This window comes from Xanthomonas sp. NCPPB 4467 (assembly GCF_041475665.2).
GTDB classification, from domain to species: domain Bacteria; phylum Pseudomonadota; class Gammaproteobacteria; order Xanthomonadales; family Xanthomonadaceae; genus Xanthomonas; species Xanthomonas dyei.
Genome location: NZ_CM191260.1, coordinates 1,606,621 through 1,664,291, shown reverse-complemented (window position 1 = coordinate 1,664,291; position 57,671 = coordinate 1,606,621). Strand labels below are relative to the sequence as shown.

Sequence of the window (57,671 nt, the reverse complement as noted above, 5' to 3'; positions counted from 1 at the left end):
GCAATGCTAGTGTGCGCAGCTTCTGCGCGACGATCTACCTGCTATGCCCAAATCCGCTGTCCTGACCGAAGGCCCGATCGGCAAGAACCTGCTGTTGTTCGCCCTGCCGATCATGGCAGGCAATATCGCCCAGTCGCTCAACGGCTCGGTCAACGCGATCTGGATCGGCCGCTATCTTGGCGAAGAAGCGCTGACTGCCGCGGCCAACGCCAACAGCATCATGTTCTTCCTGATCGGTTCGGTGTTCGGCATCGGCATGGCCTCCACCATCCTGATCGGCCAGGCCATGGGTGCGCGCGACATCGCGCAGGCACGCAAGGTGATGGGCACCAGCGCGAGTTTCTTCGGCGGGCTGTCGGCGGTGATTGCCGTGCTCGGCTGGTATCTGGCGCCGCACCTGCTCACCGCCATGGGCACGCCCGCCGCCTCGCAGACGTTGGCCGAAGAGTATCTGCGGGTAATCTTCCTGGCGATGCCAACGCTGTATCTGTTCGCCTTTCTGTCGGCGGCATTGCGCGGCACCGGCGATGCGCGCACGCCGTTTCGCTTTCTATTGTTGTCGGTGCTGCTGGATATCGTGTTCAACCCGTTGCTGCTATTTGGCATCGGCCCGTTCCCTGCGCTGGGCATTGCCGGTGCGGCATGGGCCACGCTGATCGCGCAGGTGGTCGCACTGGCCGGCCTGCTGATCTATCTGCGCAAGAAACGCCACGTGCTATGGCTCGGACGGCGCGATCTGCATCTGTTCCGCATCGACCCTGCCATCCTGCGCGCCCTCATCGTCAAGGGCGTGCCGATGGGCCTGCAGATGGTGATGATCTCGCTGGCGATGATCGCAATGCTGTCGCTGGTCAACGGCTTCGGCACCGACACTGCGGCCGCGTTCGGTGCCGGGCTGCAGCTATGGAATTACGTGCAGATGCCGGCAATGGCCGTCGGCGCCGCCTGTTCGTCGATGGCCGCCCAGAACGTGGGGGCCGGCCTGTGGTCGCGCGTGGATGCCGTGGCACGCACCGGCATCGCCGCCAACTTCCTGATGACCGGCCTGCTGATTGCGCTGTTGATCGGGTTCGACCGCTGGACCCTTGCCCTGTTTCTGCCCGAAGGCAGCGCCACGTTGGACATCGCACGGCACCTCAACCACATCGCGATCTGGTCGTTCCTGTTGTTCGGGGTCAGCTTTGTGGTGTCGGGCGTGGTGCGCTCCACCGGCGCGGTGATCCCGCCGCTGTTGATCCTGGCGTTTTCGCTATGGGGCGTACGCGTGCCGTTGGCCAACTTCTTAGTGCCGCATCTTGGGGCTGATGCGGTGTGGTGGAGCTTTCCGATCAGCTCCACCTGCTCGATGCTGTTATCGCTGGCGTATTACCGCTGGGGCGGCTGGCGCAAAGCGCGCATGCTGGCCACACCGACGCATCCGTCGGCACTGGCCGCCCCGGCTGAAGTACCCGCACATCCCGCTTCGCCGGTCGCCGACACCGCCCCCACCGCCGAGCGGACGCAGACACGATCGCCCTGAACGCGCACGTCAAGCGCAGCCAAGCCGTGTGATCAATGCAGATGCGCAAAGGTGTTGATTGGCTTCAAGGTGTCGCGCAGACCCAACCACTGACACGTGATAAATCCAAGCAGCTTCATTCTGTTCGCCCGATGTCGTCATCCGTCGGCATCCAGCAACGCCTGACATCCTGACGATCAAGCAGCATCTGCCCTGCACTTGGCCTTGCCTGAAACAGTGCAGCGGTTTACAGCGCCGTGCGTGAGCAGATCCGTGAGTTGCTGCATCCGTCGCGCGGACCCTATGTCCCAGACGCATAGAGTGGATCGACATGCGAGTGTTTGCCGACATGCATCCACTCCAGGGACCGGATGCGGCGAGATGCCTTGCATCTGCGTCGATCCATCTACGTCGATGACGGCTGGCGATCTGCACAGCGCGCAATCCGCTACTGCGATGGCATCAACATCAGCGCATCGCCCACTGAGCGCACCATAGAAAACGCCTACCCTGAGCGCGGTCGACATTTCCCATTCCACAAACGCAAACGGCCGCCCGAAGGCGGCCGTCTGGCAGTGGCAGATCAACGACCTGCCAGTGTGGCTTACTCGGCCTTGGCAGCAGCCTGGCGAGCAGCCTTGGCCTGTGCAGCAGCGGCCAAATCTTCCTTGATGCGGGCAGCCTTGCCTTCCAGACCACGCAGGTAGTACAGCTTGCCGGCGCGGACCTTACCGCGGCGCTTCACTTCGACCGAGTCGATGATGGCGCTGTGGGTCTGGAACACGCGCTCGACGCCGAAGCCGTGCGAGATCTTGCGCACGGTGAAAGCGGAGTTCAGGCCGGCATTCTTGGTACCGATCACGACGCCCTCATAGGCCTGGACGCGCTCGCGGTTGCCTTCCTTCACCTTGACGTTCACCACAACGGTGTCGCCCTGGTTGAATTCCGGCAGCTTGCGCTGAATCTGGGCGGCTTCGAAGTCAGCCAGGATGGTCTTGTTGAGTTTGCTCATGATGGGCACCGCGTGTCTGGTGATATTGGACCGGCAGTCGCCGCACGGCGATTGCTCGAGGTTCGTAAAGAGGGCCAGACGCAAGGCTGGCCAGCAAGCCGCATATTGTACCCCAATCAATCTTGCAAGAGCTAGGGGTGAGCCCTTATTTCTCATTACCGGGTTTATCGTCGCTTGGGGCGAGTTCGCGGCGAAACTCGTCCAACAGACGGCGATCGTTCTTGTCCAACCCACCCTCGTCCAGCAGGTCCGGGCGTCGCAGCCAGGTCCGGCCCAGCGACTGCTGGCGGCGCCAGCGCGCGATAGCGCCGTGGTTACCCGAACGCAACACGTCCGGTACATCGCCCCAGGCATGGGTCGACGGATGGCTGAAGTGCGGGCAATCCAGTAGGCCTTGCGGGCCCTCGAAACTGTCCTGCGCGGCAGATTCGGCGTCGTTCAACACACCGTCCTGCAACCGCGTCACCACATCCACAAGGACTGCAGCGCCCAACTCACCACCGGACAACACGTAGTCGCCGATGGAGATTTCCATATCCACCGCCTGCGCCAGGAAGCGCTCGTCCACCCCTTCATAGCGCCCGCACAACAAGATCATGCGCGGCAACTGCGACAGCTCGCGCGCGCGCGGCTGGGTGAGCGGCCGCCCCTGCGGGCTGAGGTAGATCACCGGCGCCGGCTGCGGATCGGCGGCTTGCACCGCGTCCAGACAAGCCCGCAATGGCTCGATCAACATCACCATGCCGGGCCCGCCACCGAACGGGCGGTCGTCCACCCGGCGGTAATTGCCCTGCGCATGGTCGCGCGGATTCCAGCCTTGCAGCTCCAGCAAGCCACGCTCCTGCGCCCGCCCGACCACACCGAACGCCGCGCATTGCGCGATGAACTCGGGGAACAGGCTGATGACGTCGATGCGCACTTAAGAATCGGGAATCGGGAGTGGGGAATGGTTAGAGCAAGAGCGAAGCCGAGACACCGCTCCGATCAGAAATCCGGATCCCAGTCGACCACGATCAAGTTGGCCTCGAAGTCCACCGATTTGACGAACTCCGGCAGCACGAACGGGATCAGCCGCTCGCGATCGCCGCGCACCACGACCACATCGTTGGACCCGGTGGAAAACAGATGCGATACCGTCCCGAGCTTGACGCCCTCGACGGTTTCCACCTGCAGTTCTTCCAGATCCACCCAGTAGTACTCGTCGGGCTTTGGTGGCGGCAAGACGCTGCGGGAGACATAGATTTCGGTCCCGTGCATGGCCTCGACCGTATCGCGGTCGGTCACGTCTGGGAACACCGCGATCAGGTTCTTGCCCTGGTCGCGCCCACGCACCCCGCTCACGACCGTTTCCTGCCCCGATGGCGAACGCACGATCCACGGCTGATACCGGAAGATCGCACTGCGCGGCTCGGTCCAGGATTCGAGCTTGAGCTCGCCCTTGACACCAAAAGCGCCGACAACCCTGCCTAACAGGATGCGGCGCTCGGTCGGCTTCATCTGTGTCGACTCTGGGCCAGGCGGCGACGCCTGGCCCTCAAGATCAGGCCGCAGCGGCCTGGGACTTGGATGCTTCGCGATACAGGTTACGCACCTTGTCGGTCAGCTGTGCGCCCTGGCCGACCCAATGGTCGACGCGTGCAACGTCCAGCACGATGCGCGGTTCTGCGCCCTGTGCAACCGGGTTGTAGTAACCCAGACGCTCGATGTTGCGGCCGTCGCGCGCGCTGCGCACGTCGGTCACGATGATGTGGTAGAACGGACGCTTCTTGGCGCCGCCGCGGGTCAGTCGAATCTTGACCATGGTGTCGTTTTCCTGAGTTGCCCAGTCGCCAGAGTGGCGCGGTAAGCCGGCGATTATAGCGGGCTCCGGCAGCGAAGCCAAGTCAGCCGGCGCCGGCACACCAGATCGCTCAGATCGCTTGCCAGGCATGGGTTTGCAGGGCCCGCTCCAGCAGCGGCAACTGCGCGGCATGCGGCCCCCAACGTGCCGGCCCCAACGCCACGATGGCCTGCTGCCCACGCGCATTACAGGCGAATGCGCCATCGAAGCGGTCCAGCTCGCTCAGCTCCACCGGGCGACTGACCTGCGTGACGCCCAGCGTTTTCAGGCCGGATTGCAGCAACTGCTGCCGGGTGCCCAACAGCGACGCCCCTTGCGGCCAGACCACCCCGCCGCGTTCCCACAGCCCCAGATTCCAGAACGCCCCCTCCAGCACCCTGCCCTGGCGGTCCTGCAGCACCACATCATCATGGTCGGCCTGCATGGCCAGACGGCGCAGATGCAGTAGCGGAAACGTGCCGACATGCTTGAGTTCCGGCCGCTCGCGTACGTAATCGGTGACCTGCACGCGCAACCCGGTCTCGGGCATGTGCGCCGGCGGCGAGATGGCGACCAGCACATCCAATGCGACCTCGCGCAACGGCTCGCGGAAATCGTAGTCGGGCGCGAACACGGTGACGCGCAGACTGGCATCGGCCATGGCCGACGCCACCAGCGCAGCGTGCAACTGCGCCCGCAACTGGTCAGTTTCCAGTTCCTGGCCGAACAATGCGCGGCTGCCTTCCTGCAGGCGCTGCAGATGCAGGTCCAGCCCCAGCGTGGCGCCGTCGCGCACCTGCAGTGTGGTGAAGTGGCCGTAGTTGATCAGCGCCGCAGCACCGAGCTGTTGCGCGCTTGCCGGCGCGCCGTTGCAGAAGATCAGCGACATAACAGTGCCTGCGCCTGCGTCCACCACTGCGTGACCAGTTCACCGGCCGGCTGCGCTGGCGCCATCCATGCGGATTGGCCCGCCCAGGCCTGCATCGATGCCAAATGATTGTCGCGCGTCGCTGCCTGGCGCATCGCTGCAGTCAAGCCGCGCTGCACCGGATACGGCGCAGGCGGCGGTGCATCCGGTGCAGTGGCGGCGCGCACGTAGGGTGTGAGCAACGCCCGCCCCAGGCGCCCGGAAAACGCGCGGGTTGGCTGGGTGTGCTCCGGCTCGGCGGCAGCCAGGGCATCGGCCCACGCATCGGGCAGCGCCGCTTCGGGCGTGCGCAGCAGGCCGGTGCCGATCTGCACCCCGCTGGCGCCCAGCGTCAGCGCCGCGGCAATGCCGCGCGCATCGGCGATACCACCAGCAGCGATGACCGGAATCTGCAGCCCATCGACAAGCCGCGGCAGCAACGCGAACAACCCGGTCATCTGCTGCGCTGCCTGGCTGGCATCGAACGCGCCGCGATGGCCGCCGGCTTCAGCCCCTTGCGCAACCACCGCGTCGGCACCGGCAGCCTGCGCCGCACGCGCTTCGTCCAGGGTGGTGGCGCAGGCGAACCAGGCGATGCCGGCCGCCTTCAGCCGCGCAACCTGGTCGGGCCGGAACAGGCCCATGATCGAGGACGCCACCGCCGGGCGGGCAGCGAGCAAGGCATCGAACTGCGCATCGAAGTCGGCTGGGGTGGCATCGCCTGCGGTCTCGGCCACCGGCGGACCCCACTGCGCAAGAAACCCGCGCAGGCGCGCTTCCGCATCTGCATCGCGCGCCGGGGCCGGATCGGGAATCCACAGATTGACCTGCGCAGGCCCGGCACTCGCTTCACCAAATGCGGCCATCCACGCCACGATGTCCTGCGGCTGCGACAACACTGCCCCCATCGCGCCCATGCCACCCGCATTGGCGACAGCGACCGACAACGGCACCGGGCAGGCGCCGGCCATGGGGCTGAGCAGGATCGGGACGCGCAAGCCAAAGCGCTCGCAGAAAGGGGCGATGTTTGAGTACGGGCCATCCAACGCGAGCGACTGTGTCATGACACCCTCAGCGATAGCCTTCAAGCAGTTGCACGATCCTGGGCCACTGCATCTGCCGCGCCAGGTCCAGCGCAGTGTTTCCCGAGGGCGTGCGTAGCGACGCATCCGCGCCGTGCTTGAGCAGCAGCGAGACCGGCTGATAATTACCGGCCAGGGCATCGCGCTGCAACAGCGTCCAGCCAGCGTCGTCGCGGAAATGCACCATGTCGGGCTGATCGCGCAGGCCCTGATCGAACTTGGCGCCCATGTTCTCGCTCATCGGATGCTCGCACTGGGATGGGTCCTGCTGCGCTGCGGTGGGCTGAGCCGGCTTGCTGCCGAACAGCTTGCCGAACAAGCCGCCTTTGCGCTCCTGCACGCGCGCAGGCACCAGGCGCACGGCACCCGGACCACCGAAATCCAGACCCCACGCGACATCGTGTTCGGCGCGTTCGTCCTGCGGCATGGTGCGACGCATCGCATCGATGGTGTGGCCGCCGTAAGCCAGCCCGTCGATGACGTACATCCAGTCTTCCAGTTCGCCGATCGGCGCAGAGACAGCGTCGCCGGCGGCAAGCTCCGAGATCCATGCCGGGTCGTTGAGCAGGCTGCCGGACAGCTGCTCGCCATCGAACTGCACGTCCGATACCCACATGTGCTCGTGCGACGGCGCACCAACCGCGGATGCGTCGGTGGCAAACGGCAATTTGATCGCTGCCAGGGACAACGCCGGCACGATCCGACGATATTCCCAGGACAGCTCACGCCAGAAAAACTTGAACGTCGCGCGTGCATCGGCGTACGCCGCCAACATCGCAGCGTCGTCCTGGGCGGGATACATACGGCTTTCGGTCATGGTTACCTCGACTAAGAGCCGCCGACAAAACTACTTCACGCCAGTGTACTGCAGGCGGGCTGATCTACTGCCTGGCTGCAGGGCCCTTGCCCGCCCACCATCGCGGGACACGCTGCAAGGACGTCCTTGTCAGCTATTACGCGACGGTAGGCAGGCAAGGACCAGTCTGGATGGTCGGGATGCATGGCGTTGAGTAAAGCAGCCAGCAAACTCTCTGGTGCTGTGTCCTCGCCGATTGCGGGACCGTGTGGCGGCATGGATGCTGCCACCGAGCCCCCAGGGACGGGTTCACGGCGTGTCCCGCGAGCGGTGAGGGCACCGCGCCCTCGACCCACGCAGCGTGTGATCTGGACCTCTGACTGCATCCATGCAATCGCACCTGCATCTGCATCTGCGCGAAACCCTACATTGCAAGCGCAGGGCCAGTGCGGCGTCGCACCGGCCGCGTCAGCGCATCACTGAACTCAACGGAACGGCATGCCGCCGCGGCCGCCCATGGCGCCCATCATGCCCTTCATGTTGCGCATCAGGCCCTTCATGCCGCCGCCGGCCAGCTTGCCCATCATCTTTTCCATCTGCTGGTACTGCTTCATCAGCTTGTTGACGTCGGCCGGCAACATGCCCGAGCCACGCGCGATGCGGGCGCGGCGCGAGCCGTTGAGCAAGGCCGGGTTGCGGCGCTCTTTCTTGGTCATCGAATTGATGATGGCGATCATGCGCGGCACTTCCTTGCCGGTGACCTGCTGCTTGACGTTGTCCGGGATCTGGCCCATGCCCGGCAGCTTGTCCATCAGCCCATGGATGCCGCCCATGTTCTGCATCTGCTCGAGCTGCTCTTTCATGTCGTTGAGGTCGAACTTCTTGCCCTTGGCGACCTTGGCGGCGAGCTTGGCGGCTTTTTCCTGATCGACGCTGTGCTCGACCTGCTCCACCAGCGACAGCACGTCGCCCATGTCCAGGATGCGGCTGGCCACACGGTCCGGATGGAACACGTCCAGGCCGTCGGTCTTTTCGCCGGTACCGACGAACTTGATCGGCTTGCCGGTGATATAGCGCACGCTCAGCGCCGCACCACCGCGAGCGTCGCCGTCGGTCTTGGTCAGCACCACGCCGGTCAGCGGCAGCGCTTCGCCGAACGCCTTGGCCGTGTTGGCGGCGTCCTGGCCGGTCATGGCATCGACAACGAACAGGGTTTCGGTGGGGTTGATCGCGGCGTGCAAGGCCTTGATCTCGTCCATCATCGCTTGATCGATCGCCAGACGGCCGGCGGTATCGACCAGCAGCACGTCGGCGAAGGACTTGCGTGCGTCGCTGATGGCGGCGCGCACGATGTCGACCGGCTTCTGCGAGGTATCGGAGGGGAAGAACAGCACGCCGACCTGTTCGGCCAGGGTCTTGAGCTGCTCGATCGCGGCCGGGCGATAGACGTCGGCCGAGACCACCATGACCTTTTTCTTGCGCTTTTCCTTCAGGTGCTTGGCGAGCTTGCCGACCGTGGTGGTCTTACCCGCACCCTGCAGGCCGGCCATCAGGATGATGGCCGGCGCCGGCACGTTGAGGTTGAGGTCGGCAGCGGCAGCGCCCATGACGGCGGTGAGCTCGTCGCGCACGATCTTGATCAGCGCCTGGCCCGGGGTCAGCGACTTGAGCACTTCCTGGCCGACCGCACGCACCTTGATGCGCTCAATCAGCGCCTGCACCACCGGCAATGCGACATCGGCTTCGAGCAGTGCGATGCGCACTTCACGGGTGGCTTCGCGGATGTTTTCCTCGGTCAGGCGGCCGCGTCCGCGCAGGCGCTCCATGGTGCCGGAGAGACGTTGGGTTAGGGACTCGAACATGCGCAAAGGACCGCGTAAGGGGAAACGGGCACCGATTATAGCGGCACAGGCCAAGCGCCCGCCCCGGCACCGCTCACCCCTTCGGCGTTTCGGATTCGATACCCGGCGCCACGCCTGATGCCCGAGCTCCGCTGCGGCCTTCGGCGCCCATGTGTCGAATCCCGAATCACCAATCCCGACTCCCCGCCGCCAATATGCGAAACTTCAACGATGACAATCGTTCTCATCGCGTTCGCCTTGTATCTGCTGGCCACGGCGCTGCTCACCCAGGCGGTGCTGCGCGATGGCAATCAGGCCCCTGCGCGCTGGCTGGCACCGGCGCTGGCGGCGGTGGCGCTGCACGCCGGGTATCACGTGCTGGTGGCGTTCCGCACCGCCGGCGGGCCGGACATGCATTTCTTTGCGGCACTGTCGCTGTGCGGCCTGGGCATGGCCGCGCTGACGGCGGTGTTCGGTGGCCGCGGGCGCATGGCGGCGGTGGGCGTGGTGGTGTTTCCGCTGTCGGCGATCCTGCTGGCCAGTTATCACGCCTACGGCCACGAACCTAGCGCGGATCTGGGCTGGCGGCTGGAGTTGCACGCCTGGATGGCCTTGCTGGCCTACGCCACCCTGGGCATCGCCGCGTTGCTGGCGATCATGCTGTGGCTGCAGGAACGTGCGCTGCGGCGGCGCGACTTCCATACCTGGCTGCGTGCGCTACCGCCGTTGACCGAGCTGGAAACCTTGCTGTTTCGCACGATCGCGGTCGGCTTCGTGTTGCTGAGCCTGACCCTGCTGACCGGGCTGCTGTTCGTGCAGGACTTCCTGGCGCAGCGGCTGTTGCACAAGACCGTGCTCAGCATCCTGTCGTGGATCGTGTTCGGTGCGTTGCTGGTCGGCCGCTGGCGCAACGGCTGGCGCGGCACCAAGGCGGTGCACTGGACGCTGACCGCGATGGCGTTGCTGGTGCTGTCGTTCTTCGGCAGCAAGTTCGTGATCGAGCTGGTGCTGGGGCCGCGTTGATGGCGGTGGGCGTGGAGCTGTGCCGCATGTCATCGGGGCGGGACGGCACGCTGGATTTCCGCCCCTTTTCAGGCAGCGGCTGCGCAGCTCAATCGCACCCCATTCCTTCGACGCCAACCCTCACGCATCCAGCGCCACACTGACCACGGCCCACGATTGGTCCGGGCCAGGGTTGGCGAAGCGATAGACGATACGGCGGCGGTAGATCTCGCCGGGCCGCAGGATTGTCGACGGGAAGTTGGGGTGATTGGGCGCATCCGGGTAGTCCTGCGGCTCCAGACACACGCCGCGGCCCAGGCCGGGATGATGGGCGTCCAGATGCTGGCCTTCGTAGAGTTGCACCGCCGGTGCATCGCTGGTGATGCGTAGCGCTACGCCACTGTGCGGCGAGTACAGCTCGGCAACGCAATCGGCGTCGGCTGCCAGTACCAGGCATTGGTCGTAGCCTTTGCCGAGGATCACTTGCGGATGCCTAGCATCGGTGTTGTCGGCCAATGCCGCAGGAGTGCGGAAATCGAACGGTGTACCGGCAACGGACGCGATTTCGCCGGTCGGAATCGATTCGGCATCCACCGGCAGATAGCGATCGGCCGGCACGCGCAGCACCTGCGCGGCGGCGCGGTGATGCGGGTCGCCGGACAGGTTGAAGTACGGGTGATGTGTGAGATTCAACGCGGTGGCGGCATCGCACTGCGCCTCGAAGTCCAGCTGCAGCTTGCGTCCTTCCAGTTGCAAGCGCGCACGTACCTGCAGATTGCCGGGATAGCCTTCTTCGCCATCGGGCGAGTCGTAGCCGAGCAGCACCTGATCCGGTGCCTGCTCCAGCACGCGCCACACACGCCGCCCGAAGCCGCGCAATCCACCGTGCAACTGGTTGCGCCCTTCGTTGGCCGCCAGCGTGTGGGTGACGCCATCCAATGTGTAACGCGCACCGGCGATGCGATTGCCGAAGCGGCCGACCAGGATGTTGAGGCTGTCGCCATCGGCGGCGTAAGCGGGCAGATCCGGCAAGGCCAGCAGCAACGGCACCACGCCATGTGCGGTGGTCAGCCGCAGCGCATGCAGGATGCCGCCATAGGTCAGCACCTCGGCCTCCAACCCGGCATCGCTGCGCAGGGTAAGCGCGTGGACCTCGACACCGTCTGGCAACTGCCCGAAAACGCGCTGCATGAATCGCCCCGCCACTGATGGAAGCTGGCGAGCATAGCGGTGTCGCGTAGCTGCCGACCATGCCGGCGCACACATCCTGGCCCTAGCACATCGCTTTCCTTGGCAACCAGCACAGCCTCGGCGTGCTCGCTTGCCTGTCAATAGGCTGGAGCGGCGCATCAGTGCATTCCTAAACCGCGTAAGCAGGCGCTAGACGAAAAAGCTGCAACCATCGCCGAACGCGACAGCGCAAAGGCTTCAACAACAGTCCTTGTTGAGTAAGTCGACCGCGTGCAAATCGTGCGGGAAGCCGGCGCCACCATCACCCGCGAGATCCCGATCTATGTCACCCCTAAAGCAGACGCTGCTTGCGCTATCCCTGCTGGTTTTGTGCGGCTGCACGACGCCGCCGCCTCGGGCAACCCTGCCGGGCCGCCCACCGGAGATCCTGATGCGCCGGCCGCCGGCATTACGCTCTCTTGCATTGCCGGCACCGTCGCCGACAACTACACCCGCTGCCACGCCACCGCCACGCAGCTGAGCGCACTGCAGGACTGGATCGAGCTGCATCTGCCGGCAGCATCACCGTGATCAAGCCCGCCAGTCTGCGCGCGCATCTGGTCGCGGCCCTGCCGGATTTGGCACGCGATGCCGACCGGCTGCTGGTGTTTATCGACGCCGGCAGCCTGGTCAGCACGTTCCAGCCGGGGCTATCGTTCGAGTACCAATACACGCTCAACCTGATCGTGACCGACTACGCCGGCCACCCCGACAGCGTGATGTTGCCGCTGCTGGAATGGGTGCAGGCCAATCAGTCCGAACTGCTGTCCAATCCGGCGCGGCGCGGCGACATCGCCTTCGAGGCCGACATCCTCGCCAACGATGCGGTGGATCTGTCGATCAAGTTGCCGCTGACCGAGCGCGTGGTGGTGACGGCCAAGGCCGGCGGCGGCCATGACATGACCCACGCGCCCGAGCCGCAGATCGATCCCACATGGATGAGCTGACCGCACTGGAGACCTGGGCCGCGCCATTACTGGCGCGCCTGCAGCCTGGTGAGCGCCGCACGCTGGCACGCAAGATCGGAACGGAACTGCGGCGCTCGCAAAGCCAGCGCATCGGTAAACAGCAGGCACCTGACGGCTCACCGTACGCACCGCGCAAGCAGCAGCTGCGCGACAAGTCCGGACGCGTCAAACGCGCCAAGATGTTTGCCAAGCTGCGGCAGGCCAAGTACTTCAAGGTCAGCGCCAGCCCTAACCAAGTGAGCGTGGGATTCGTGGGCCGCGTGTCGCGCATTGCCCGGGTGCATCAAGAAGGGCTAGCTGAGCGAGTGCGGCCCGGCGGCCCCAGGGACCGTTATGAAAAACGCGTGCTGCTAGGCCTTTCCGCTGAGGACCGACAAATCGTACGCAATCAACTCCTGAATCACTTCGGTGAGTGAAGCAGCCAAGTCAGAAGCATGACAGTCCGCGCGAGATACGCGAGCAAAGATGACCATGCCCACACTAGAAGCGTCGGGTTTTTGACGCATGAATGAAATGCGGGTAGTTTGCCCTTGGGGAGGCAACGGAGTGCTGCAGCGACCTGGGGCTCTCCCATCCCCCGAAATCATGGAGTGATTTATGAAGCGTTTCTTTCAAGGCAAGTCAGTAAGGCTGCTTCCAGAACTTCGCTACGCTTGTGCAGCTGTCGCGATATCAGCAGCACTGACAATTGGCTCGCCGGTGCTCGCAAGCCCTGCTACCCCTAGCATGGCAAGCCTGACTACTCAACAAAAGGCCGACCTCAGTAAGATGCTGACGACTGAACTTCAGCAGGTGGTCAACAAGCAAAAGAGGCTTCCAGGACAGAAAGTACAGCCGATTTCCGTGCGACTTGATAGTCAGACCTCAACTGTGATGATTGAGATGGGCCGCGACTTCATCCCGAAGGGCGACAAGTACATCTCAGGAGATGTGGAAGAACAACTCCATCAACTCGAAGTAGTGGCGTTCCAGATAGTGGGCGATTCCTTTGTCGTCGAAGGCACTACCTTTACATTCGGCGGCGTACCTGGGGACAAATTGTTCGCGCCCACGAAATGGAAGCCCGAACACCTGAGGAATAAAACAACCGTAAACCCTTCTGCTGATGCAGACAGTCCAGTGGTTGTGTCTGCGGGACATGGGCGAACCAAGGTAACCGGTGGATGGGGATGGCAGCGACCTGCAATGAACGGCTGGCATGAGGATGTCGACAACCCAACGCTAGCATCGAAACTCGCAGAATTTCTTCGCACACGATCCGACGAAACGATCACATTTCCTCGATCCACATCCGCAACCATCGAAGGGCAGACCAAGCTGCCATGGTGGCAGCTAGCTGCCAAATACCACTTGGCACGGATTTTACCAAACGAAACAAACATCTGGAATAGCCCTGACGTAACCTCAGAGAAGGACAAGGATGTTCATTCTCGGCCCAGATATGCCCGCTATCTAAATGCAAAAGCAATTATAAGTTTGCACACTGACGCAGCAGATGACACGACAGTGAGGGGCACCAGAGTTATCTACCAAACTGGCAGCACACCGAGTCAAGAGCTGGCGACAGCGATATCCTGCTCAATGAAAGAAATCATTAACGCTACCACGGGGTACGAAACCTGGCGAGTAAACACTCCAACAGCAGGAAACTATGGGGAGAACAGAGAAGCCATTGAGGTCCCGGCAAATATAATTGAAGTTGGCTTTCATTCAAACCCACAAGATGCCGCAGCTTTTAGAGACACTGTATTCCAAGAAGCAGCCATGAAGGGAATTGAGAAAGGCTACAGAGTCAACAGAGACGGAAAAACCTGCGTCCCTCAGAAAATCACCTCTGTACCCAAAGCGGTCGCGAACTTGAATGGCCCTAAGCTTCAAGTACCGATCACGTTTATTGGGAATCCGCAATTTCCCGTTAAGCGGGTCCGAAAGATCACGAACTGCCCTGCCGGATGGACCTGCCCAGATGATGTATTCACTTATGAACAAGAGCAGACAACTCCGTTCAATACGACATGGTGGTGCAACGGTCCTACCGACACCAAGACTCAAGTCGTAGACGTATTGGTGACCTTAGAAGACGCTGACGGCGTTAAGAGCGAGTTCAAAACGAACTTTACCTGCAAAGCAGCTTAATTCCGTAGCCAGGCAACATACATAGATAGATCGTGGTCGCTCAAGGTCCACGCGCGAATAATTTAACTTCGCACGTGGACCTCCTATGGCTTCTTTCACTGCTGTCGATCTTTCAAAAATTCAAGCGTCAGACCTGATCGAGGCGCTGGACTTCGAGACGATTTTTTCGATGCGCTTGCGCAATTCCGCAACCTGATGCCGGAGTTCTCCGCGCTCACCGAAGCCGACCCGGTCTACAAGCTGCTACAGCTGTTTGCGGCCCGCGAACTGCTGATCCGCCAGCGCGCCAACGACAAGGCGCAGCAAACCATGCCGGCCTTCGCCACCGGCACCAACCTCGATCACCTGGGCGCCCTGTTCGGTGTTGCGCGCCTGGTGCTCGATCCGGGCCAATCGGATGCCGGCGTGCCGCCGGCCTTTGAGTCGGACGTGGACTTCCGCCGCCGCCGCATCCAGCTGGCGCACGAAGTTTCAGTATTGCGTGTGCCGGGGACGCCTACCTGCGGCATCTGCTTAGCACGGCGACCGTGCCATGGACGCCACCCAAAGATCTAGCTCCTTGCGCATGCGAGGAGTTACGGCAAGCCGGGTGTGCCCGAGCCGACATGAGGCGCTTCTTCAGCGGCACCCCGACGTAGCCGGCACGCGATGCGCGCGCGCTTTTACGAGCTGAGGCGATGCCGCCACTGGCGCAGACATCAGCCCTTGCTCGTACTACGCTGATGGCGCGCCTGCCCATCCAGCAGCGCGTGACCAACCCCGACGACCAACACAGGAGCGCCAAGCCGATGCAGTGGATTTCCCTCGCGTTGCGGACTTCATGCAAACGGCTGACGCAGACCGTCGTTGCGGCCGCCCTGGCGACCGGCGTGTGCAGCGTGTCGGCGGCCGAGGTCAAGGTGACCGGGACGCTGCGTGCGGACCAACCAGGCGCACAGGTCTCGCGGCAGCTCTTTGGTCAGTTTGCCGAGCATCTGGGCACCGGCATCTATGGAGGAGTGTGGGTCGGCGAAGACTCTCCGATTCCCAATACGCGTGGCTATCGCAACGATGTGGTGGCCGCTTTGAAGGCGATCGCAGTGCCGAACATCCGCTGGCCGGGTGGCTGCTTTGCCGACGAATACCACTGGCGCGATGGCGTCGGCAACCCGGCCAAACGCCCGATCCGCGTCAATACGCATTGGGGCGGCGTGGAAGAGTCGAACCGGTTCGGCACTCACGAGTTCATGGACTTCACCGAGTTGCTCGGCACCCAGGCCTATATCGCCGGCAACGTGGGCAATGCGGCGCCGGACGAGATTGCGCAGTGGACCGAATACATGACCGCGCCCACCCGCTCCAGCCTGGCCAACGCGCGCCGCGCCAACGGCCGCGATACGCCCTGGCAGGTGCCCTACTTCGGTGTGGGCAACGAGCTGTGGGGATGCGGCGGCAATATGCGGGTGGAATACGCTGCCGACGTGTATCGGCGCTACCAGACCTTCGTCAAGGCGCCGGCCAATCAGCCGCTGCTCAAGATCGCGCCCGGCCCCAACAATGACGACTACCACTGGACCGAGGTGATGATGCGCGAGGCCGGCACGCTGATGGACGGACTGAGCCTGCATTACTACACAGTCCCCGGTGGCTGGCCACCGCGTGCTTCGTCGACCGACTTCGACGAGAGCGCCTGGATCGACACGCTGTCGCGTACGCTGGTGATGGACGAGCTGATCACCAAGCACAGCGCGATCATGGACAAATACGACCCAGGCAAGAAAGTTGCGCTGGTGGTCGACGAATGGGGCACCTGGTATGCAGGCTTGCCCGATGCAAACCCTGGATTTCTACATCAACAAAACAGCCTGCGCGATGCGCTGGTGGCCTCGCTGAACATCGATATCTTCAGCACGCATGCCGAGCGCGTGCGCATGGCCAACATCGCGCAGATGGTCAACGTGTTGCAGGCGATGATCCTCACCGATGGCGACAAGATGGTGCTCACGCCGACCTATCACGTGTTTGCGCTCTACAAGCCCTTTCAAGACGCCACGCACCTGCCACTGCAGCTGCAGACCCCCGAATACCGCCACGGCAACACGCATGTGCCGGCGGTGCACGGCTCGGCAGTAAAGGCGAAGGACGGGCATGTGTATGTCGCGCTGACCAACCTGGATGCAACTGCCGCGGCAAGTGTCAGCGTAGACGTGCAAGGGCTGTCTGCACGCCGCGTTGACGGAAAGATTCTGACCGCGCCGGCGATCACTGCCCACAACACCTTTGTGCAGCCGCGCGTCGTCGAACCGAAGCCATTCAACGGCGCCCGTCTGCAGGCGAAAGTATTGACGGTCGCGCTGCCTGCGCACTCGGTGGTGATGCTCGAGCTGCAGTGAGCGCGCTATCGCGAAGTTATCGCGTCAAGAGCGCGTAACAAGCGACGGCGCGACCACCACGCAGGCGATGCAGGCGCTCGGAATCATTAGGTAATGCGCGCACTCAGAGTGAGTGCGTCATCCACAAGCGCCTGGCCGCCGCTCGCTACGTTTGGTTGACCGATCTAGACCGATGTAGGCGCCGATATCGGAAGCACGTCCGGCTCGGCGACGCGCCACTCTGGCGGCAAGCGTTCGAGTAGGTGCGCCATGAAGGCGCGCACCTTCGGGGTGAAGTCGCGGCGGTCGGCCACGCAGAAAAACAGCCGCAATGGCTCGACGGCCGGCTGCGTCGCGTCACTACCGTCGGGCACGAATAGTGCTTGCAACTGCCCGCGCTGCAGGTAGGGCTGTACTACGAAGGCGGCCAGGCGGGTGATGCCACCGCCGGCCGCAGCCATGGTGGCCAGCGCATCGACATCGTCGCTCACCATCGCCTGACTTAGCTGCGGCTGAAAACGCACGCCGTCGCGCACGAAGTTCCAACGCAGAAAACGCCCGTCCACCGGGTAGCGCAGCAACAGACAGTCGTGATACTTGAGCTCGTCCGGGTGCTTGGGCAGGCCGCAACGGGCCAGATACTCGGGCGCAGCGCACACCACGAACGGCACCTGCGCGATGCAGCGCGCCACCAGGCCGTCTTCGAGCTGCGCTTCGATCCGCAAACTGACATCCACGCTTTCCTGCGCATGCTGCACCACACGGTCGGTGCACAGCAGTTCGATCTCCAGCTGCGGATACTGCTGACGCAGCGCAGGCAGCATCGGTGCGAGCACATGGCGCGCGAATGCAGCAGTGCTGGCAACGCGTAATCGCCCCGCCGGCGCCTGCCGGGGGCCGGCCACCAACTGCCGCGCGCGCTCCAGGTCGCGCTCCAGTTGCCGCACGTGGTCGAAGTACAGCGCGCCGCGCTCGGTCAGCGCCAGGCTGCGGGTAGTCCGATGCAACAGGCGCACACCCAGGTGCTGCTCCAGCCGCGCGATGTTCTGGCTGACCGCGGCGGCGCTGACGCCCAGCAACTTGGCTCCACCGGCAATACTGCCGGCATCCACGGTGCTGACAAAACTGCGAATAGACTGAAGAATATTCATTTATTGAGTAGGCATTCCCAAGCAATTCGTAAGATTTACTTATGTAAGCCGCAAGGTTACGCGATCTACCCGGCCTGCGACGCGCATCCTACAGTTGCCCTACGCCGCTGGTTCGCGGCCATCGAGGCCACCGTATGTCGTCATCGCCACCCTCCTCCGCAGTGGCACGCTCACGCTGGAAGCTCGGCGTACGCGCCACCCCGTTCGTGTTCGCGTTCTACATGGCTGCGATCATGGCGCTGCTGATGTGCATCGTGATTACCGGCGCCAACACCGGCCTGGCGCCAGGGTTCGGATGGCGTGTACTGGACGCCTACCGTGTGGCGATGCCCACCGCGTTTTGCTGCGTGCTGGTGGTGCGGCCGTTGGTGATCCGCCTGGTTGCGTGGACCGTGCACGCGGGGCATTGAGCAGCGCCGGCACATGCACTACTGGTGATTGACACAGGCGTGCATCGACGACGCGCGGATGTCATGCATCCGCTGCAAGCGTTTCCATCGTCCTCGACACCCCTAGGGGGTGCCCGAGACACGCACAAACGTGCATCGGCGAGGCAACGCCAGCCCCACGTTCTTTGCGATCGCTGCAAGGCTGCTGCCACGCAACATGCAGCAGCCGACGTTTGCGACCGGCGTCATACCAATAATTGATTATTCCGTAATGAACACCACGAAACGGAAACAAGTCGAAAAATTGCTTTGACTCTGAACTAAGTGATGCGCAGCGTCGCTCCTCCACGGACACCGTCCATCGTTGGAGTTACGCATGAGCGTCGTACGCAGCGTCACCCTGCAGTTCGCTGTTGTGCTGGGCATCGCACTGGCACCTTGCGCGCAGGCGCAGACCCTGGTGTGGGAAGACAACTTCAACGGGCCGTCCATCGACGGCACCAAGTGGACCTACGACGTCGGCAACGGGTGTCAGATCGGCTTGTGCGGCTGGGGCAATGGTGAGATGCAGTACTACACCAGTCGCCCCGACAACGCGCGTATCGAAAACGGCCGGCTGGTCATCGAGGCGCGCCGCGAAGCATTCGGCGGCATGCCGTTCACCTCGGCACGGCTCAAGACCGAAGGCCGCATGCATTTCACCTACGGCACGCTCGAAGCGCGCATCAAGACGCCGGTGGTCGGCAATGGGCTATGGCCGGCGTACTGGATGCTGGGCACCATCGGCGTGTGGCCCGGGCGTGGCGAAATCGATCTGATGGAAGCCGGCATGGCTGCGGCGATCGCCAACGGCACTGCCAATCGCCGTATCGGTGCGGCGGTACACTGGGACTACAACGGCGCGCAGGCCGACTACGACACCAGCTACACCAGCCCGGTGAATCTGCACACCGATTTCCATGTGTACCGCATGACCTGGGACCCGCAGTTCATCCGCATCTCGATCGACGGGCAGCAGTACTTCGAATTTGCGATTTCCAATATCGAAGGCGCTTCGTTGCACGAGTTCCATCAGCAGCAGTATCTGCTGCTCAATCTGGCGGTGGGTGGCACCTATACCGGGGTAACCTCACCGGCCGCGGTGACCGCACCGCTGCCGGGCAAGATGGAGATCGACTACATCCGTCTGTATCAAAACCCCGGTTCGCAATTGTATGTGGGCAGCCAACACGCCATGCCGGCCGGACGCTTTGGCGTGTTCACCGACCAGGCCGATACCAGCGCGCGATTGACCTTCGGCCAGGATGCCGAACTGTATCTGTGGAACAACCTCACCCCGATCGCGCAGGCGCCGTTCGAAGGTTCCAATGTCATGGCGTATCGCGCCAACGCGGGGGCCTGGTATGGACTGGGAATACAGAGCGATTACCGCAATCTGGCCGCCTACGCCGGCGGTGCGCTCAAGCTGCAGGTAAAGACCACCACCGCGTCGACATTCAAGATCGGCATCAACACCAGCTTCGGCGACAGCTGGGTGGATTTTGCGGCCGGCGGCAACCAGTACGGCCTGGTGCGCGATGGCGCGTGGCACGAGGTGAGTATTCCCTTCAGTGCGTTCTACGACCTGGATCTGCAGGCGGTCAAGCAGCCTTTCATGCTGGTGGCCGATCCGCCGGCAACACCAGTGGAGATCGCCATCGACAAGGTCTACTACCAGAGCCGTTGAGGCCGCTGCGGACACTTACCCGCAGCCAGCGCTCAGGCGTTGGCTGCGTCGCCTTTCAACAGGTCGATGAGCTGACGCAGGCGATAGGGCTTGGGCAGGAAGTCGACGCCTGCCGGCAGCGGCGGCAGCTGCGCCTTCGCAAAGCCCGATGCCAGGATGACGCGTGCCTGCGGCAACAACTGCGCCACCTGCTCGCTCAGTTCGATCCCCGACATGCCGTTGGGCATGCGGATATCGCTGAACACCACATCGTAGGGGCCGCTGTCGCGCAGCATGTGCAGGGCGTCTTGCGCATCGTCGGCGGTGTCGACGGTGATGCCCGCATCGCGCAGCGCCTCGCCGATCAACTCGCGCAACTCTTCTTGATCTTCCACCATCAACAGACGCAGGGGTTCAGTCATGCTCGGCCTCCTCGATGGCCGGGAGAAACAGGGTGACGGTGGTGCCGCACCCAGGTGCGGTCTCCAGATCGACGAAACCACCGGATTGGGACGCAAAGCCATAGACCTGGCTCAATCCCAGGCCGGAGCCCTTGCCGACATCCTTGGTGGTGAAAAACGGCTCGCTGGCGCATTGCGCCACCTGTGCCGACATGCCTGGGCCATTATCGCGCACCGCAATGCTGACGTAGCTGCGCGTTGCCCCATGCGGCGCCGACGGTGCAACACGCTGCTGTACGGCGGTGATCACCGCGATGGCGCCACCGGCCGGCATCGCATCGCAACTATTGAACACCAGATTGAGCAGCGCCGCTTCCAGCTGGCTGGGGTCCACGCGCACATCCGGCAGCGCATCGGCAAAGTCCAGCGACAGTACGACTCCGGCCGGGCAGGCGCGACGCAACAGCTCGAGCGTGCGCGTCACCACCGCGTTGGCGGCATGCCGCTCCGGAACCAGGCGCTGCCCACGGGCGAAGGCGAGCAGCTGGCGTGTCAGCAAGGTGCCGCGATCCACCGCGGTTTGCGCCGTTTCCACCAGCATGCGCGTGCGCGCATCGTCGCCGGCGCGTAGCGCAATCAGATCCAGGCTGGTCACCATCACCGTCAGCAGGTTGTTGAAGTCGTGCGCCATGCCCAGCGTCAACCGCCCCAACGCCTCGACTTTCTGCGACTGCAATAGCGCGTGCTGGGTCTGCTGCAGCAGATGTTGCGCCGCATGGCGGTCGGTGACATCGCGGGTGATCTTGGCGAACCCGACAAGCACGCCGAATTCGAGCACTGGCTCGATCACCACGCTGGCCCAGAAGCGGCTGCCGTCCTTGCGTACGCGCCAGCCTTCCACGGCAAGACGCCCCTGGCGTCTGGCGATATCCAGGTTCTGCATCGGCTCGTCGCGCTGCGCATCTTCGGGCAGATAAAAACGCGAAAAATGCGAACCGAGCACTTCGGCGGCGGAGTAGCCCTTGATACGCTCTCCACCGGGATTCCAGCTGCGCACATACCCGCCGGTGTCGAGCATATAAATCGCGTAGTCGGAGACGCTTTGCACCAACAGCTGGCACTGCCGGCTGTCGTGCGACAGCGGCCCTGCACTGTCGATGGGCGTTTCCGTCTCCATCGCGCGATGTTTCCCCCGGAAAAGCGCGCGACCATAGTGACGTCGCCGTGAAGGTTGCGTGCAAGCCAACCCGGCCGGAAAAGCGTCAAAAACCCGGCGATTGGCGCGTGAAAGTTATCGGCTACCATGCCCCCCCCTCCCCGTTCGGTGCGCGTGCCTCATGCAGAACATCTCGACCACACGCGACCGCTGGATCTGGGTCATCGCGGGGGCCTTGATGGCTGGCACGCTGGGCGTGGAACTGGTCACGCCGCTGGGCTATGCGGTGTGGCTGACCTACTTCATGGCAGTGGGCGTGACGGTGTTTCAGAACCGGCCGCAGGCGCCGCTGGTGGTGGCAGTGCTGTCGTGCGCGCTGCTGGCGATCGGCTTCCATCTGGCGCCACCCAGTACCAATTCGAGCTTCTCGTCGATCAACCGCAGCATTGGCGGCGTGTCGTTTCTGGCGATGGCCCTGGTGGTGACGCAGGCGATCCGCGCGCGTCGTCAGGCCGAAGTGGCGTTGTGGCTGCAGCAGGCAGAGAACACGGTCGAAGCCAGCCTGCGCGGCGATCAAAGCCCGGAAGAATTGGCCAATGCCGCGCTACGCGCCCTGTGCGACACGCTGGATGCGCAGGTCGGCGCGCTGTACCGCGTGGAAGGCGAGCGCCTGCGGCTCACCGGCGGCGCGGCGCTGCCGGTCGACATGCCCAAGACGCTGCCCAGCAATGCGGGCCAATGGGGTGAGGTGTTGCAGCGTGGCACGGTGCGCCGCGTGCGTGGTGTGGATGCCGGGCATCTGCAGATCGCCTCCGGCCTGGGCCAGAGCGCCTGCCAGGAATTGCTGCTGGCCCCGGTGACCGCCGATGGCCGGGTGATCGGCCTGCTGGAACTCGGCCGGGTGAGCGACGCGCAGATATCCGGCACCCGCGAGGAAGAGTTGCTGGCGCGTTGCGGCGAGAACATCGGCCTGGCGCTGCGCACCGCGCTGCTGCGCGCGCAGTTGGTGACCTTGCTGGAAGAAACCCAGCGGCAGAGCGAAGAACTGCAGACGCAGCAGGAAGAACTGCGCGTGGCCAACGAAGAACTGGAAGAACAGAGCCGCAGCCTGCAGCAATCGCAAAGCGATCTGGAACAGCAGCAGGCCGAGTTGGAACAGACCAATGTGCAGCTGGAAGAACGTACCCAGGCGCTGGAAGCGCAGAAGCAGGCGCTGCTGGTCGCGCAAGGCCAGCTGGTGCGCAATGGCAACGAACTGGCCACCGCCTCGCGCTACAAGTCGGAATTTCTGGCCAACATGTCGCACGAACTGCGCACGCCGCTCAACAGTGCGCTGATCCTGGCCAAGCTGCTTGCCGACAACAAGGACGGCACGCTCAGCGCCGACCAAGTGAAATACGCGCAGGCCATTCTGTCGTCCAACAACGATCTGCTGGCGCTGATCAACGACATCCTGGATCTGTCCAAGATCGAAGCCGGTCACGTGGAACTGACCGACGACACCGTCGCCACCAGCTCGGTACTGCAGCGACTGCGCGACACCTTTGAACCGCTGGCGCGACAGAAGGGCCTGACCCTGGAGATCGGCACCGAGGCCGACGCACCGACGCAACTGGTGGTCGACAACCAGCGTCTGCAGCAGATCCTCAAGAACCTGCTGGCCAACGCGATCAAGTTCACCGAACGCGGCACGGTAAGTCTGTCGATCCAGGCGAGCGCGCCGGGCCGGGTGCTGTTCAAGGTCGATGACACCGGGATCGGTATTGCACGCGAGCAGACCGATGTGATCTTCGAAGCGTTCCGTCAGGCCGATGGCAGCACACGGCGTCGCTATGGCGGCACCGGCCTGGGCTTGTCGATCTCGCGCGACCTGGCACAACGCATGGGCGGCAGCATCAGCGTGGACAGCGAACCCGGGCGCGGCAGTTGCTTCACCCTGGAATTGCCGTCCGACGGTGCGCCAGCAGAAGCGATCAGCGCCGCCGAGGCGAACCCGACGTCGGCGGTAGCGTCGCGTGCGATCAATCCTGCGCAGTCCATCTATCAGACCACCGGCATTAGGATCGCTGCGCGGCTTGGCGAGCCGCGCGGCGCGGCGTCCACTGCCGTGCCGCTACCGAGTCCTGCGCCCAGCGCTGCACACCATCAACGCGCGCAGGACGACCGCGATCAGCGCACTCGTCCCGGCCGGCTGATCCTGGCGGTAGAAGACGACACCCGCTTTGCGCAGGCCCTGGTGGACCTGGCGCACGAGCTGGACTTCGATTGCGTGGTCGCACCCAGCGCCGAAGAAGCGCTGCGACTGGCCGCCGAGTTGCGCCCCAGCGGCATCCTGCTCGACATCGGCTTGCCCGATGCCTCCGGCCTGAGCGTGCTCGAACGCCTCAAGCGCGATCCCGCCACCCGTCACATCCCGGTGCACGTGGTGTCTGCACTGGAACGCAGCCAGATCGCACTGGAACTGGGTGCGGTGGGCTATCTGATCAAGCCGGCAACGCGCGAGTTGCTGGCCGGTGCGATCCGTCAACTGGAAGACACCAACGCGCGTGCGGTGCGTCGCCTGCTCATCGTCGAAGACGACAGCGCCTTGCGCGAAAACCTGCAGTTGCTGTTGGCGCGCGACCAATTGGACATCGTTGCGGTGGGCAGCATCGCCGAGGCGATGGCGCAGTTGGCCGGCTCAACCTTCGACTGCATGGTCACCGATCTCACCTTGCCCGACGGCAGCGGCTACGACCTGCTCGAACGCATGGCCGGCAACGACGCCGTCGCATTCCCGCCGGTAATCGTCTACACCGGCCGCGCGCTCACCCGCGACGAAGAACAGCGTCTGCGCCGGTATTCCAAGAGCATCATCATCAAGGGCGTGCGCTCGCCCGAACGTCTGCTCGACGAAGTGACGCTGTTCCTGCACAGCGTGGAAGCTTCGCTGCCCAGCGACCAGCAACGCCTGCTGCGCGAAGCGCGTCGCCGCGATGCGGTGCTCGATGGCGCCACCGTGCTGCTGGCCGAAGACGACGTACGCAACATCTTTGCGCTGTCCAGCGTGCTCGAACCGCTGGGCGTCACCCTGGAGATCGCACGCAATGGCCGCGAAGCGCTGGAACGCCTGGCCGAGCGCGAGGTGGACCTGGTACTGATGGACATCATGATGCCGGAGATGGATGGCATCACTGCGATGCGCGAGATCCGCGCCAATCGCCAGTGGCAGGATCTGCCCATCATCGCACTGACCGCCAAGGCCATGGCCGACGACCGCGAACGCTGCCTGGAAGCCGGTGCCAACGACTACATCGCCAAGCCCATCGACGTGGACAAGCTGGTGTCGCTGTGCCGGGTCTGGTGCTCGCGGCAATGAATCCGGTGGAACTGTTCGATCTGGAACTTCGGGTGCTGCTGGAAGCGGTGTACCAGCGCTATCACTACGATTTTCGCGATTACGCGGTGTCGTCGTTACGGCGGCGCATGCGCCATGCCATGGCGCGTTTGGAGTGCGCGCGCGTGGCCGATCTGCAGCATCGGCTGCTGCACGAACCGGAGACGTTTGCGCAGGCGATGCAGTTCTTCACCGTGCAGGTGTCGGAGATGTTTCGCGACCCGGCGTATTTTCGCGTACTGCGCGAGCATGCGGTGCCGGTGTTGCGCACCTATCCGTCGATCAAGTTGTGGGTGGCAGGCTGCAGCACCGGCGAAGAGGTCTGGTCGCTGGCGATCCTGCTGCACGAAGAAGGCTTGCTGGAAAAGGCCGTCATCTACGCCACCGACATCAATCCCGAAGCGTTGAATATGGCCGAAGCCGGCGCGTACGGCATCGATCGCATCGCACAATTCAGCCGCAACTATCTGGATGCCGGCGGCCGTGGGTCGTTGTCGGACTACTACACCACCGCCTACGACGGTGCGGTGTTCGACCGCCGCTTGAAGCGCAATATCGTATTCGCCGATCACAGCCTGGCCACCGATACGGTGTTCTCCGAAGTGCATCTGGTGTCGTGCCGCAATGTGTTGATCTATTTCAACCGCGGCCTGCAGGACCGTGCCGTGGGCCTGTTCTTCGACGCACTGGTGCACCGCGGGTTTCTGGGCCTGGGCAGCAAGGAATCGCTGCAATTCGGCGCACATGCGCAGGCCTTTGAAACCTGCGCATGCGAACAACGCCTGTATCGGAAGGCCGCATGAGCAGCACGCCTGCGCACCGACAGTTCGATGCCATCGTGATCGGCGCCTCCGCCGGTGGTGTGATCGCGCTGCAGGCGCTGTTGTCCCAACTGCCCGCCGATCTGCCGATGCCGGTGCTGGTGGTGCTGCATCTGCCGCGCGACCGCACCAGCCATCTGGCCGAGCTGATGGATGCGCGTTGCGCGCTACCGGTGCGCGAGGCGGACGACAAGCAGCCATTGCGCCCCGGCACCGTGACAATCGCCCCACCCGACTATCACCTGCTGGTGGAAACCCGCGACAGCCTGGCCCTGTCGATGGATGCGCCGGTGCTGTTCTCGCGCCCGGCGATCGACCCTTTGTTCGAATCGGCTGCGGATGTATTTGCCGAGCGTCTGTTGGCGATCCTGCTCACCGGCGCCAGCAGCGATGGCAGTGCCGGCGTGGCCGCGGTGCGCGCAGCAGGCGGCACCGCCTGGATCCAGCTGCCCGATGATGCCGCGTCTCCGCTGATGCCCGCCTCTGCCCTTGCCCACGCCGGTGCCGATGCGGTGCTGACCCTGCAGGCGATCTGCAACCGACTGGAAGTCTTTCACCCATGAATCTCACCACGACCAGCCTTGCTGCGCACGGCGATGAACCCGCCAAGCTCCTGATCGTGGACGATGTGCCGCAGAATCTGGTGGCGATGGAAGCGCTGCTGCAGCGCGACGGCATCCAGGTGCTGTGCGCATCCTCCGGTGCGCAAGCGCTGGAGCTGCTGCTCGAACACGATGTGGCGCTGGCCCTGCTCGACGTGCAGATGCCGGAAATGGACGGCTTTTCGCTGGCGGAGTTGATGCGCGGCTCGCAGCGCACCCGGCATGTACCGATCATCTTCCTGACCGCCTCGCCGAACGATCCGATGCGCGCGTTCCAGGGCTACGAAAGCGGTGCAGTGGATTTTTTGCACAAGCCGATCGAGCCGCACGTGATCCTGAGCAAGGTCAATGTGTTTATCGAGTTGCACCAGCAGCGCCGGCTGCTCAAGGCGCGCAATGCCTCGCTGGAACGCGCGCTCACGCTCAACGAAACCATGATGGCGGTGCTCACCCACGATTTGCGCACGCCGCTGTCGGTGATCCTGTTGTGCGCAGACAAACTGAGCCTGGACATCGATGGCGGCGGCTCGGCCGCACGCACGCTCGAACACCTGGAAAACAGCGCGCGACGCATGGCGCGCATGGTCGAACAATTGCTGGATTTCTCGCGGCTGCGCACCGATGGGCTGTCGATGCAGTTCGGCCCCTGCAATCTGGGCGAGGTGGCGCACAGCGTGGTCGGCGAGGTAGCGCAGGCCAACCCGCACACCACCATCGACCTGCGCACCGAGGGCGACCTGGACGGCGACGGCGACGGCGACCGGCTGGCGCAGGTGGTGTCCAACCTGGTCGGCAATGCGGTGCTGCATGGCGGCAGTCATCCGGTGCAGGTGCATCTGGACGGCCGCGAGCGCGACGTGCTGCGGCTGTCGGTCCGCAACACCGGGCACATCCCCGACAGCCTGATGCCGCGCCTGTTCGAACCGTTCAAGGCCAGCTTCCATGCCAGCCAGGGGCTGGGGCTTGGGTTGTTCATCGCCGATCAGTTCGTCAAGGCGCACGGCGGCACGCTGCAGGCACGCAACGAAGACGGCGATGTGGTGTTCGAAGCCAGACTGCGGCGGCACAACCTGGCTGCATGATCGCAGCACGCGCAGGCGGCCAGGCAACGCACTGGCGGCCTTCGACAACGCATGCGGCCACGCTGCGCTGTGCGGCGAGCCGCCCGCGCAATGCCCGGCGCAGGCGCAGGTGCACTCCGCACCACCAGCCCATCTGAGCGTTGCAGCATCGCAATCGCATCTGGCGCGCGCATCCAACGTGGATCGCACGTCATCGGCGCGCCCTGTAGCGCATCGCCGGACTCAACCGCAGCCGTTGGGGTCATGCGAGCGCGAGCAGTGCCAGTGACCGAAATGCACCGTATGCTCCGGTAGATGCCTTGGCGCCACGCGCCGGAACACGGCTCTCCACGTTCTTCGATCGCACCAACATCTGTTCGTCATCATCAGGCGCACGCCGTGCGTCATGTCAGCGGAGGCGGTTATGTCGTATGTCGATGGGTTTGTCCTTGCCGTGCCCAAGGCCAACAAGGATGCGTTTCAGGAGCACGCCCGCATGGGCGATGCGGTCATCATGGAGTACGGCGCACTGCGCGTGATGGAGTGCTGGGGCGACGACGTGCAGCGGGGCCAATGGACCGACTTTCAGCGCGCTGTGGATGCCACCGACGACGAGGTCGTGGTGTTTTCGTGGATCGAATGGCCGGACAAGGCCACCCGCGATGCGGGCATGCGCAAGATGATGGACGACCCGCGCATGGACCCGGCCGTCAACCCGATGCCCTTCGATGGCAAACGCATGATCTACGGCGGCTTTGTCCCGATCGTGACGCTTGGGCAATCGGCCTGAGCGAGACCGCACGCGTCTGCACGCGCGCGATCGCCTGGCGGCCGAACGCAGCGGGCGCGGCCGCCAGCCTCCCGGCATAGCATCGACAGCGGTGGCCGCTACACTGGTGGCATGCAGCCGCATTCGCCGCCAGCGGTGTCTGGGCGTAGCGACTGCACTGCTTGCCCACCGGAGACCACCGCATGACCGACGCACCGTTGCTGATCGCCTGCCCGAACTGCGCTGCCATGAACCGCGTTGCGCGCGCACGCCTGCACGATGCGCCCAACTGCGGCAGTTGCCATCGGCCGCTATTTCTGAGGGCGCCGGTGACCTTGTCGGCGGCGGATTTCGACAAGCACGCCGTGCGCAGCGAGCTACCGCTGGTGGTGGATTTCTGGGCGCCGTGGTGCGCGCCGTGCCTAAGCATGGCACCGCAATTTGCAGCCGCCGCCGCGACGCTGGAGCCGCAGGTGCGGCTGGCCAAGGTGGATACCGATCTGCATCCTGCACTGGGCACGCGCTTTGGTATCCGCAGCATCCCCACCCTGCTGGTCATCCGCGGCGGGCATGAGATCGGCCGTCATTCCGGCGCGGTCAGCAGCGCGCAGATCGTCAGCTGGGTGCGCTCGGTGCTCGATAGCCGCTGATAAAAAGCCAGCTGCGCATGCACGCAGCTGGCCTTTGTCGATACAGGCGCGGCGACGACGCGGACGCCGCACCCCGAGGATCAGCTGGCGATCACTGCCAGTTGACGTTGACCGACACGCCCACGATGCGCGGCTCGTTGTACACCGCCGCCATGTAGTTTTCGATCACGCCCTTGACGTTCTTTTCGTTGGTGATGTTGCGCGCGAATGCCGCCACTTCCCATGCACCGTAGCCGCCGGTGTAGCCCAGCTTGAGGCCACCTTCGAAGTTGCCGTCGGCACGGAACTCGGTGGAGTCGTACAGCACAAAGCTGGTCTCGCCCTGCTTGTTCCAATCGGTGGACACGAAAAACGCGCCGTCGTTGCCCATCGGAATGTCGTAGCGCGCGGCCAGGTTGAGGTTGTACTTGGGCGCGTTGGGCAGCGGGTTGCCGTCGATCTGCGCGAAGGTGTTGGCGCCGACGCGGATGGTGGGGTCGTTGACCGTGCACACCACCACGCCATTGAGCGCGCAGGCCTGCGCAAACACGCGCTTGTCGTTGATTTCGCTATGCAACAGGCTCAGGCCCGCGGTCAGCGACAGGTTGGAGATCGGGCGCCAATCCAGGTCTGCTTCCAGACCGTAGGCCTTGGCCTTGTCGGCATTGAACAGCACGCCGTTGCCGTCCGAATCGTTGCCGTTGAGCTGGATGTCATCGACGGTGTAGGTGAAGCCGCTGACATTCAGGCGTAGCCGGTTCTGGAACAGGCTGCTCTTGATGCCGGCTTCCCACGACAGAATGGTTTCCGAATCGGCGGTGGTGAAATCCGAATTGAACACCGCGCTGCGGCCCTGGATGGTGGGGCCGCGGAAGCCGCGTGCCACGCGTGCATACACGCTCAGGTCCGGGTTGAGTTCATACATCGCGCTCAGGTCCCAGCTGGGCTGGGTGTCGGACATGCGCACATCGCGACGGCCACGGTAGGTCACCGCACCGGCCGCGGTGTCGGCGGTCTTGAGCAGACGGGTTTGCTTGGTGTCCTTGGTCTGGCGGATGCCAGCGGTCAGCGTCAGCGCATCGGTGGCCTTGTAGCTGAGCTGACCGAAGCCGGCCCACGAGGTATTGGTGTTGCGCAGCCGTACCCAGTTGTTGGGATTGCGCGCGGCAGTGCGCAGGAAATACGCACGCTGATAAAAATCGGTGGTGTCGCGGCCATCGAAATAGAACGCGCCCACCTGCCACTGCAGCGCGTCGTCGCCCTCGCTGGCCAGACGCAGCTCCTGGGTGTACTGATCCAGATCGCGAATCTGCCCCATCGATTGGCCGAACCCGTTCGGCACGCCATTGACCGGGTAGTTGGCCGCCGCACCGCCATCGGTGTCGCCACGGCTGTAGCCGGAGGTGGTTTCGTAAGCGGTGATCGAGGTCAGCGAGACGCCGCCAAAATCGTAGATCGCCTTGATCGAGCCGCCATCGGTCTTGTAGGCCTGCGGGTTGTCGTTGGCTTCGTCGTAGGCCACGCGGTCGCGCGGCACGTCGACCTTGTCGCTGCCGCGCGTCACCGCATTGCGCAAGAACAGCGTGGAGGTGCCGTCGTAGTCGCGGGTGTGCACCGAGCCCAGCAGCGAGAACGCATCGTTGGGTTTGAGCAGCACCTGCAGGCGCGCATTGCGGTCGTTGTAGCCGCCCATCGCGTCCTTGCGCGGGGTGCGCGTGCCATCGGCGCTGCTGCCGGCAAAGGTGTTGTCCACCCAGTCGTCGCGGTGCTGGTACAACGCCGACACGCGGAACGACAGCACATCGTTGATCGGCCCGCCGAAGCCGCCATCCAGCGACACCGTGTTGTAGCTGCCGTAGCTGGCGTCGACGCGGCCGGTATAGGTATCGCCGGGCTTGACGGTGTCGAACTTGACGATGCCGGCGGTGGTGTTGCGGCCGAACAAGGTGCCCTGCGGGCCGCGCAGCACCTCGACCTGGTCCACGTCATAGACCGGGTTGGATTTGAGTACCACGTGCTCCAGCACCACATCGTCCTGGATGATGGACACCGGCTGCGAAGCCCCCAGATAGAAGTCGATATTGCCCAGGCCACGAATATAGAAGCGCGGGAAGATGCGCCCGGTCGTGGTCTCGGCGTAGAAGCCCGGCACGCGGCCGGACAGTGCCAGCAAGGTGTCGTCGCCGCCGGCGGTGTACTCGCGCATCGCCGCGCCCTGCACCACGCCCACCGACACCGGCACCTCCTGCAGGTTCTGCTCGCGGTGCTCGGCAGTGACGGTGACCGCGTCCAGCGCGGTGGGGCTGCCCTCGCCCTGGCTGGCCGGCGCTTGCTGGGCCGATGCGGCAGCGGCCATCGAGGCGAGCAGCAGACCGGCGCAGGCGCGTGCCAGCGGCGTACGTTGCGGTGCACGCGCATCCAGATGCGCAACAACGGACCTCAGCGACGGAGAGACAGACGAGTACAACGACATGCGGGTTGATCCTTGGGTAACGACACGAAGATGAGTCCGTTCGGCATGGGTCTGCCAGAAGGAGGCGCCGCATGGCGCCGCGCGCACGATATGTCAGCAATGTTGCAGCGAAGTGGCAGGCGCACCGATCAGCGCCCACCGGCCACATTGCGCACAGCCATGCCGCCACTCACGTGCGGCATGGCAAAACGTCATGCCCTGCCCGGCGGCGAGCTGTCATGCTGCCGCGAAGCTGGCGCTACGCCAGTGGCGCGCATCGGGGAAACTGTCGTGAAACCAATCGGATGGATGCTGGGCCTGATGGCCGCCATGAGTTGTCAGCTGGCCTACGCCGGCAGCGCACTGATCACTCAGGTGGATTACCAGGGCGATGACGGCGGCCCGTTGCCGACCGAGGCGCAGTACCGCAATCCGGTAGTGGCCGGGTTTTATCCGGACCCGTCCGCGATCAGGGTCGGCGACGACTTTTATCTGGTCAATTCCACGTTCGGCTATTTTCCCGGCCTGCCCGTGTTCAAGAGCAGCGACCTGGTGCACTGGAACCAGATCGGCAACGCGATCGATCGCGCCGACCAGATCGACTACGGCCGCGACGAACTGACCCGTGGCCTGTTCGCCGCCAGCATCAGCCACCACGACGGCACCTTCTACATCGCCAACACCTGTTTTTACTGCGATGGCGGCAACTTTCTGATCACCGCCACCGATCCGGCCGGGCCGTGGTCCAGCCCCATCTGGCTCGACGCCAAGGGCATCGACCCGTCGCTGTTCTTCGATGACGACGGCAGCGCCTGGCTGGTCAACAACGATGTGCCCGCCGGCAAACTGCGCTACGACGGACACCGTGCCATCTGGCTGCAGCAGCTGGACCTGACCCGCATGAAGTTGGTCGGCACCCGTCAGGCGATCGTGGATTCGGGCTTTCAACCGGCCACCAATCCCGAGCACATCGAGGGCCCGCATCTGTTCCGCCGCGATGGCTATTACTACCTCACCGCGGCCGAAGGCGGCACCGGCGAGCAGCATGCGCAGATGATCTACCGAAGCCGCCAGATCACCGGCCCCTACGAGCCCTGGAGCGGCAATCCGGTGCTGACCCAGCGCGACCTGGACCCGAGCCGCAGCGCACCGATCACCTCCACCGGGCACGCGCAGTTCGTCGAGCTCAAGGACGGCAGCTGGTGGGCGGTGTTCCTGGGCACCCGTCCGTATCAGGGCAACCACTACGCGCTTGGCCGCGAAACCTTCTTGTTGCCGGTGCAATGGCGCGACGGCTGGCCGCAGGTAGTGCCGCATGGCAGCGCTGTGCCGCCGGTGGCCTCGCGCCCGGCATTGCCAGCCGGCACCCAGACCCTGCCCACCAGCGGCCCGATGCAATGGAGCGAGCGCTTCCGGGAAGCGCGCGTGCCGATGCAATGGATGACCATCCACCCGCCCACCCAACCGTGGTACCTGCCCGGCCCGCAGGGGTTGCGCATCACCCCGTCGCAGGTCGCGCTGGGCGACATCGGCCGCGGCCAACCTGCGTATCTGGGCCATCGCCTGCAACATCACCACGCCACGCTGGCGGCCAGTGTCGATGGCAGCGCGCTGGCGGCCGGCGAACAGGCCGGCCTTGCGCTGGTGGCCAAGGAAAGCCACTTTTTGGCAGCCATGCTGGTGCGCGATGAAGCCGGCGCGTCGGTGGTGCTATATCGCCGCGCCGGCCTGCAGGACCCAAGCATCGGCACCGTGCTGGCACGTGCACCGCTGCCCGATGCAACGCAACCGGTGCAGCTGCGCTTTGCGCTGGATGGCGCGCGGGTGCATGTGGATTACGCAGTGGGCAGCGGCCAGTGGCAGACGCTGCTCGAACAGGGCGACGCCACACTGCTCAGCACCGAGACGGCCGGCGGCTTTCTGGGCGCCACGTTCGGGCCGTACGCGTATTCGCGTTGAGTGCCGACACACGTACACCGCACTGCCGCGCAATCAGCCCCATGCAGTGCACGCGAAAACCGGCGCGCACTATTGTTTGCGGTGTCTGCGCCTGGCGCAGGCCTGATCGAACGCGTTACTGCGGATGCGATTTATCGCATCAAGTGCCGCAACAGCAGCGTCGTGCCGCAGCGTCGCCGTCTCTGTCTCCGTAGACGCATCGCATCCACCCGTACGCGAATCAACAGGCGTTACGCGCGCCCCAGCACGCTGCTGTCGAGCATCTGCCCCACCGTATTGAGCAGATCGTTGAGGCTGAAGGGCTTGGGCAGCAAGGCCATGCCGTCGGCCAGGAACTCCTGCCGCGTGATCGCGTTTTCTGCGTAGCCGGTGATGAACAGAATCGGCAGCCCCGGACGCAGCGTGCGCGCCACGTCGGCCATGTCGCGCCCGTTCATGCCCGGCAGGCCGACGTCGGACACCAGCAGATCGATCTGCACATCGGTGCGTAATTGCTCCAACGCGCCAATGGCATCTTCGGCTTCGATCACCTCATAGCCGGCGTCGCTGAGCACTTCGCTCACCATCATGCGCACCACGTCGGTATCGTCCACCAACAAAATGCGCGCGTTACGCGCCCGTGGCGTGGTCGGCGCCGCTGGCGACGGCAACGCGCTTGCCGAAAGCCCCCGCGGCAGCAACAACGCCACCGTGGTGCCCTGGCCGATCGCACTGGTGATACGCGCAGTACCGCCGGATTGGCGCGCAAAGCCATAGGTCATCGACAAGCCCAGGCCGGTGCCTTCGCCGATGGGTTTGGTGGTGAAAAACGGCTCGAACACCTGGTTGAGGATGGCCGGCTCGATGCCGCTGCCATTGTCGATCACGTTGACTGCCACGTACTCGCCATCGTCCAGTTCCGGATCGTTGTGCGCAACGTAGGCGGCGGTCTGCACGCGGATGGTGCCCTGCCCGCGCAATGCATCGCGGGCGTTGATCACCAGATTGAGCACCACGTTCTCGAGCTGGTTGGCATCGGCAATGGCCACCAGCGAGGCATCGGCAAGTTCCAGCTCCAGGGCGATGTTCTCGCCGATCGAGCGTTGCAGCATGTCTTCCAGCGAACGCACGCGCAGATTGACGTCGAATGGCTGCGCATCCAGCGATTGCTTGCGCGCAAAGGCGAGCATGCGCTGGGTCAGCGCTGCAGCACGATGCGCAGAACCGGTGGCAATCTCGGCCAGACGCGGCACGCGCTCGATCCGGTTGGATTCCACTGCCAGCTGGATCATGTCCAGGCCGGAAATGATGCTGGTCAACAGGTTATTGAAATCGTGCGCGATGCCGCCGGTGAGCTTACCCAGCGCTTCCATCTTTTGCGCCTGCAACAGCTGGATTTCGGTGCGCTGGCGTTCGGCGATCTGGTGCGCCAGTTCGGTGGTGGCGGTATCCAGCTCCTGGCGCTGCTCGCGCTCGCGCTCGCGCCGCTCGGTGACGTCTTCCACCATCAGCAGGCCCAGATCCGGCTCGCGGTACGGCGACACCCGCCATTCGGTCTCACACAGCTTGCCATCGCGCAGGATCGACAGCATGCCGCTCCAGCGCTCGCGCTGCCCCAATGCGCTGGTCAGCGCCTGCACGGTAGCCGTTTGATCCAGCCCCGCAGCGTGGATTGCATCACCCGGCGTGGCGTCGCCGATCAGGCGCTGAAACGCCGCGTTGCGTTCATGGGTGTGCAGCGCGGCATCGACCACGGCGATCGGCGCGCTGATGTGCTCGAAGATCTCGCGGAAGCGGGCCTCGCTGACCCGCAACGCGTCTTCGGCATTGCGCGCGCGCAACAGCGTGCGCAGCGTGGCGACCAGCACATTGGGGTCGACCGGATGGATCAGGTACGCATCGGCGCCGGCATCCAGACCGGTGATCATGTCGCCGGTGGCGATCGATGCGGCAGACACGTGTACCACCGGCAACAACGCGGTGCGCGGCTCGGCACGCAGGCTACGCACGATGTCGAAGCCGCTCATGTCCGGCAGATTGACGTCCAGCACCACACCGGCAAAGGTCTGCATCGCCAGCTTGTTCAGGCCTTCGGTGCCGGTGCCGGCTTCTTCGACCACAAAGCGGTGATGCTCGAGCACGCGCCGCACCGAATAGCGCGTCACCGCGTTGTCGTCGACGACCAGAATGTGCTGCTTACTGCTCAAGTGCCTTCTCCGCTGCCAACGTCACCGGCAGGACCACGAAAAATTCCGAACCCTGCCCGACCACGCTGTTGATGCCCACCCGTCCGCCAAGCAATTCGGCAAACCGCTTGCAGATCGCCAACCCCAGTCCGGTGCCGGTCAGGCGCTTCTGTAGCGGCGAGTCCACCTGTACAAAATCCTCGAACAAGGCGTCGTGAAGCTCGGGCGCGATGCCGATACCGGTGTCCTGCACGCTGAAGCGCACGTGGTCGTCGCCTTCCATCTGCGCCAGCACGCGCACGTGGCCGTGCGGGGTGAATTTGAGCGCATTGGAAATGAAGTTGCGCAGGATCTGCGCCAGTTTCTTGTCGTCGGTGTAGAGCATCGGCAGCACCGGCGGATCTTCGAAGATCAGCGTGGTGGTGCCCACATCGGTCAGCGGGCGAAACATGCCTCGCAACGCTGCGAACAGGTCCATCAAGTCGAACCAGCCCGGCGAAATGGTCACCCGCCCGGCTTCGATCTTGGCTAGATCCAGCAGGTCGTCGACCATGTCGGTGAGTTCGCGTGCCGACGCGCTGACAAAGCGCACCTGCTTGAGTTGCTCGTCGTTGAGCGGCCCGTCCATGCCGTCTTCCAGCAGCCGGGTGATGCTCAGGATCGAGCCCAACGGGGTGCGGAACTCATGACTCATGTACGACAGGAAGCGGCTCTTGAGCTCGGACACCTCGCGCAGCTGTTCGGCCTGCTGGTCGAGCTCGGCATACAACGCCAGCACGCCCTGGTTGGTTTCTTCCAGTTCCTCGCGCAGCGCCTGGTTCTGCTCGCGCAGGGTCGCAAGTTCGGTCATCGAAGCGCTGCCCGGCCCTGCATCGGATGCGTTCATTGCATGCCTCCCAGGCGCATGACGAAAACGCACGCATCGTCGCGGCCGCGCGCGTAATCGCGTAGCAGCACCGCCGCAATGATGCGTGGATGGCGCGACAACAGCCCGGCGTGATCGCGCAGGTTCCAGCGCGTCTGCAGGCCGTCGCTGTGCATGACCAACAGTTTGCCTGCGGCCTGCGGAAAATCGAACGGCCTGGCGCTACGAAACTGCACGCCGACGATGCCCGGATGCGAGGGCATGCCGCGCACACCATCGCCGTCGCACAAGGCTGCGGCGATGTTGCCGACGCCGGCAAAGCGCACCTGCCCGCTGCTGGCGTCGAACTGCATCACCGCGGTCGCGCCGCCACGGCTGCCGGTCATGCCGGCATGCAGCAGCGCGAGACGTGCGTCGGGTTCGCCACTGGTAGTGGCGGCAATGCGGGTGCCGGCATCGGCGGCATCGGCCGCGCCCGGACCGTGGCCCAGCCCATCGATCAGGGTGACGGTGACGTGCTGCGTATCGATCGCCAGATGCCAGGCATCGCCGCACACCACTTCGCTATGCAGCGGCAGCCGGATGGCGCCATACGGCAGATCGGGCGTGGTGTTTGCATCGGCATAGACGCGCGCCAGCACCACCGCACCGGTGCGGTCCGAATAGGCATCCAGCAGCGCCGCATGCCGCCGCACCGCGCCCAAGCCATTGCCGGGCGTGCTGCCGGTGGAATAGCCATCAGGCAGGCAATCGGCGAGCACGAAGCCCGGGCCGTGATCGAGCGCACACAGCTCCACGCCGATGCCGTGGCGACCGGCCACGCTGCACAGCTGGATCTGCCCGCCGCCAGCGTGGTTGAGCAGATTGGTACACAGCTCGGTCGCGACCAGCGCAACGCGGCCGCAGGCGCCTTCGTCGAAGCCACTGGCTTGCGCAAGCGCCACCGCATCGCGGCGCACCTGCCCCACCTGTGTCACTTCTTCGACGCGGATGACCTGGGTAAGTGCACCGGCAACATTCACTTCCATTTGGTGATGGTAATGCGCGTGCCCTTGCCGGCCGCAGTGTCCAGCACAAAGTCGTCCACCAGCCGCCGGCTGCCGGACAGGCCCAGCCCCAACCCGCTGCCGGAGGTCCAGCCGTCGGTGAGTGCCAGATCCAGATTGGGGATGCCCGGGCCTTCGTCGCGGAAGGTCAGCTGCACGCCCTTGCGGATGCCGCTTTCCACCAGCGCCCAGTCCATGTCGCCACCACCACCGTAGATCACGGTGTTGCGCGCCAGCTCGCTGGCGGCGGTGACCAGCTTGGTCTGGTCGACCAGGCGCAGGCCGCATTGCACCACCAGCTTGCGCACCGTCTGACGCGCCAGCACCACGTCCTGCTCGGTGCGGACCGGTTGCGAGCCGGTGGTCATGATGCGGGGTCGGGTTGCTGCAACAGCCGCATGCCGCGTTCGACATCGAGCGCCGTGCGCACCGACGGCAAGGTCAGCCCCAGTTCCACCAGGGTGATCGCCACCGCCGGTTGCATGCCCACCACCACGGTGCGGGCGCCCATCAGCGTCGCCAGCCCGGAGATGGTGCTGATCATGCGGCCGATGAACGAGTCGACGATATCCAGTGCGGAGATGTCGATCAGCACACCACGCGCGGAGGTGAGGCTGATCTTTTCCGACAGATCTTCCTGTAGCTGCAGCGCGAGCTGGTCGTGCATGTCCACCTGGATGGTGACCAGCAACAGATTGCCCATCCGCAGGATCGGGATGCGCTCCATGTCAGAGCGCCTTGCTCACGATCACGCCGGTGCGCTTGAGCGCCAGTGCCAACGCATCGGCCAGATTGGCCTTGGTCACGATACCCTGCAGATCCAGCCCCAGATGCACGATGGTCTGCGCAATCTGCGGGCGCACGCCGCTGATGATGGCGTCGGCGCCCATCAGCCGGATCGCGGTGACGGTCTTGAGCAAATGCTGCGCGACCAGCGTGTCCACGGTGGGCACGCCGGTGATGTCGATGATGGCGATCTCCGAGCCGGTATCGACAATGCGCTGCAGCAGCGATTCCATCACCACCTGGGTGCGCTGCGAATCCAGCGTGCCGATCATCGGCAGCGCCAACACGCCTTCCCATAATTTGACCACCGGGGTGGACAGCTCGAGCATCTCTTCCTGCTGGCGCGCGATGATGTCTTCGCGGGTCTTCTGAAATGCCTTGACGGTATACAGGCCCAGGCGGTCCAGCAGTTCGGACAGCGCCCAAAGCTGCTGTGCGAGGTCTTCCGGAGTATTGGCGTATTCGCGCTGCACCAGCTCGAACAACACGCGCTTGAGCGAAAAAATGAAGTTGGCGGTTTCCTGGGAATCGAAGCCGCGGGTGGCGCGGTCGCGCGACAGGTTCTCCAGGAAGCGACGCACCTCGCTCCACTCGGCGCTCTCCAGACTGCTGCCATCGTCCTTCAACGCGGCGGCCAGCAACCGCAGGAAGTCCGCGCCCTGGGCCTGCAGATCCTGCGTAGAAATGCGCGCATCGTTGCCGAGGCCTGAGCCCAACCACGCAGCCAACAACGCGGCTTCCTGGCCACGGATCGCGTCGATCGAGCGCTGCTGCAATGCCACCATGAGATCACCCGCCAAAGAAGATAAGAAGAGAAGCTGGCATGCGGGCTGGACTGCGCCTTGGGCGGCGCGGCGCGCGCCCTACGCCGATGCGCAGCAGAGTAAAGCAATTCAGTTTCGGCAACCAGCAACCAAACCTGTAGCGGTCAGAGGACGCTACCGCCTGCAGTTTGACATTGCCGCGCAAGTACCGAACGTGCGCCGGGACACGTCGTTGGGATTGGCGATCGGGATTGGGGGCCAGCTGCAGGCAGTGGGCTGTTTGGTATCGAACATCCGCAGGCGGCAAGTACGCGTGCGTCAGTGGTTACGGGTGCGTGTATCTGAGCAAGGACTCGTGCCGGCTGCTCAGAAGCTGCATGTCGCAGCATTGCAGCGCCCGCTGCGTTGTCGCACAGGTCATGCGGGTGAGCGCACGCGCCTGAAAAGCGCGCCTGGCGCCATTGCGGTGCGATCGAAGACACTCGCCTTCGCGTGAATCAAACGCATAGGCGTGGGCCTGTGGAGCGCAGCGCGGGCTTCAGCAAGCTGCCGCCATCATCCGCGCATTGGCTGGAACGCCAAGGCAACCGCAGCTGATCGAACACGGACTGCGTTGCCGCGAACGCGGCAACGTATTGCTCAGACGAACGATGTGCCCCACCCCACTGCAATCGTTGCACGCGCGGCAATCAACGCACCTTCGCACGTCCCCGCCGACGGTACGGACGGCGTGCAACACAGCACGCCGATCCCGAATTCCCAATCCCTGCGGCGTCACGCCGCCTTAAAGCCCGTAACGCTCAACCGCTTCCAGATGCGGGCGGGTGTCCTGCTCGCAGGCTTCGGCCAGCCGCAGCCAGCACATCGGATGCGACCAGCGCGAAGTCGTACATCGCAGCACGCGATGCAGTTCCTGCGGCGCGACGTTCTCCGGAAGCGCCACGGTGAACAGCACGCCCGGCAGTCCGGACGTTGCATCCTCCGGGTCGAACGCATCCGGATGATCCGGGTCGACCACGCGATAGTCGTCGCGACTATGCAGCCACATCTTCCAGCCGCGTGTCTCCATATCCGTGCGCATCGCCTCGATCACCTCGTCGCCGGGGTGCACGCCGTCCACCAGCCAGCTGCTGCCATAGCCGCCGGTTTGCAGCACATGCACCTGCGCATAGGTCGGCACGAAGCGCGCGCGCTCGGCCTCGTCCTCCGGTGCCGGATACAACAGGTCCGCATCGAACACCACCCAGTCGCCCACATGCTGACGGCGATGGGCCGGTGCGTTTTCGATGATGCGCGCGGTCACCGGACCGGTGCGGCGTGCGTAGTACTCGGCCACTTCGCCGTCGTCTACACACCGTACGATCACCCAACCCCAGTCTTCTTCGACAACGCCACTGGTGCTGCTCAACTCCATGCCGATCGCGGCAGCAGAGGTACGCACGGCATCCCAATCCTGCGCGGCACTGGCGGCGGTCATATGGTCCCAATGCGCCGAACGCGGCTCGTCCATCAGCGCGATCAGTTGGCGGTAGACATCGGCCGCCTCGGCAAAACGGCCTGTATTGAGGTACATGCGCGCCAGCAGCCCGCGCGCACCATGCGAGCCGGGCGACAGCTCCAGCAGCGCCGTGCATGCCTGTTCCAGCGCCGGCCAATCGGCCAACCGCTGCGCAAGCTGGGCCTCGCACCACAACGCCACCACCGGTACCTGCGGCCGATACAGCAACGCCAGACGGCGTACACCGGCGTCATCGCCACGGCCCAGCAACAGATTCATCAGGCGGAAGGTGGGGCTGGTTTCGCGGTCGGCATGCCGCTCCACGAACGCCCACAGCAGCGCAATCGCTTGCTCGTCTGCGGCGCAGGCGCTCAATGCGGATGCCGCGGTATCGACCAGCTCGGCATCGTCCGGCAGCTCGGCCACCGCCTGCAGCAACCATTGCGCTTCGCGCTCGGGATTGCGCACCGCATCGTCGCCCTGCGCGTTCAACCATTCCAGCAATTGCGCGGCCGGCACCGGTGCATCTTCGCCCGCCGATGCGGATGCGATGCGCGCAGCCCAGCCATCCAACGCTTGGGTAGCGCCACGGTCCTGCCGCAACTTGGGCACATGCGCACGCGCAAGCATCAGATGCCGGCGTGCGGTCCATACCGCACCGCGCTGCAGCGCCAGATCGATCGCGAGTTCGGCGGCCTCGATCAGGATGCGATGCGCACCGACCTGCGCGTAATGATCCAACATCACCTGCAGGCGGCTGCCCAGGTCCCAGGTGTTGCGCTCGGGCGTGCGCGAGGCCAGCACCGCCACCGCGCGCAACCAATGCAGGCGATAGCGTGGCGCCACTTCGCGCCACGGCAGCAATGCATCCATGGCTTCTTCATCGCGCTGCAACAGCGCCAGCGCACGCGCCTTCTGCAGGCGACGCGGTTGACTGCAGTTGGCCCACTCCGCGCCCTCGCGCGCGGCCTCGACTTCGCGCTGTTCGATCAGCGCCAGGGCATCGGCTGCGCGTCCCAACGACAGCAGGATCGAGATCCGCATGTCCGGCACGCCGTCGTAGATCTGGCCGCCGTGCGCCACGATGGTCTGCGACTGCTGCTCCAGATAGCTCAGCGCCGCATCGCCACGGCCATCGTCGAGCAAGGCATCGGCTTTTTCGCAGCTCAGGCACTGGTAGCACGACCAACTCGGGTCGATGCGGCCCAGGGTTTCATCGCAGACTTCGATGCGCTCTTGCACCCAGCCCGGGCCATCGATGTTGGCGTAGCAGGCCGCCAGATCCTGGGTGACACACACCGATTGCGGGCACTCCACCGCATCGGCGCGATGCGCGCGCTCGAACAGCGCCACCGCATCGCCCAGCGCGCGCTCGCCTTCGCACAGATTGCCGACCCGGTTGCGCATTTCCCAATGGCCGACAAACACTTCCAGCCAGGGGTTGGCCAGCGTCTTGCCCAGCGCACGCGCCTCGGGCAACAGCGCTTCGGCACGCTCGATCTGCAGATCGCAGATATGGTCGGTCAGGCGCGTCAGCAGCTGCGCATTTTGCGGCTGCCCGGCTTCGCCCAGATCATCCTGCAGCTTCTCCACCCAGTTCCAGATTTCCATTGCGTTGTTCCTCGTATGCAGCGCTCAGCGCGCCAGCAATTGGGTCACGGCATCGGCAAAATCGCCGAACGCCTTATTGAGATCCGAACCGCCCGATTCGGCGCCGCCGGTCTGCGGCTGCGCGCGTCCTTGTGCAGACACGATCACCTTGAGCGAGCGCAGCAAGCGTGCGGCGACCGCGGCCTGCGGGTTGCCGGCACGCTGTGCGGCCAGCAATTCCTGCAGCGCAGGATTGTCGAGATTGAGATACAGCCGCTGGGTTTGACGCGCTTCGATCCGCGCGGTGAACTGCCGCGCCAGCCGTAGCGCTGCAGTGGACACACGCTTGTCGTTTTCGTCCTGCTCCAGCCGGCGTTTGAGTTCCGCCTCGCGGTCGGGCACCAACACCAGCGGTAGCTCTTCGGGGCTGAAACGCGCCGGAACCAATGCCTCGCCATCGCCCAGATGCTGTTCCAGCCACGCCAGTTCGTCGGCCGGCAACGTATCGAGATGGAACAACTGGCGGTTGCCATGCTCGGTGCCCAGCTCGACCAGGCGCACGCCCTTGGCCTGCGCCCAGCGACGCAGAAACGGCACTACCGCGTAGCGGTTTCCGTACGCCACCGGCACGCCCATCGCACGGAACAGCATTTCCTCGAAACCGCTGTCGCTGTCCAGGATCACGTGCACCGCGCCACGTGCCGGTAGCTGCTGCGCCGGCAGGTCGCCTTGCGAGGTCGGCACGCGCACATGTTCCAGTAGCAGGTCAAACAAGCGCTCATCGCACAGCGCCGCACCCAGCAAGGCCTCGTTATGCCGCAACAGGATGCGACGCCAGGCTTCGGGCTGTTGCCGCGCCACCTCCGCCAGGCCCTGCACCAGGGCTTCGGACAAGGCGTGCTGCACCGAGCTATACACCGCATCGCGCTGCAGATCCTCGCGGCTCGCGGTCGGCGTCAAACGGTTGGATTCGATCACCCCGCCGATGAAACCGGCCCATGGCGGCAGCAATTCGCGCGCATTGTCGTCCAGCAACATGCCACGCAGGAACACCGACAGATTGCGGTTATCGCTGGTGCCGTAGGTGGCGCCGTCCTGCACCCACAACAGGCCGACCGCATCGCTGCCGTCGGCGGCGCGTACCGGCATGCAGCACAGCGGCTCGAAATTGCGTTCGAAGCGCGCCGCAAACTCGCGTTGCCGACGCCATGCCTGCACCGGATGCAACGGTACCGCATCGTCCATGCGCCACGGTGGCGGCTCTGGATTGATCGGCTGCGCATCGGCACCGACCCAGATCGGCTCGCGCAACAACGCGCAGTAGCGCGACAGGATCTCGTGCAGGCGCGCGTCATGCGCCAGTGCCAGATACTGGTCGTGCAGTTCCAGCACCACCTCGGTGCCCACCTGCGCGCGCGCCGGGATCGGGCTGACCGTGTAGTGCTCGGCATTGCTGGAGATGTAGCAATGGCCCAACGTCGGGTTCTGGTACGAGGTGGTGCGCACGGTAACGCGCCGCGCCAGCACGAAGGCCGACAAAAAACCCAACCCGAACATCCCGATCAGGCCGCTGTCTTCGTGCCCACCCTGACGCAGCCCACGGGTGTAACCCACGCCCACGGTGGCCAGAAAATCGTGGATTTCCTGCTGGGTGAGCCCGGCACCGGTATCGGTGATGCGCACGATGCCCTGGGCCGGATCGCCATGCACATGGATGCGCGATTCGCCTTGCCAATCGGGCTGTTCCAAGCGGCGCCGCAGGATAGAGTCGTGCGCGTTCTGCACCAGCTCGCGCAGCGCGACCACTGGTGTGGAGTATAAGTGTTTGCTGAGAACGGACATCAGTCCATTGAGATCGACGCCGGCGCGGCGGATCTGTGAGGCGTCCGTCGCCTCGGAGATGTGATCTTGCATGATCGTCGTCGTTTCCTTGGCGGCCACGCCCATCCTCGGACGCGCCTCCTGGGTGGCAGTGCGAGCCAGCAAGGATAGCCGCAAGCCTTCCTGGACGCACGTCTCACTTCGGCTTCTGCTCCAGCGTGCGTACAGCTGCGTTCCTACGGCGGACTGCGCCTGAATCGGGCCGTTGGAAACGATGCGCCACGGCCCGGCGTGCATGCCGGGGCGTGGCGCTGTGGACTAGCGTTGCAGGGTCTCCATCGGTGCCTCATTGAAATGCTGGCGGTAGCCTTTGGCCAGCGCTGAACGGCTGCCAACGCCCCAACGGCTAGCCGCCTGCAACACGCTGCCGCAACCGCCTTCGGCCAACAACTCGTCGCGGATGCTCTGCATGCGGTAACGCCGCAGCACCTGGGTCGGGGACAGCCCGGTGGCCGACTTGAATGCCTGCTGCAACGCGCGCCCGGTCACTCCGATCTGGGCGGCTACTTCGTTGATCGACAGGTCCGAGCGGTGCGCGTTGGTGATCATGTAACCGTAGGCACGGCGGTACTTGGCCGGCAGGCGCGCGGAGATATCGTCGCTGACGTGCGCCGGGGTGCCGCTTTCCAGCAGGCGTGGCGCCTGCACTTCGCTGCGCAGGCATTGCACCGCGCCCAGCGCGTAGCGGTTGTACAGCAGCAGGGCCTGTTCGGTCCGGCCTAGCGCCTGGCTGATCTTGGCCTGGCAGTACTCGAACTCCAGGTTCCAGCGCGGCGCATGGTGACGGCCGGCACCGGCCAGGGCACGCTCGGCCAGATCGGCGCGGCCAACTGCCAGTGCGGCCAGCGCCAGCTCCACCTGCGCATCCTGGCGCGCGCAGGGCGGGCAACCGGTTGCCGCGGCCGGCAGCGCATCGATCTGCGCGTCGAACCCAAAAGTATCGCCACCAGCGATCCGCAGCAGGTTGCGGACATGCCGCATCCGCTGTGCCAGCACCGGCATGCTTTCGGCCAGATCGGCGATGCAGGCACGCAGCTCGCTGGGCTCGAAGGCATGCGCCGCATCTTCCTGGCGCAGCGTGGCCTGCCAGAACACATGGTCGCTCATGCGGTCGGCGCGACGGATACGCAGCTGGGCAATCATGTCCAGACGCAGCGCGGTGGCGATGCGCAACCAGTCGGACGCACCGGTTTCCAGCTCGGACAGCGCCTCACGCGCACGTTCCAGCGTCTGCAGGGCCAAGGTGCTCTGGCCGAGGTGGAAGTGGGTCAGCGCCTTGCCTAGCAGACCTTCGCCACACAGGCAGGCCGGTGTGTCGCGGTCCATCGCAAGCTGCGCAAAGCAGTTCAGCGCCGCGCTCAAACGCCGCTGGCTCAGCATCAACCAGGCAGTATTGCGGCACGAGAGCAGCCGCAGCTGCCGCTGATGGCCGCGCATTGCCTTCAATGCTTGGCGGTAGGCGTCTTCGGCCTCTTCCTGGTATTCGAGAATCAACAAGGCATCGCCGCTGGCTCCCAGCAGGCTGACCTCATCGTCGGGGCCGTCGGGCGTTGCCTGGCCATCACGGCGTTGTTGAAGATGTTGCAGACCTTGCGGCCAGGCACCAACCAGCATCCTGCTTGTATAGGTAGGAAGACGATCTGCGTAAGACAACGCAGAAATCGCTGCGAAGTAGGTTGAAAGGATCATGCCGGGCTCTCTCTGAGGGGGGCGAGCAAAAACAAACATGCGCCGGTCTCGCTGGCGCAAACGATTGTATGCAGCGGATCCAATGGAATTTCCCACCTGCGAGCACCGCAAAAATCAAAAAATCTCACTCTGTCTTCCAATACTTCCGCCGTGCGTTTTGCATATGCGGCATTCCATTTTGCACAGCGCATGCAGTGTCCAGCGATAGACATTCCCCACCGTCTGGACGCTGGTTGCGGTTGCGGCATCACCAGGCAAGCGCGGCGTCTTCAGGCAACGTCTGCCAACGCACGGCCTGAACGCAGATTTTGGGGTATTTGGCTCAATTGCGGTCAGCACGATGGACCGACCGTGGCCACGCTGCTGCGCACACGCCCGACTCATAACCAAAGTAACTTTCGTGTTACCTGCTCGCTGGACCTATTCCCTGCGAGCGCAGCGCTCGCCGTAATCGCAATACCTTGGTCTAGACCTTTCCAACCAATTTCCGCGCACCGCGCCAACAAACATGTCCAGGCACGCTGTCTGCATATGCGTAGATACGCACACCCACATACCCAATGCGTAAGAGCTCGGTGACGTGTAGATGAGCGCAAGTTAAAGCGCGCGGACCCAAACCCGAAGAAAAGTACGCGGCAATGAAACTTTCTACCGCGGGAATGGTACATACCATTCGTCCGACCTCGGTCAGACCCTCCCCCCCCTTCGCAGCCGGATGGTATGGCAATGCACTTATCTCTATCTGTGGATTTTGTAGCGGCGCCTGCCGCCCGTCACCGGCATCCCACACACGACTGGTACGTGTGCCGTCATGGGAAGGCCGGATGATGCCCGCCTCCTCTCCCGGCAAGCATGGGTCGGCGTTCCTGTTGACCCAGGACGCCCGTCTGACATCGCAGGTCAACGCGAGCCTGGCCTCGTTGGCACCGCAATTGGCGGTGTTTTCCGATGAGTTGGAGCTGTTGCGCTGCTTGCGGCATTCGCCATGCGACCTGCTGATATTCGATGCAAGCTGCGTCGCTTCGGACGATAGCTCGGTCCTGGCCTGGCATCGCTGCCACAGTGGCCATCCCACACCGCTGATCGTGCTGGGGCGGTTCGACTGCCCCGACGACATCCTGGCCTGGTACCAAGCGGGTGCGCAGGAAGTGCTAGCGCTACCATTCAACTCTTGCGAACTGCAGGTGCGGGCGGCATTGGCGATCTCTCCCGCCGCCGAGACCTGCCAGGAATCGCAACACCTCACCGTCGGCCCGTACCAGCTGATCCGCGAAGAAAACACGGTTTACCTGCACGGCAAGCCGATCGTGCTCACCGCACGCGAGTTCTCGATTGCCTGGCTGCTGTTTTCTAGCCCCGGCGTCTGTTTCCGCCGCTGCCAGCTTGCCAAGGCGGTCTGGGGCAGCCACACCGAGTTCACCGACCGCACCATGGAGCAGCACATCTACAAGCTGCGCAAAAAATTGCAGCTGTGCAACCACAGCGGAGTGGTCCGCATCAGAACCGTGTATTCGCATGGCTACAAGCTGGAGCTTGCGTTACAGAACAAGGACCCGCTGACGCTGGGCAAAAGCGCAAGTCCCAGCGCCGGAAACCACGCGGCCGCTTGCTGAGCGATGATTGGGCAGTGATCTAATCCAGAGCAATGCACTTATCGAAGTAAGTGCGTTGCCGATCGTGACGCTAGCGGCCTGCGCCGGCTTGCCATGGCGCCATGCGCCCGCCACTTGCCGGTTTCAGCGCGTTTGAATCACCCAATTAAGTCCATTATCGAACTATTTAGTTCAACTTAACCAAGTTGAATCAACTAAAGTGGGGATCGGCTGCAGCTCAGGCTGCGAATAGTAAATCCAGACCGGTCCACTTTTCATGCACTCCGCCAAGTTGGCAAACAGCCGGTCGAAGCAACTTGCGATCTTTAGAATGCTTTTCGCCCCAGTTGCATGAGCAACAGACGCCTGACACAGGCACCCTTACAACCGATTGCGATGAGGCGCTGCACCGGAGCATCTCGCCCGCTGCAGAAACCAAGAGCTGCCAACAGAACGCCTGCGTCGTCGCCAGGCAGGAGCCGGCTTGATGCAGATGCGACACGTTGCATGTCCATGCTGGGATGCGAAGTGCTCGATCTGCCACGCGCCAGATGGCTCGCCCTGGGCTGGCTGCAAGCGAAATCGTGAGATAGCGCGCTTGCAATGCGGCCCCGGCGTGAGGTCTATGCACACCTCACGAGCGCACGCGACGCGTTGCCAGCCGCTCCAAACCACCTAAACGACGATGGCGCAGGAAAGCCCTGCGCCATCGTTCAATCCACTTTGTGCGAAGCGATTACTGCTTCGGGCTCTCGCCGTACTGGTTCGGGCCCGGCGTGCCTTCCAGGCACATGAACACGAGCACGATAAACCCGCCGACGTAAGGCACGAAGCTGATCAGGTAGAACCAGCCCGACTTGCCCTGGTCGTGCAGCCGGCGCACGGTCACGGCAATGCTGGGCACGATCAGCGCCAACACGAAGATCGCCATGATGGCACCGACCACCCATGCCAGCGGACCGGGGCCGTTTTCGCCCCCCATCACCGCCGCTGCGATACCAAACATGATGCCCAGCACCACCAGAACGATCACCTGCAGCAGCATGAACATCCAGTATTCCTTGCGACGCGAGCGACCTTCGAAGTCGGCGTAACGCTTGAGCGGCAACAACATCCATTCCATCGTGGTTCTCCAGTACGAGCAGTCAGCGGTGTTTGTGATCCGATGCACAGTGCAACGGGCCGCGCATGGTGCCATAGCTGCACTCTGGTGAAAACGTTTTCTTCACACTCGAATACAAATTGCCGCGATCAGCCGACAAACGGTTGCCCGCTTCGGTAGAGTCCGTTAAGCGATGGCGAAGTTGGGCAGTTCCACCTGCGGGCAGGCGCTCGGTCAGCTCGGCCAGCAGTCTGCCCCGCATGCCTCAGTCGGCCGCGGCCTCCAGCGCCTGGCTCAGCCGCTCCACCGCGATGATCTCCATCCCCTTGATGCTGGCCGTCTTAGGTGCGTTGGCACGCGGCACGATCGCGCGCTTGAAGCCATGGGTGGCGGCTTCCTTCAGACGGTCCTCGCCATTGGGTACCGGACGGATCTCGCCGGACAACCCGACTTCGCCAAAGGCAATCGTCTTCTCGGACAACGGCCGGTCGCGCAGCGAGGACAGCACCGCCAGCAACACCGGCAGATCGGCCGCGGTCTCCTGCACCCGAATGCCGCCGACCACGTTGACGAACACGTCCTGGTCGCCCACCACGATGCCGCCATGCCGATGCAGCACCGCCAACAACATCGCAAGCCGGTTCTGCTCCAATCCCACCGCCACCCGGCGTGGATTGGACAGTGGCGAGGCATCCACCAGCGCCTGCACCTCCACCATCAGCGGCCGGGTGCCTTCGCGGGTCACCATGACGCAGCTGCCGGGCTGCTGGGTGCTGCCGCCAGACAGGAAGATCGCCGACGGGTTGGAGACCTCCTTGAGGCCCTTCTCGCCCATCGCGAACACGCCCAGCTCGTTGACCGCGCCGAAGCGGTTCTTGAACGCGCGCAACAGGCGGAACCGGCTGCCGCTCTCGCCTTCGAAATACAGCACCGCATCGACCATGTGCTCGAGCACGCGCGGGCCAGCGATGCCGCCTTCCTTGGTCACATGCCCGACCAGGAACACGGCCGTACCGGTCTCCTTGGCATAGCGCACCAGCCGCGCCGCGCTCTCGCGCACCTGGCTGACCGACCCAGGCGCTGCGGTCAGCGATTCGGTCCACAGGGTCTGTACCGAGTCGGCCACGATCAGTTTCGGCCGCGCCACGCTGGCGTGCTGCAGGATGTTTTCGATGCCGGTTTCGGCCAGGGCGTTCAGCCCTTCCAGCGGCAGATCCAGCCGCACCGCGCGGCCGGCTACCTGCGCCAGCGATTCCTCGCCGGTGACGTACAGCACCGGCAGCGTTGAGGCCATGCTGGCCAGCGCCTGCAACAGCAGCGTCGACTTGCCGATCCCCGGGTCGCCGCCGATCAGCACCACCGCACCTTCGACCAGGCCACCGCCCAGCACGCGATCGAACTCGCCGATGCCGGTGGACACGCGCGCCTGTTCGGACTGCTGCACATCCTTGAGCGCGGTGATCTTGGGTGCCTCGGTCTTGCCGGCCCAACCACTGCGACGCGACGCCGCCGGCGAGGCCTTACCGCCAGGGGTGGCACTTTCCAGCACGATTTCGCTGAGCGTATTCCACACACCGCATTCGGTGCATTGCCCCTGCCATTTGGTGTACTCGGCGCCGCACTCGCCGCAGACATAGGCCGTCTTCGCCTTCGCCATCGTCGTCTTGCCTGTTGTCGTTGATGCGACAGGATAGTGGCTGACGGTCTCAGCATGCGCGACGGCGCTGCATCGCGCGGCCGGCACGCGATCAGGGAATTCTGATTCTGCAGCCATAAAAAAGCCGCAGGATCGACGTCCGTCGACCCTGCGGCTGCGTTGGCGACATGCACGCTGACGCACGCACGTCAGTCACTTACTTGGCTTTATACAGCTCGCTCAAACGGTCAGGCTTGCCGGCGATGCGTTCCAGATGCGGATACAGAAGACCGCCGTGGTAATCGATGCGCACGGTGTCGTAACGATCCAGGCGTTTGACCAGCAACTCGATAGGCGCGGTGGTGCCCTTGGCTGCCTTGATGGCGTCCTTGATCACCTCACTGCTGAAGGCGCGGCCGTTGACCGCCACGATCGTATTGCCGACGATCAAGCCGGCGTTGAAGGCCGGGCCGTCCCACAACACATCGCTGATATCGCCCGAGGCTTTCAAAGACAGTCCAAGCGAATAGGTCAGGCTGGCATCCTTGTCATCGCTCTCGTCGGCCTTGGTGGCCAGATTCGGCTCCTCGTTGTAGACCAGCTTCCAGCCATTGGCTTCGATGCCGCCGTTCAAGGAACCATGCCCGTCCATGCGGCTGCGCAACAGGCTGGCCCAGTCGTAGGCGGCCACGCCGTTGAGCGTGGCGACAATGTCGTCGAAGGTGTACGGATTGACGTCCCAATCGCCGTTCTTCATGCCGAAGAACGCCTTGCCGAAATCGTCGATGGAGCGCTTGTTGTTGGTCAGCGCGCGCAGCTTGCTGTCCACTTCCAGCCACATCATCTGGCCGCCGGAATAATAGTCTTCGGCCATCTGATAGCTGCGGTATGCCTTGGGACGGCGCATCGACATGGTCGGGTCGTTGGTGGTGTCCTGCACCGTGCGCCAGGCCATGCCGGGGCGACCGCGCTCGTAGCTTGCCGCCACGCCGGCCAGCATCTCGCGCGCCTGATCCTGCGTCCACAGGCCCGAACGTGCGGCCATCACTTCGCCCCAGAACTGGGTCTGGCCCTCGTACAGCCACAGCAGGCTGTCGCCCATCGGCACGTTGAAGTTGGGCGTGGCCAGATCGGCGCCGCGGCGGTACTTGCCGTTCCAGGAATGATTGAACTCATGTGCCAGCAGGTCGCGCCCGGTCCAGCTCTTGTCCCACTCGGTGAAGTAAGTCGGCACGCCGCTGTTTTCGCTGGAGCGATGGTGCTCCAGGCCGATGCCGCCCAACTTCTTGGTCAGCGCCAGCAGGAATTCGTAGTGATCGAAATGGCGCGCGCCGTAAAGCTTGTCCATCTGCTGCACCAGCGAAGCATGCGCCTTGATCTGCTCGGGCTTGGCCTCCAGCGACTTGGCTTCGTCGGCGAACACGTTGAGGTAGACCGGCTGCTTGCCGGCGCTTAGCTCCACGCGCTTGTAGTACTTGCCGGCGAACATCGGCGAATCGACCAGGTCGTCGAAATCGATCGGCTTGAAGGTCACGGTGTCGCCGACGCGGCGGTCGGTTTCCAGCGCCGTGGCATAGCTCCAGCCGGCTGGCAGCGTCACACTGGCCTGCGCCTTGATGTTGCGTGCGAAGACGCCGGCCGGATACAGCGCCGTGGTGTTCCACTGCAGGTTGAGCATCTCCGGAGTCATCATCACGCGGCCCTGGTTAGGGGCCTGCGGCGAGAGGAACTTGAACTCGGCCACCAGCTCGGTAGCACCCTGCGGTACGTCCACGGTGAAGGCGTACACATCGAACTGGTCGCGCTTCCACGGCACCACCTTGCCATCGACCTTGATCACCAGACCGGCCAGCTTGTCGATCGGGCCGGTGGGCGAATGATTGCCGGGAATCCACTGCGGATACAGCAGCGTCATCGGGCCGGGCTTTGCCGGCATGGTGGTCTTGACCTTGAAGATGCGGTGCGCCAGATCGGTAGCATCGACGTCGATCTTCAAGGTGCCGTCGAACGGCACGTCCTGCGGCGGCGCGGTTTGCGCAGCGGCGGGCAACGACAGCGCTGCCAGCAGCGACACGGACAACAGGGTGGGCATCTTCATCGCAACTCCGCAGGTGACCTGGAACAGGCAAGCCCACGATGCTAAGCGCCCACCACGGCTTCCCCGTATGCCATTGGTCATGCCGCAGGCAAATTCATGCGCAAAAAAAAAGCCGCCAATCGCTGGCGGCCTTCTTCATAACAGCATGACGCGATCCGGCATGGCGCCGTCTCAATGCATCATGTTGACATTCATGTTGTGCAGCACCCACAGCGAACCGACGATCACGATGCCGATGATCAGCAGCGAGAACAGGCCCACCTGCACGTTGGAGCGCTGCTCGGGCGTGCGATCCATATGCAGGAAGTACACCATGTGCACCAGCATCTGCACCGCGGCCATGACCGAGATCACGACGATGGTGACGCCCTTGGAGAACGCCCCGCTCATCACCATCGCAAACGGGATGACGGTGAGGATGACGGCCATGACGAAGCCGATCAGGTAGGACTTCAAACCGCCGGCATGCGCATCGGCCGCGGTCTCGGTGTGGTGGTGATTGGCCATTACAGCGCTCCCAGCAGATAGACGACGGTGAACACACCGATCCAGATGATGTCCAGGAAGTGCCAGAACAGACTCAGGCAGGCCAGACGCGTGTTGTTGCGCGCAGTCAGGCCGTTCTTGGAGATCTGGATCACCAGCACCGCCATCCACAACAGGCCCGACGCCACGTGCAAACCGTGGGTTCCGACCAGGGTGAAGAAGGCGGACAGGAACGCGCTGCGCCCCGGGCCGGCACCTTCATGGATCAGGTGGTTGAACTCCCAGACTTCCATGCACAGAAAGCCGATACCCAGCAGCGCGGTCACGCCCAGCCAGCCATACAGGCCGGTCATGCTGCGCTTGTGCGCAGAGATCATCGCGAAGCCGAAGCTCAAGCTGCTGAACAACAGCAGGAAGGTTTCCACCAGCACGAACTTCAGATCGAACAGCTCCTTGGCGGTCGGCCCATCCACCGTGGCGCCGGAGAGCACCGCATAGGTGGCGAACAGACCGGCAAACAGCAGGCAGTCGCTCATCAGATAGACCCAGAACCCGAAGACGGTGTTGCCACCGCCGTCGTGATGCTCGTGGTCGTGATCGTGGCCGCCCGCGTGGGCGGCGTGGTCAAGCGTGGTCGAGGAAGCCATGGTCATACCACCTTCGCGGCCTGCGCCGCCTGTTGCTGTTCGAGCAGGGCGAAGCGCGCGTTTTCGATGCGCTCCACTTCATCGGCCGGCACCCAGTAATCGATGTCGTCGTCGAAGGTGCGCACGATGAAGCTGCCGATCATGCCCACCAAGCCGAGGATGGCCAGCCACCAGATGTGCCAGATCAGACCGAAGCCCATCAGCACGCTGAAGGCACCGATATACACACCTGCACCGGTGTTACGCGGCATGTGGATGGCTTCGTACTTGGACGGACGCACCCAGCCCTTGCCGTTCTGCTTATCGGCCCAGAACTGATCGCGGTCGTCGATGTGCGGCAGCACGGCGAAGTTGTAGAACGGCGGCGGCGAAGAGGTTGCCCACTCCAGCGTACGGCCATCCCACGGATCGCCCGTGTAGTCCATGTGCTCCTTGCGCTTCCACACGCTGTACGCGATCTGCACCAGATTCAGGAAGATGCCCATGCCGATGATCGCAGCACCCACCGCAGCGACATACAGCCACGGCGCCCACTCGGGATGGTTGTAGGTGTTCATGCGACGGGTCATGCCCATGAAGCCGAGCACGTACAGCGGCATGAAAGCCACGAAGAAGCCGATGATCCAGCACCAGAACGAGGCCTTGCCGATCTTCTCGTTGAGCTTGAAGCCGAACGCCTTCGGGAACCAGTAGGTCAGACCTGCCAGGTAACCGAACACCACGCCGCCGATGATCACGTTATGGAAGTGCGCGATCAGGAACAGGCTGTTGTGCAGCACGAAGTCCACGGCCGGAATCGCCAGCATCACACCGGTCATGCCGCCGATGGTGAAGGTAATGATGAAGCCGATCGTCCACAGCACCGGCGAGGTCATGTGCACGCGACCGCGGAACATGGTGAACAGCCAGTTGAAGATCTTCACGCCGGTCGGAATCGAGATGATCATCGTCGTGATGCCGAAGAAGGCATTGACGTTGGCACCCGAGCCCATGGTGAAAAAGTGGTGCAACCACACCACGAACGACAGCACACCGATGCACGAGGTGGCGTAGACCATCGAGGTGTAACCGAACAACCGCTTGCGACTGTAGGTGGCGATCAACTCGGAGAAGATGCCGAACGCCGGCAGGATCAGGATGTAGACCTCCGGATGACCCCAGATCCAGATCAGGTTGACGTACATCATGGCGTTGCCGCCACCGTCGTTGGTGAAGAAGTGCGTGCCCAGGTAACGGTCGGCACCCAGCAGCGCCAACGCTACGGTCAGGATCGGGAACGCAGCGATGATCAGGATGTTGGTGATCAACGCAGTCCAGGTGAAGATCGGCATGCGCATCAGGGTCATGCCCGGCGCGCGCATCCGCATGATCGTCACGAAGAAGTTCACGCCGGTCAGCAACGTGCCTAGGCCAGAGACCTGCAACGCCCAGATGTAGTAGTCGACACCGACCCCTGGACTGTATTCCAGCCCCGACAACGGCGGATACGCCAGCCAACCGGTCTGCGCGAACTCACCGACGCCAAGCGAGATGTTGATCAGCGCCGCACCGGCCACGAACAGCCAGAAACTCAGCGAGTTCAGGAACGGAAACGCCACGTCGCGCGCACCGATCTGCAGCGGCACGATCAGGTTCAACAGACCGGTCATGAACGGCATGGCCATGAAGAAGATCATGATCACGCCGTGCGCGGTAAAGATCTGATCGTAGTGATGCGGCGGCAGGACGCCTTCGCCACCGTTACCCGCCAGTGCCTGCTGGGTACGCATCATGGCCGCGTCGGCAAAGCCGCGCAGCAGCATGACCAGCGCCACGATGATGTACATCACGCCGATGCGCTTGTGATCCACCGAGGTGAACCACTCCTTCCACAGGTAGCCCCACAGCTTGTACTTGGTGATGGCGCCCGCGATGAGCAGGCCGAGCAGGCCTGCACCACCCAGCGCGACCATGATGATCGGCTCGTGGTACGGAACCGCCTCGATCGTAAGTTTGCCTAGCATCACTTGTCTCCAGAAGTGCACATGGCGACCGGCTCTGCAGCCGATGCCTTATGGTCGCCGTGGCCTTTGTTATGGCCCGGACCATTCATGTATTTGTCGACCAGCGACCGGAACATGCCGTCCTGCACCGACGAGTAGTAGGTGACCGGATACTGTTCCTTATCGTTGCGATTGGCAGCCAACACCTGATACTCGGCGGCATTCAAGGACGTCGGCGATGCCTTGACCTTGGCCACCCACGCATCGAAGCCGGCTTGATCGACCGCATGCGCCTTGAAACTCATCTTCGAGAAGCCGTGACCGCTGTAGTTGGTCGACAGGCCGAAGTATTCGCCCGGCTCGTTGGCCACCAGATGCAGCTTGGTTTCCATGCCCGCCATCGCGTAGATCATGGTGCCCAGATGCGGAATGAAGAACGAGTTCATCACCGTATCGGAGGTGATCTTGAAGTTCAGCGGCGTGTGCACCGGGAAGGCGATCTCGTTGACCGTGGCGATGTTCTGGTCCGGGTAGATGAACATCCACTTCCAGTCCAGCGACACTGCTTCGATGTTGATCGGCTTGACGTCCGAATCCAGCGGCCGGTACGGGTCCAGCGCATGCGACGAGCGCCAGGTCAGCACCGCCAGCACCAGGATGATCACGCACGGGATCGACCACACCACCACTTCGATGGCGGTGGAGTGCGACCAATCCGGCTCGTAGCGCGCCTTCGTGTTGGATGCGCGGTATTTCCACGCAAACGCAATCGTCATCACGATCACCGGGATGACCACGATCAGCATCAGCACCACGGAGGTGATCAGCAGTTGCTTCTCGTCGTGGCCGATCTGGCCTTTCGGATTGAGGATGGCCGAGTTGCAGCCTGCCAACAGCAGGAACGGCAACATCAGACCTGGACGAAGTAAACGCCCGAGATGTTTCAGCGGAATCATCGGTCGATCCAAGTGCGAAGGAACGCCAGCCGCGCTTCGTCTCCAGCGAAGAAGATGTCCGACGGTGCCCTTCTTGTTGAAGGCGGGCCCGCGCAGACCGAAGTCACGGGTTAGCGCAGCAATTTTAATCTTTGCTGCACCTGCACGAAACCCATTGGCAATGATCTGCCGCAATAAATGCGCGCAAAATCGTGCGACATGTTGTCGCAGCGCAGCGCAAGCTAAAGATGGAGGCCATGCCGACCGTCGTTGCGGGCTGCAGTCGCACTGCACTGCATGCGACAAAAGCGTGAAATCCGCTAGCAGACGTCAAAAACGCAACTGGGCCGACCAAGGGCCGACCCAGTACTGACGCGATGGTGCCGGAAATAGGAATCGAACCTACGACCTACGCATTACGAATGCGCCGCTCTACCAACTGAGCTATTCCGGCGAGCCGTGCATTGTAGGAGCGGAGCCGGGGGCTGGTCAATCGCCGCAGTGGCCGGCGGCCTGCGTGTGGTCAGAACCATTATCTGACGGCATCCAGACGCTGCCCACCCCGCCTGAGCAATGTTGGGCAACGACGCACAGTCAACTGACCAGACGCAGCCGTAGCTCCTTGGGCAGCGCGAACACCATCGATTCGGGCTCACCTTCCAGCTCGGACACAGTACCCGCGCCCAGCTCGCGCAAGCGCGCCAGCACGCCATCGACCAGCACCTGCGGTGCGGAAGCGCCGGCGGTAAGACCGATGTGCTGCTTGCCGACAACCCAGGCCGGATCGATCTCGCTGGCGTTGTCGATCAGGTACGACTCCACCCCGTCGCGGCGGGCGAGTTCGCTCAGCCGGTTGGAATTGGAGCTATTGGGCGAGCCGACCACCAGCACCAGGTCGCACTGGCGCGCCAGATCGCGTACCGCGTCCTGGCGGTTCTGGGTGGCGTAGCAGATGTCGTCGTGGCGCGGCCCCTGCATCGCCGGGTAGCGCGCGCGCAGCGCCTCGATGATGCCCATGGTGTCGTCGACCGACAGCGTGGTCTGGGTGGTGTACGCCAGGTTTTCCGGCTGATTGATCTGCAGCGTGGCGACCTGCTCGATATCTTCGACCAAGTAGATCGTGCCCAGGCCACGCTCGCGGCTCCACTGCCCCATGGTGCCTTCCACTTCAGGGTGCCCGGCATGGCCGATCAGCACCACATCGCGGCCGGCCCGGCAATGCCGCGCGACCTCGAAATGCACCTTGGTCACCAGCGGGCAGGTGGCGTCGAACACCTTCAAGCCACGGCGCTCGGCCTCCTGACGCACCGCCTGCGAGACGCCGTGCGCGCTGAAGATCACCGTGGCGTTATCGGGCACCTCGTCGAGCTCTTCGACGAAGATCGCGCCGCGTTGCTTGAGGTCGTCGACCACGAAACGGTTATGCACCACTTCGTGACGTACATAGATCGGCGCACCCAGCGTCTCGATCGCGCGCTTGACGATCTCGATCGCGCGGTCGACACCGGCGCAAAAACCACGGGGATTGGCGAGCAGGACATCCATGGCGGGCATTCTACGGGAATGGAGAAAGAGGGGTCGGACCAAGCGGCACGCATCGGTAGCCGGGCTTCAGGGGCGATTCCCGATTCCCGGCTCGCGCTTGCCGCCCTTGTCGAACAGCCCGAACAGCGCAATCCCGATGGCCCCGCCCACGATGGCCGAATCTGCGATGTTGAATGACGGCCAGGTGTGGCTGCCGATGTACCACTGGATGAAATCGACCACGTGGCCATGCATCAGCCGGTCGATCACAT

General features: G+C 63.8%; 48 protein-coding genes, 1 tRNA gene and 2 pseudogenes (1 of these 51 running past the window's edge). 19 read left to right on the top strand and 32 right to left on the bottom strand.

Going from position 1 to position 57,671, the window contains the following annotated elements:
• The first annotated feature begins 43 nt into the window (after positions 1-43).
• A complete protein-coding gene (locus ACCQ06_RS07235; RefSeq protein WP_228322710.1) occupies positions 44-1,519 on the top strand; it encodes an MATE family efflux transporter in 1,476 nt (491 codons plus the stop codon).
• A gap of 583 nt (positions 1,520-2,102) precedes the next feature.
• Here ACCQ06_RS07235 and rplS read toward each other — a convergent pair.
• The 8 genes from rplS to ffh all read right to left on the bottom strand — a co-directional run bounded on the left by rplS (position 2,103) and on the right by ffh (position 8,976).
• Positions 2,103-2,510: a 50S ribosomal protein L19 gene (rplS, locus tag ACCQ06_RS07230; RefSeq protein ID WP_005989873.1), complete on the bottom strand. Its 408-nt coding sequence runs from the start codon at positions 2,508-2,510 to the stop codon at positions 2,103-2,105.
• Between the two features lie 145 nt (positions 2,511-2,655).
• On the bottom strand, positions 2,656-3,429 hold the full coding sequence (gene trmD, locus ACCQ06_RS07225; RefSeq protein ID WP_316691535.1) for a tRNA (guanosine(37)-N1)-methyltransferase TrmD: 774 nt from the start codon (positions 3,427-3,429) through the stop codon (positions 2,656-2,658).
• A gap of 65 nt (positions 3,430-3,494) precedes the next feature.
• Positions 3,495-4,007 (bottom strand): ribosome maturation factor RimM, encoded by a 513-nt coding sequence (gene rimM, locus ACCQ06_RS07220; RefSeq protein ID WP_115553295.1) that lies wholly within the window; start codon positions 4,005-4,007, stop codon positions 3,495-3,497.
• Positions 4,008-4,050: 43 nt separating this feature from the next.
• Entirely contained in the window at positions 4,051-4,311 is a 261-nt protein-coding gene (rpsP, locus tag ACCQ06_RS07215) for a 30S ribosomal protein S16 (RefSeq protein WP_005989876.1), read from the bottom strand.
• 109 nt (positions 4,312-4,420) lie between these two features.
• Complete coding sequence (locus ACCQ06_RS07210; RefSeq protein ID WP_316691530.1) at positions 4,421-5,218, bottom strand: aminotransferase class IV family protein; 798 nt, start codon at positions 5,216-5,218, stop codon at positions 4,421-4,423.
• Complete coding sequence (locus ACCQ06_RS07205) at positions 5,209-6,300, bottom strand: NAD(P)H-dependent flavin oxidoreductase (RefSeq protein ID WP_316691527.1); 1,092 nt, start codon at positions 6,298-6,300, stop codon at positions 5,209-5,211. Before ACCQ06_RS07205 ends, ACCQ06_RS07210 begins: the two co-directional genes overlap by 10 nt.
• Positions 6,301-6,307: 7 nt before the next feature.
• Positions 6,308-7,135, bottom strand: a complete 828-nt coding sequence (locus ACCQ06_RS07200; RefSeq protein ID WP_316691525.1) for a DUF2314 domain-containing protein — start codon at positions 7,133-7,135, stop codon at positions 6,308-6,310.
• 464 nt (positions 7,136-7,599) lie between these two features.
• Positions 7,600-8,976, bottom strand: a complete 1,377-nt coding sequence (gene ffh, locus ACCQ06_RS07195; RefSeq protein WP_316691524.1) for a signal recognition particle protein — start codon at positions 8,974-8,976, stop codon at positions 7,600-7,602.
• A gap of 210 nt (positions 8,977-9,186) precedes the next feature.
• Here ffh and ACCQ06_RS07190 point away from each other — a divergent pair, with 210 nt between their 5' ends.
• Entirely contained in the window at positions 9,187-9,978 is a 792-nt protein-coding gene (locus ACCQ06_RS07190; protein ID WP_104614111.1) for a cytochrome C assembly family protein, read from the top strand.
• A gap of 120 nt (positions 9,979-10,098) precedes the next feature.
• On the opposite strand, the gene ACCQ06_RS07185 is transcribed toward ACCQ06_RS07190, so the two are convergent.
• Positions 10,099-11,148 (bottom strand): aldose epimerase family protein, encoded by a 1,050-nt coding sequence (locus tag ACCQ06_RS07185; protein ID WP_316691520.1) that lies wholly within the window; start codon positions 11,146-11,148, stop codon positions 10,099-10,101.
• Between the two features lie 177 nt (positions 11,149-11,325).
• Between ACCQ06_RS07185 and ACCQ06_RS07180 the strand changes: the two are divergent.
• From ACCQ06_RS07180 to ACCQ06_RS07155, 6 genes and pseudogenes are all read left to right on the top strand, one after another.
• Positions 11,326-11,718: pseudogene (locus tag ACCQ06_RS07180) on the top strand (hypothetical protein); the annotation flags it as partial.
• Complete coding sequence (locus ACCQ06_RS07175) at positions 11,715-12,134, top strand: phage tail protein (RefSeq protein WP_228322716.1); 420 nt, start codon at positions 11,715-11,717, stop codon at positions 12,132-12,134. The pseudogene ACCQ06_RS07180 and the gene ACCQ06_RS07175, both read left to right, overlap by 4 nt.
• Positions 12,122-12,571 (top strand): phage virion morphogenesis protein, encoded by a 450-nt coding sequence (locus ACCQ06_RS07170; protein ID WP_316691518.1) that lies wholly within the window; start codon positions 12,122-12,124, stop codon positions 12,569-12,571. The genes ACCQ06_RS07175 and ACCQ06_RS07170 overlap by 13 nt, the downstream gene beginning before the upstream one ends.
• Before the next feature lie 181 nt (positions 12,572-12,752).
• Positions 12,753-14,291 (top strand): N-acetylmuramoyl-L-alanine amidase, encoded by a 1,539-nt coding sequence (locus ACCQ06_RS07165; protein ID WP_228322718.1) that lies wholly within the window; start codon positions 12,753-12,755, stop codon positions 14,289-14,291.
• Positions 14,292-14,376: 85 nt separating this feature from the next.
• Positions 14,377-14,815 (top strand): annotated as a pseudogene (locus ACCQ06_RS07160) (baseplate assembly protein); the annotation flags it as partial.
• Positions 14,816-15,079: 264 nt separating this feature from the next.
• Positions 15,080-16,663, top strand: a complete 1,584-nt coding sequence (locus ACCQ06_RS07155; protein WP_316692515.1) for an alpha-N-arabinofuranosidase — start codon at positions 15,080-15,082, stop codon at positions 16,661-16,663.
• A gap of 164 nt (positions 16,664-16,827) precedes the next feature.
• Here the strand turns inward: ACCQ06_RS07155 and ACCQ06_RS07150 are convergent, their stop codons facing one another.
• Complete coding sequence (locus tag ACCQ06_RS07150) at positions 16,828-17,793, bottom strand: LysR family transcriptional regulator (protein ID WP_316691516.1); 966 nt, start codon at positions 17,791-17,793, stop codon at positions 16,828-16,830.
• 134 nt (positions 17,794-17,927) lie between these two features.
• Here ACCQ06_RS07150 and ACCQ06_RS07145 point away from each other — a divergent pair, with 134 nt between their 5' ends.
• Positions 17,928-18,203, top strand: a complete 276-nt coding sequence (locus ACCQ06_RS07145) for a DUF2798 domain-containing protein (RefSeq protein WP_228322721.1) — start codon at positions 17,928-17,930, stop codon at positions 18,201-18,203.
• Positions 18,204-18,558: 355 nt separating this feature from the next.
• Positions 18,559-19,908 (top strand): glycoside hydrolase family 16 protein, encoded by a 1,350-nt coding sequence (locus ACCQ06_RS07140; protein WP_104614116.1) that lies wholly within the window; start codon positions 18,559-18,561, stop codon positions 19,906-19,908.
• Positions 19,909-19,940: 32 nt separating this feature from the next.
• Here ACCQ06_RS07140 and ACCQ06_RS07135 read toward each other — a convergent pair whose 3' ends face one another.
• Positions 19,941-20,309: a response regulator gene (locus tag ACCQ06_RS07135; protein WP_316691514.1), complete on the bottom strand. Its 369-nt coding sequence runs from the start codon at positions 20,307-20,309 to the stop codon at positions 19,941-19,943.
• Positions 20,302-21,465: a PAS domain-containing hybrid sensor histidine kinase/response regulator family protein gene (locus ACCQ06_RS07130; RefSeq protein WP_316691513.1), complete on the bottom strand. Its 1,164-nt coding sequence runs from the start codon at positions 21,463-21,465 to the stop codon at positions 20,302-20,304. The genes ACCQ06_RS07135 and ACCQ06_RS07130 overlap by 8 nt, the downstream gene beginning before the upstream one ends.
• Positions 21,466-21,625: 160 nt before the next feature.
• On the opposite strand from ACCQ06_RS07130, the gene ACCQ06_RS07125 reads away from it, so the two are divergent.
• From ACCQ06_RS07125 to trxC, 6 genes are all read left to right on the top strand, one after another.
• Positions 21,626-24,802 (top strand): response regulator, encoded by a 3,177-nt coding sequence (locus ACCQ06_RS07125; RefSeq protein WP_228322724.1) that lies wholly within the window; start codon positions 21,626-21,628, stop codon positions 24,800-24,802.
• Positions 24,775-25,623, top strand: coding sequence for a CheR family methyltransferase (locus tag ACCQ06_RS07120; RefSeq protein ID WP_316691510.1), 849 nt, complete (start codon positions 24,775-24,777; stop codon positions 25,621-25,623). Before ACCQ06_RS07125 ends, ACCQ06_RS07120 begins: the two co-directional genes overlap by 28 nt.
• The gene (locus ACCQ06_RS07115) at positions 25,620-26,204 is read left to right on the top strand and encodes a chemotaxis protein CheB (RefSeq protein ID WP_228322726.1); all 585 of its coding nucleotides are present in this window, start codon (positions 25,620-25,622) and stop codon (positions 26,202-26,204) included. The genes ACCQ06_RS07120 and ACCQ06_RS07115 overlap by 4 nt, the downstream gene beginning before the upstream one ends.
• On the top strand, positions 26,201-27,325 hold the full coding sequence (locus ACCQ06_RS07110) for a hybrid sensor histidine kinase/response regulator (protein WP_316691507.1): 1,125 nt from the start codon (positions 26,201-26,203) through the stop codon (positions 27,323-27,325). The genes ACCQ06_RS07115 and ACCQ06_RS07110 overlap by 4 nt, the downstream gene beginning before the upstream one ends.
• A gap of 403 nt (positions 27,326-27,728) precedes the next feature.
• Positions 27,729-28,094, top strand: coding sequence for a DUF1428 domain-containing protein (locus ACCQ06_RS07105; RefSeq protein WP_228322728.1), 366 nt, complete (start codon positions 27,729-27,731; stop codon positions 28,092-28,094).
• Between the two features lie 182 nt (positions 28,095-28,276).
• Complete coding sequence (gene trxC, locus ACCQ06_RS07100; RefSeq protein ID WP_316691505.1) at positions 28,277-28,723, top strand: thioredoxin TrxC; 447 nt, start codon at positions 28,277-28,279, stop codon at positions 28,721-28,723.
• Positions 28,724-28,814: 91 nt separating this feature from the next.
• Here the strand turns inward: trxC and ACCQ06_RS07095 are convergent, their stop codons facing one another.
• Complete coding sequence (locus ACCQ06_RS07095) at positions 28,815-31,175, bottom strand: TonB-dependent receptor (protein ID WP_228322730.1); 2,361 nt, start codon at positions 31,173-31,175, stop codon at positions 28,815-28,817.
• A 288-nt stretch (positions 31,176-31,463) separates the two neighbouring features.
• Here ACCQ06_RS07095 and ACCQ06_RS07090 point away from each other — a divergent pair, with 288 nt between their 5' ends.
• On the top strand, positions 31,464-33,113 hold the full coding sequence (locus ACCQ06_RS07090; RefSeq protein WP_316692514.1) for a glycoside hydrolase family 43 protein: 1,650 nt from the start codon (positions 31,464-31,466) through the stop codon (positions 33,111-33,113).
• 230 nt (positions 33,114-33,343) lie between these two features.
• Here the strand turns inward: ACCQ06_RS07090 and ACCQ06_RS07085 are convergent, their stop codons facing one another.
• From ACCQ06_RS07085 to ACCQ06_RS07060, 6 genes are read right to left on the bottom strand one after another with little or no spacing between them, the layout of a single operon-like run.
• Positions 33,344-35,299 carry a PAS domain-containing hybrid sensor histidine kinase/response regulator gene (locus ACCQ06_RS07085; protein WP_228322731.1) on the bottom strand — a complete coding sequence of 652 codons (1,956 nt, stop codon included), beginning with the start codon at positions 35,297-35,299 and terminating at the stop codon, positions 33,344-33,346.
• Positions 35,289-36,164 (bottom strand): sensor histidine kinase, encoded by an 876-nt coding sequence (locus tag ACCQ06_RS07080; RefSeq protein WP_316691502.1) that lies wholly within the window; start codon positions 36,162-36,164, stop codon positions 35,289-35,291. Before ACCQ06_RS07080 ends, ACCQ06_RS07085 begins: the two co-directional genes overlap by 11 nt.
• Entirely contained in the window at positions 36,161-37,171 is a 1,011-nt protein-coding gene (locus tag ACCQ06_RS07075; protein ID WP_228322732.1) for an ATP-binding protein, read from the bottom strand. The genes ACCQ06_RS07080 and ACCQ06_RS07075 overlap by 4 nt, the downstream gene beginning before the upstream one ends.
• A complete protein-coding gene (locus ACCQ06_RS07070) occupies positions 37,162-37,557 on the bottom strand; it encodes an ATP-binding protein (protein ID WP_104614128.1) in 396 nt (131 codons plus the stop codon). The genes ACCQ06_RS07075 and ACCQ06_RS07070 overlap by 10 nt, the downstream gene beginning before the upstream one ends.
• Positions 37,554-37,916, bottom strand: coding sequence for an STAS domain-containing protein (locus ACCQ06_RS07065; RefSeq protein ID WP_104614129.1), 363 nt, complete (start codon positions 37,914-37,916; stop codon positions 37,554-37,556). The genes ACCQ06_RS07070 and ACCQ06_RS07065 overlap by 4 nt, the downstream gene beginning before the upstream one ends.
• A 1-nt stretch (position 37,917) precedes the next feature.
• A complete protein-coding gene (locus tag ACCQ06_RS07060; protein ID WP_316691500.1) occupies positions 37,918-38,760 on the bottom strand; it encodes an STAS domain-containing protein in 843 nt (280 codons plus the stop codon).
• Here ACCQ06_RS07060 and ACCQ06_RS07055 point away from each other — a divergent pair.
• Positions 38,759-39,235: a hypothetical protein gene (locus ACCQ06_RS07055; protein ID WP_316691499.1), complete on the top strand. Its 477-nt coding sequence runs from the start codon at positions 38,759-38,761 to the stop codon at positions 39,233-39,235. The two genes, ACCQ06_RS07060 and ACCQ06_RS07055, sit on opposite strands and share 2 nt — an antisense overlap.
• Positions 39,236-39,523: 288 nt before the next feature.
• On the opposite strand, the gene ACCQ06_RS07050 is transcribed toward ACCQ06_RS07055, so the two are convergent.
• From ACCQ06_RS07050 to ACCQ06_RS07040, 3 genes are all read right to left on the bottom strand, one after another.
• Complete coding sequence (locus ACCQ06_RS07050; RefSeq protein ID WP_316691498.1) at positions 39,524-41,848, bottom strand: tetratricopeptide repeat protein; 2,325 nt, start codon at positions 41,846-41,848, stop codon at positions 39,524-39,526.
• 24 nt (positions 41,849-41,872) lie between these two features.
• Positions 41,873-43,741, bottom strand: a complete 1,869-nt coding sequence (locus ACCQ06_RS07045) for an ATP-binding protein (RefSeq protein ID WP_228322735.1) — start codon at positions 43,739-43,741, stop codon at positions 41,873-41,875.
• A 225-nt stretch (positions 43,742-43,966) separates the two neighbouring features.
• Entirely contained in the window at positions 43,967-45,322 is a 1,356-nt protein-coding gene (locus ACCQ06_RS07040) for a helix-turn-helix transcriptional regulator (RefSeq protein WP_211287622.1), read from the bottom strand.
• An 899-nt stretch (positions 45,323-46,221) separates the two neighbouring features.
• Between ACCQ06_RS07040 and ACCQ06_RS07035 the strand changes: the two genes are divergently transcribed.
• The gene (locus ACCQ06_RS07035) at positions 46,222-47,010 is read left to right on the top strand and encodes a winged helix-turn-helix transcriptional regulator (protein WP_104614132.1); all 789 of its coding nucleotides are present in this window, start codon (positions 46,222-46,224) and stop codon (positions 47,008-47,010) included.
• Between the two features lie 715 nt (positions 47,011-47,725).
• On the opposite strand, the gene ACCQ06_RS07030 is transcribed toward ACCQ06_RS07035, so the two are convergent.
• The 10 genes from ACCQ06_RS07030 to lspA all read right to left on the bottom strand — a co-directional run.
• On the bottom strand, positions 47,726-48,112 hold the full coding sequence (locus ACCQ06_RS07030) for a DUF805 domain-containing protein (RefSeq protein ID WP_104614133.1): 387 nt from the start codon (positions 48,110-48,112) through the stop codon (positions 47,726-47,728).
• A 244-nt stretch (positions 48,113-48,356) separates the two neighbouring features.
• A complete protein-coding gene (gene radA / locus ACCQ06_RS07025; protein ID WP_055845525.1) occupies positions 48,357-49,748 on the bottom strand; it encodes a DNA repair protein RadA in 1,392 nt (463 codons plus the stop codon).
• 196 nt (positions 49,749-49,944) lie between these two features.
• Positions 49,945-51,825, bottom strand: a complete 1,881-nt coding sequence (locus ACCQ06_RS07020) for a M61 family metallopeptidase (protein ID WP_158255497.1) — start codon at positions 51,823-51,825, stop codon at positions 49,945-49,947.
• A gap of 171 nt (positions 51,826-51,996) precedes the next feature.
• The gene (gene cyoD / locus ACCQ06_RS07015; RefSeq protein ID WP_005989936.1) at positions 51,997-52,332 is read right to left on the bottom strand and encodes a cytochrome o ubiquinol oxidase subunit IV; all 336 of its coding nucleotides are present in this window, start codon (positions 52,330-52,332) and stop codon (positions 51,997-51,999) included.
• The gene (gene cyoC / locus ACCQ06_RS07010; RefSeq protein ID WP_316691493.1) at positions 52,332-52,964 is read right to left on the bottom strand and encodes a cytochrome o ubiquinol oxidase subunit III; all 633 of its coding nucleotides are present in this window, start codon (positions 52,962-52,964) and stop codon (positions 52,332-52,334) included. The genes cyoD and cyoC overlap by 1 nt, the downstream gene beginning before the upstream one ends.
• Positions 52,961-54,961, bottom strand: a complete 2,001-nt coding sequence (gene cyoB, locus ACCQ06_RS07005) for a cytochrome o ubiquinol oxidase subunit I (protein ID WP_316691490.1) — start codon at positions 54,959-54,961, stop codon at positions 52,961-52,963. Before cyoB ends, cyoC begins: the two co-directional genes overlap by 4 nt.
• Positions 54,961-55,896, bottom strand: a complete 936-nt coding sequence (gene cyoA, locus ACCQ06_RS07000; protein ID WP_228322739.1) for a ubiquinol oxidase subunit II — start codon at positions 55,894-55,896, stop codon at positions 54,961-54,963. Before cyoA ends, cyoB begins: the two co-directional genes overlap by 1 nt.
• A gap of 357 nt (positions 55,897-56,253) precedes the next feature.
• Positions 56,254-56,329 (bottom strand) — tRNA-Thr (locus tag ACCQ06_RS06995).
• Between the two features lie 140 nt (positions 56,330-56,469).
• Positions 56,470-57,420 carry a 4-hydroxy-3-methylbut-2-enyl diphosphate reductase gene (ispH, locus tag ACCQ06_RS06990; protein WP_316691488.1) on the bottom strand — a complete coding sequence of 317 codons (951 nt, stop codon included), beginning with the start codon at positions 57,418-57,420 and terminating at the stop codon, positions 56,470-56,472.
• Between the two features lie 66 nt (positions 57,421-57,486).
• A protein-coding gene (lspA, locus tag ACCQ06_RS06985; RefSeq protein WP_228322740.1) for a signal peptidase II crosses the window boundary here: on the bottom strand, positions 57,487-57,671 show its 3' end. It continues 334 nt past the right edge of the window; the window shows 185 of its 519 coding nt (coding positions 335-519); the start codon falls outside the window, past its right edge — the gene reads right to left on this strand; its stop codon occupies positions 57,487-57,489.

Coding starts and splice junctions, on each gene's coding strand:
- ACCQ06_RS07130 (WP_316691513.1), bottom strand. CDS start 21,465: ATGGAGACGGAAACGCCCATCGACAGTGCAGGGCCGCTGTCGCACGAC.
- ACCQ06_RS07135 (WP_316691514.1), bottom strand. CDS start 20,309: ATGACTGAACCCCTGCGTCTGTTGATGGTGGAAGATCAAGAAGAGTTG.
- trxC (WP_316691505.1), top strand. CDS start 28,277: ATGACCGACGCACCGTTGCTGATCGCCTGCCCGAACTGCGCTGCCATG.
- ACCQ06_RS07095 (WP_228322730.1), bottom strand. CDS start 31,175: ATGTCGTTGTACTCGTCTGTCTCTCCGTCGCTGAGGTCCGTTGTTGCG.
- cyoC (WP_316691493.1), bottom strand. CDS start 52,964: ATGACCATGGCTTCCTCGACCACGCTTGACCACGCCGCCCACGCGGGC.
- cyoA (WP_228322739.1), bottom strand. CDS start 55,896: ATGATTCCGCTGAAACATCTCGGGCGTTTACTTCGTCCAGGTCTGATG.
- ACCQ06_RS07210 (WP_316691530.1), bottom strand. CDS start 5,218: ATGTCGCTGATCTTCTGCAACGGCGCGCCGGCAAGCGCGCAACAGCTC.
- ACCQ06_RS07170 (WP_316691518.1), top strand. CDS start 12,122: ATGGATGAGCTGACCGCACTGGAGACCTGGGCCGCGCCATTACTGGCG.
- ACCQ06_RS07080 (WP_316691502.1), bottom strand. CDS start 36,164: ATGAACGCATCCGATGCAGGGCCGGGCAGCGCTTCGATGACCGAACTT.
- cyoD (WP_005989936.1), bottom strand. CDS start 52,332: ATGGCCAATCACCACCACACCGAGACCGCGGCCGATGCGCATGCCGGC.
- ACCQ06_RS07070 (WP_104614128.1), bottom strand. CDS start 37,557: ATGACCACCGGCTCGCAACCGGTCCGCACCGAGCAGGACGTGGTGCTG.
- ACCQ06_RS07165 (WP_228322718.1), top strand. CDS start 12,753: ATGAAGCGTTTCTTTCAAGGCAAGTCAGTAAGGCTGCTTCCAGAACTT.
- ACCQ06_RS07075 (WP_228322732.1), bottom strand. CDS start 37,171: ATGGAAGTGAATGTTGCCGGTGCACTTACCCAGGTCATCCGCGTCGAA.
- cyoB (WP_316691490.1), bottom strand. CDS start 54,961: ATGCTAGGCAAACTTACGATCGAGGCGGTTCCGTACCACGAGCCGATC.
- ACCQ06_RS07185 (WP_316691520.1), bottom strand. CDS start 11,148: ATGCAGCGCGTTTTCGGGCAGTTGCCAGACGGTGTCGAGGTCCACGCG.
- ACCQ06_RS07030 (WP_104614133.1), bottom strand. CDS start 48,112: ATGGAATGGATGTTGTTGCCGCTCAAGCGTTACGCCGACTTCGAAGGT.
- ACCQ06_RS07190 (WP_104614111.1), top strand. CDS start 9,187: ATGACAATCGTTCTCATCGCGTTCGCCTTGTATCTGCTGGCCACGGCG.
- ACCQ06_RS07065 (WP_104614129.1), bottom strand. CDS start 37,916: ATGGAGCGCATCCCGATCCTGCGGATGGGCAATCTGTTGCTGGTCACC.
- ACCQ06_RS07155 (WP_316692515.1), top strand. CDS start 15,080: ATGCAGTGGATTTCCCTCGCGTTGCGGACTTCATGCAAACGGCTGACG.
- ACCQ06_RS07235 (WP_228322710.1), top strand. CDS start 44: ATGCCCAAATCCGCTGTCCTGACCGAAGGCCCGATCGGCAAGAACCTG.
- ACCQ06_RS07205 (WP_316691527.1), bottom strand. CDS start 6,300: ATGACACAGTCGCTCGCGTTGGATGGCCCGTACTCAAACATCGCCCCT.
- ACCQ06_RS07125 (WP_228322724.1), top strand. CDS start 21,626: ATGCAGAACATCTCGACCACACGCGACCGCTGGATCTGGGTCATCGCG.
- ACCQ06_RS07200 (WP_316691525.1), bottom strand. CDS start 7,135: ATGACCGAAAGCCGTATGTATCCCGCCCAGGACGACGCTGCGATGTTG.
- ACCQ06_RS07145 (WP_228322721.1), top strand. CDS start 17,928: ATGTCGTCATCGCCACCCTCCTCCGCAGTGGCACGCTCACGCTGGAAG.
- ACCQ06_RS07020 (WP_158255497.1), bottom strand. CDS start 51,825: ATGAAGATGCCCACCCTGTTGTCCGTGTCGCTGCTGGCAGCGCTGTCG.
- rimM (WP_115553295.1), bottom strand. CDS start 4,007: ATGAAGCCGACCGAGCGCCGCATCCTGTTAGGCAGGGTTGTCGGCGCT.
- ACCQ06_RS07035 (WP_104614132.1), top strand. CDS start 46,222: ATGATGCCCGCCTCCTCTCCCGGCAAGCATGGGTCGGCGTTCCTGTTG.
- ispH (WP_316691488.1), bottom strand. CDS start 57,420: ATGGATGTCCTGCTCGCCAATCCCCGTGGTTTTTGCGCCGGTGTCGAC.
- radA (WP_055845525.1), bottom strand. CDS start 49,748: ATGGCGAAGGCGAAGACGGCCTATGTCTGCGGCGAGTGCGGCGCCGAG.
- ACCQ06_RS07110 (WP_316691507.1), top strand. CDS start 26,201: ATGAATCTCACCACGACCAGCCTTGCTGCGCACGGCGATGAACCCGCC.
- ACCQ06_RS07150 (WP_316691516.1), bottom strand. CDS start 17,793: ATGAATATTCTTCAGTCTATTCGCAGTTTTGTCAGCACCGTGGATGCC.
- ACCQ06_RS07115 (WP_228322726.1), top strand. CDS start 25,620: ATGAGCAGCACGCCTGCGCACCGACAGTTCGATGCCATCGTGATCGGC.
- ffh (WP_316691524.1), bottom strand. CDS start 8,976: ATGTTCGAGTCCCTAACCCAACGTCTCTCCGGCACCATGGAGCGCCTG.
- ACCQ06_RS07105 (WP_228322728.1), top strand. CDS start 27,729: ATGTCGTATGTCGATGGGTTTGTCCTTGCCGTGCCCAAGGCCAACAAG.
- ACCQ06_RS07040 (WP_211287622.1), bottom strand. CDS start 45,322: ATGCTGGTTGGTGCCTGGCCGCAAGGTCTGCAACATCTTCAACAACGC.
- ACCQ06_RS07090 (WP_316692514.1), top strand. CDS start 31,464: ATGCTGGGCCTGATGGCCGCCATGAGTTGTCAGCTGGCCTACGCCGGC.
- ACCQ06_RS07140 (WP_104614116.1), top strand. CDS start 18,559: ATGAGCGTCGTACGCAGCGTCACCCTGCAGTTCGCTGTTGTGCTGGGC.
- rpsP (WP_005989876.1), bottom strand. CDS start 4,311: ATGGTCAAGATTCGACTGACCCGCGGCGGCGCCAAGAAGCGTCCGTTC.
- rplS (WP_005989873.1), bottom strand. CDS start 2,510: ATGAGCAAACTCAACAAGACCATCCTGGCTGACTTCGAAGCCGCCCAG.
- ACCQ06_RS07050 (WP_316691498.1), bottom strand. CDS start 41,848: ATGGAAATCTGGAACTGGGTGGAGAAGCTGCAGGATGATCTGGGCGAA.
- ACCQ06_RS07055 (WP_316691499.1), top strand. CDS start 38,759: ATGAGATCACCCGCCAAAGAAGATAAGAAGAGAAGCTGGCATGCGGGC.
- ACCQ06_RS07060 (WP_316691500.1), bottom strand. CDS start 38,760: ATGGTGGCATTGCAGCAGCGCTCGATCGACGCGATCCGTGGCCAGGAA.
- ACCQ06_RS07045 (WP_228322735.1), bottom strand. CDS start 43,741: ATGCAAGATCACATCTCCGAGGCGACGGACGCCTCACAGATCCGCCGC.